Source organism: Pseudoalteromonas phenolica (assembly GCF_005876835.1).
Classification (GTDB): Bacteria; Pseudomonadota; Gammaproteobacteria; order Enterobacterales; family Alteromonadaceae; genus Pseudoalteromonas; species Pseudoalteromonas phenolica_B.
Window position 1 is genome coordinate 57,672 of sequence record NZ_PPSW01000026.1, and the last position, 56,326, is coordinate 113,997.

Consider the following 56,326-nt stretch of genomic DNA (forward strand, 5'->3'; position numbering starts at 1 on the left):
TCGCCAGATTTGGCTTTATTTAATCCCAATAAGAGTTTTAGTAGCGTAGATTTACCACAGCCCGAAGGCCCAGTGATTGCCACCGACTCGCCTGCTTTTATCTTCAAGCTCAAGTTATCGAGTACATTCGGTGTTGCATCTGAATAAGCAAAGCTCACGCCTTTGATTTCAATATCACCTTCAATGCTATGACGTTTGATATTCGCTGGCTGTAAATCTTCTTTTTCAGTCAATGCAATATCCGCTATACGCTCAAAGTGTAAACCTAACATCTTGAACTCGATAAACTTCTCAATGAGGTTCGCGGTTTTTTCCATAAACTGACGCTTATAAGACATAAAGGCAAATAGCATACCGGTACTGAATCCACCTTGGATCACTAAATGCGCCGCCAAATAGACCACCACAATGTTTTCGATACCAAATAAAGCGCGGTTAATGGCTTCGTAACCAATATTAAAGTTACCAATTCGGATGTTCTGATTAATGGCATTCGCATAACGATTTTGCCATTGCCCTTCACGTTTTACCTCAGAACCAAATAACTTGATGGTTTGAATGCCTCGCACGGTTTCCATGAAGTTAGAGTTTTCTTCGGCTCGTGCCATAATTTCTTGCTCGCTAATCGCCCTATATGGCTTATACATAGCTATTCGCACGCCGGCATAGGCAAATACTGCCACTAGCACCACCGCAGAAAGGGTTGGGCTATAGAAGAAGATCATCGCTAAGGTGATTATCGCCATTAGACCATCAATAATGGCCTCAATAACCCCAGTGGTGAGTAATTGTTTAACTTGCTGTAGTGAACCAAAACGCGATACCACATCACCCATGTGGCGTTTTTCAAAGTAAGATATTGGTAAACGTACTAGGTGGTGGAATAAATTGGCACCGAGCTGAATATTCATTTGATTACCAAAATGCAGCAAGGTAAAGCCCCGTAGCGCATTGGTGGCTATCTCAAACACTAATACCAAGAAGAAACCGACGGCGAGTACGGTCAATAAGGAGGTATCGCCTGTGAGTACAACATCATCAATGACTAATTGTATGTAATAAGGCGCGGCCAACGTAAATACTTGTAACAGCAAAGACAGTAAGAAGATCAGCAATAAAGAACGTTTAAGACCCGAAATTCGGCTCCAAAAGTCGGAGAATCTGAGTGTGGGTTTACTTTCTTGTTTTTCAAAGTCTTTAGTCGGTGTGAGCTCTAGAGCAACACCGGTGAAATGTTTTGACGCTTCTTCAAGGGTCAGTGTTTTTTCGCCTTTAGCAGGGTCATGAATGACAATGCGCTTTTCATTGGCTTTTTTTAGCACCACAAAGTGATTGAGATCCCAGTGTAAAATACACGGCGTTTGCAATGCGTCAAGATCTTCAAGCTCAATACGTAGTGGTCTTGTACTTAACTTGAGTTGCTCAGCAAATCCCATAATATCGAGCAGCGTCGCGCCCTCAAGAGATATGCTAAATTTTTGTCGAATAGATACCAAGTCGGTTTGATAGCCATGGTAACACGCCACCATAGCTAAACTTGCTAAGCCACACTCCGCGGCCTCCGACTGTAAAATAATGGGCAATGAGTTCCTTGACCAAAACTGTAGTTTATTTACTACACTTTCATCTTCTTCATGCATCTTTTACTGCCTTATTATTGTTATACAAATAGTCTTGTGCTGAAAATTTACAGCTGACCTTTAATACTAAATACCGGATCAAATAACCAACGTAGAAGTGAACGTTCTTCGATCACGATATCTGCGTCGAGTCTCATACCCGCTCTAAGTGGTGTTGCTTTTCCATAAGCTTGAATATCTTGTTCAGAGAGTGCCACAACCACACGATAAGCAGGCTCTGTCAGTACGCCTGGCGTTGAGGCCTCTTCAGGTAATATCACTGAATTACTGATTTCTTTGATGGTGCCATCGTACACCCCAAATTTTTCATGCGGGAAGGCGTGGTAGCGCAAACGGGCATTTTGGCCAACATCAACAAAACCAAATGCCGAAGTAGGCACATAGACGATTGCTTGCATTTCGCTGTTTTCAGGAAGCACTGAGAGTAAGCTTTGCCCTGTGGCCACTGTTTTACCTACTTTTGCAGTGAGACCACTGACAATGCCTGATTTTGGTGCTCTTAACTCACCTAGGCGCTGCTGCTCAATCGACGACAACTGCATTTTAAGATCGGCGCGCTGTGACTCTAATTGTGCAATACGCGTTTGCTGTTGCAAAGGTCGTTGCTCAATTTGATTTTCGAGTTGCTGTAATTGACTAACCAGCGACACCCGCTCTGATTTGATACTCGATGCCTGCTGTTGCAGCGACAACAAGGTATCTTTTTGTCTTTGTAGCTCTAACTCTGAAATATAGCCTGTGCCCTTTAAGCTACCGACTTGCTCAACCATCTTTTGATTTAACATCAGTCGCTGTTTAAAGGTGGCAGCTTGGCTATCTAATTCAGATAAACGCTGCTCGAGGGAGATTTTCTGCAAATTCAACTGCTCAATATCTAAGTTATCCTGTGCAATTTGCTGGGTGATCTGTCGCTCGAGTGAATTAAGTTGAAACTGGTATTGGTTAAGTAAAGCCTGATTGAGTTCTAACTCTTGGCTGCTGTGCTTCGCAGAGGCTATTCTCAACAGCGGCTCACCGGCTTCAACAAACTGACCTTCAGAAACGAGCACTTCTGAAATTAAGCCTGCTTGAGAGGCCTCAACACGTAAAAGACCGGCATCGGGTTCTATCACCCCACTCACACGCTCTTTTCGGGTGTATTGCCCAAGGCTCAAAAACACCAGACTGACAACGACGACCGTTACGATCAACACTGTGAGTCTTCTAAAAATGGGTGGCTGAATAAGCGACACAGCTCCTTCTAGTCGATGTCGTTTATGCTCCAGCACTTCTTTGCGGAATAGACTGTCCATAGGTTACTTCTTATATGTTAACGTTAAATTAACTTTGAAATTCAATGTACCACTTTCCTTGCTGCTGATAAATGTAAAATCTCCTTTTCATGTTAAGCAATATATCAGCAAATCTGATGTTAACAAAAAAGGAACGCATAATTAGTCTATAATTTCAACAAATAAGGAAAGTTATAATGAAATTAAAATTAAATAAAAAAACATTCAAAAAGTTAAACTTAGACAAGTCTCATTTGCCTGCACAAATGACACCTCGTGTAGGTGGAGCTGGTGGACCTCTTTTTACTCATTTAGATGAAGATGATTGGGGTGATTCAGCTAAATGTAATGCATTGTGTATCATTCAGCTAAACCCGAATGGCTAAGCTGTAAATATATGAAGTAGCTATTACAGCTACTTCATATAAATGGTATTTAAGATTTCTTAACAGGACGCTGCCAACCATCAAGGTTGCGCTGCTTACCACGTGCTACTGCCAATTGCTCGTCTTCTACCGTTGAAGTGATCACCGAACCTGCACCGATTGTCGCTGTCGCACCAATTTGCACTGGCGCTACTAAAGAAGAGTTAGAGCCAATAAACGCGTTGTCACCAATAATGGTTTTTGACTTGTTTACGCCATCATAATTACAAGTAATGGTACCTGCGCCAATATTTACTTTTTCACCGACTTCAGCATCACCTAAGTAAGTCAGGTGGTTTGCTTTTGAGCCTTTACCTAAGCGTGATTTTTTCATCTCTACAAAGTTACCAATGTGAGAGTCTTCTTCCATCACCGCTCCTGGGCGTAAACGCGCGAATGGACCAAGCGTACACTTAGCAGCGACTTGCGCATCTTCAATCATGCTATTTGCTTTTACAACAACACCATCACCGATAGTACAGTTTTTAAGTACACAATTTGGGCCAATGACCACGTCGTCGCCGATCACAACATCACCTTCAAAGATAACATTCACATCAATTTGCACGTCTTGACCTGTTTTTACTGTACCACGTACGTCGATGCGTGCTGGGTCTGCAAGGCTTGCACCGTTGATCATTAATTCTTCTGCTTGCCATGACTGATAAGCTCTCTCAAGGGCTGCAAGTTGCACACGGTTGTTCGCGCCTTCTACTTCCATTGGATGATCTGGCTGAGCCGAAGTAATTTCAACGCCTTCACTGTGCGCCATAGCGACGATGTCTGTCAGATAGTATTCGCCCTGAGCATTATTATTTGAAAGGTTACTTAACCAACGCTTTAACAACTCACCATTTGCCGCCATGATACCCGTGTTGATCTCTTGAATAGCTAACTGCTCAGGTGTTGCATCTTTTTGCTCTACAATACCCACAAGTTTGCCATTTTCACGCAGCATACGACCATAGCCTGTAGGGTCGTCAAGATTCACCGTTAATACTGCTAGACCTTTTTCCGGCGTCGCGGCGAGTAGCTTTTCTAATGTCGACTTCTTCGTCAGTGGCACATCACCGTATAAGATTAAAACAGTATCATCATCTGCAATATGCTCCTTAGCAACAGCAACCGCATGACCTGTGCCTAGCTGCTCTTCTTGTAAAACCCAGTTTACTTCATTGTGCGCAAGAGCCGCTTGTAGCTGCTCACGACCATGGCCGTATACTAAGTTTGTTTCACGCGCACCGAGTGATACCGCATTGTCAATTACGTGCTGCACCATAGGTTTACCCGCAACCGGGTGAAGAACTTTTGGAAGTTTAGAGCGCATACGAGTACCTTTACCCGCAGCTAGGATGATAGATGTAAGTGCCATTAACACAGAGTCCTTATTCTTTGCTTGTGTTTAAGTGTCACGCCAATTTGAGATACTCATCTTTAAACAAATCACTTCATGTGCAGATGTAAACCAAAGCTGGTGGTAGTGAATAAATCAACATTAACGTAAATTGCGCAATATTGTAGCGGCTTACAGCGCAGATGATAAGTATAAAAGTGTTAAGTTATTTCAAACCAACAATTGAGTAGGCAATAAAAAAGCCCGCACTTTACAGTGCGGGCTTTTTAAACCAGATAGGTTGTATTATTTGCGTAGCTGACGAATAACACGTAGCTGAGCAATCGCTTCTGCAAGCTGTACAGCTGCATCATGCGTATCAAGCTCAGTAGTCGTGCCAGATGCCATTTGTGCTTGCGCTTCACGCTTAGCTTCTTCAGCAGCCTGCTCATCAAGCTCTTCACCACGGATAGCAACGTCCGCAAGAACGGTTACTGTCTTAGGTTGAACTTCAAGCGTACCGCCAGCAACATAGATGATAACTTCTTCACCATCTTGCTTAACTAAACGTACCATACCAGGTTTTAGGCCAGTCAATAGTGGGGCGTGACCTGGGTGAATACCCAACTCACCTTCACTACCTGTCACTTGAATGGTAGCTACATCGCCAGAGAATACACTCTGCTCTGCACTTACTACGTCAAGATGTACTGTCATTGCCATAACAACCCCCTAAATTACATGTTTTTAGCTTTATCAACCGCTTCGTCGATTGAGCCAACCATGTAGAAAGCCTGCTCTGGCATATCATCAAATTCACCGTTTAGGATGCCTTTGAAGCCTGAGATAGTGTCTTTCAGTGAAACGTATTTACCAGGTGCACCTGTGAATACCTCAGCAACGAAGAACGGCTGAGATAGGAAACGCTGGATTTTACGTGCACGAGATACAACTTGCTTATCTTCGTCAGATAGCTCGTCCATACCTAGGATCGCGATGATGTCTTTCAGCTCTTTATAACGCTGAAGTACAGTCTGAACGCCACGTGCTGTCTCATAGTGCTCGTTACCGATTACTTGAGGGTCAAGTTGACGTGAAGTTGAATCAAGTGGGTCTACCGCAGGGTAGATACCAAGTGATGCGATGTCACGAGAAAGTACAACTGTTGCATCTAAGTGCGCGAACGTAGTAGCTGGAGATGGATCCGTTAAGTCATCCGCAGGTACGTATACCGCTTGGATAGACGTGATTGAACCTGTCTTAGTAGACGCGATACGCTCCTGAAGTACACCCATTTCTTCAGCTAGTGTAGGCTGGTAACCTACCGCTGAAGGCATACGACCTAGAAGTGCTGATACCTCAGTACCCGCTAGTGTGTAACGGTAGATGTTATCTACGAAGAAAAGTACGTCACGACCTTCGTCACGGAACTTCTCAGCCATAGTTAGACCCGTTAGTGCAACACGTAGACGGTTACCCGGTGGCTCGTTCATCTGACCGTATACTAGAGATACTTTGTCTAGTACGTTTGAGTCATTCATCTCATGGTAGAAATCGTTACCCTCACGAGTACGCTCACCAACACCTGCGAATACTGAGTAACCGCTGTGCTCGATTGCGATGTTACGGATAAGTTCCATCATGTTTACGGTTTTACCTACACCGGCACCACCGAATAGACCAACTTTACCACCTTTAGCGAATGGACATACAAGGTCGATTACCTTGATACCAGTCTCTAGTAGCTCAACTGAACTTGATTGATCTTCATATGAAGGCGCTTCACGGTGAATAGACATACGCTCTTCTTCACCAATTGGACCCGCTTCATCGATAGGCTGACCAAGTACGTCCATGATACGACCTAGGGTCTTAGTACCAACTGGAACCTTGATTGGCTCGCCTGTGCCTTCTACTGAAGTACCACGACGTAAACCGTCAGTAGTACCAAGTGCGATACCACGTACCACACCGCCACCTAGCTGCTGTTGAACTTCTAAAGTCAAACCAGCTAAGTCGCCTTCTGTAACTTTTAGTGCGTCATATACGGCTGGCACGTTGTCTTGTGGAAACTCGATGTCCACAACGGCGCCGATAATTTGGACGACCTTACCTAAACTCATGTCTATTCCTCTCGTTAAACTTTGCCGAAGCGTTATACAGCTGCCGAACCGCTTACAATCTCACTGATTTCTTGTGTGATTGCAGCCTGACGGGCTTTGTTATAAACAAGTTGCAACTCTTCCATTAGGTCGCCGGCATTATCAGTTGCGGCTTTCATCGCAACCATACGGGCAGCCTGTTCAGAGGCAGCATTCTCAACCACACCTTGGTAAACCTGTGATTCAATGAAACGTACCAGTAGCGTCTCTAGGATAGCTTCTGGGCTCGGTTCATATAGGTAATCCCAAGCGTGCGCTGATACTTCTTCTTCAGCTTTTGGCAAAGGTAATAACTGTTCGATTGTTGGCTCTTGCTTCATGGTATTTACAAACTTGTTGTATACCACGAATAAACGGTCAATCTTGCCTTCTGCGAATGCATCTAGCATTACTTTTACAGGACCAATTACGTCCTGAATTGAAGGTGCATCTCCAAGACCCGCTTTCTTAGCGAGTAAATCACCGCCGAAACGTTGGAAAAAACCAGCAGCTTTGCTACCTAAAGTAGCATATTCAGCTTCAACGCCTTTTTCTTTCCACGCCTGTACGTCTTGTGTGATTTTCTTAAACTCATTTGAGTTTAAGCCACCACATAGACCACGGTCAGTAGAGATAACAATATAACCAACTCGCTTCACATCGCGCTCTTCTAGGAACGGATGATGGAAGTCAAGATTTGCTTGAGCAACACGACCGATTACTTTGCGTAAGTTCTCAGCGTATGGACGGCTTGACGCCACACGGTCTTGTGCTTTCTTCATTTTAGAAGCAGCAACCATTTCCATTGCGCTGGTGATCTTCTGAGTATTCTTGATACTCCCGATCTTGCTTTTAATCTCTTTTCCGCTGGCCATGACTCTCTCTCCGAATCAAGGTGAGCGTTCTAAGAACACTCACCATCTGTAACTAAATTACCAAGTTTGCGTTGCTTTGAACTTCTCTAGAAGTTCTTTAAGCTGCGCTTCGATCTCAGCGTTGTAGTTACCTGTTTCATTGATTTGAGCCATTAGCTCTGCGTAAGTGCTGTTTGCGAAACCGATTAGGCCTTCTTCGAAATCCATAATCTTAGGGATTTCGATGTCTTGTAGGAAACCTTTCTCAGCAGCAAATAGAGACAGAGACATTTCAGCAACAGACATTGGTGCGTATTGTTTCTGCTTCATTAGCTCTGTTACACGCTCACCGTGCTCAAGCTGTGCACGCGTTGCATCGTCAAGGTCAGAAGCGAACTGAGAGAACGCCGCTAGTTCACGGTACTGAGCTAGCGCTAGACGGATACCACCACCTAGTTTCTTAACGATTTTAGTTTGCGCTGCACCACCTACACGAGATACCGAGATACCAGCGTTAACAGCTGGACGGATACCTGCGTTGAATAAGTCAGTTTCTAGGAAGATCTGACCGTCGGTGATTGAGATAACGTTGGTAGGTACGAATGCAGAAACGTCACCACCTTGAGTTTCAATGATTGGCAATGCCGTCAATGAACCTGTTTTACCTTTCACTTCACCGTTAGTGAACTTCTCAACGTAATCAGCGTTTACACGTGATGCACGCTCTAGAAGACGTGAGTGAAGGTAGAATACGTCACCTGGGTATGCTTCACGGCCTGGTGGACGCTTAAGTAGTAGTGAGATCTGACGGTAAGCAACAGCTTGCTTAGACAGATCATCATATACGATAAGCGCGTCTTCACCGCGGTCACGGAAGTATTCACCCATAGTACAACCAGCAAATGGCGCTAGGAATTGAAGCGCTGCTGATTCAGAAGCTGATGCAACAACAACAATCGTGTTTTCAAGTGCACCGTGCTCTTCTAATTTACGTACTACGTTAGCAATAGTAGACGCTTTCTGACCAACCGCTACGTACACACACTTAACGCCTGTGTCTTTTTGGTTGATGATAGCATCGATTGCTAGAGCAGTTTTACCAGTCTGACGGTCACCGATTACTAGCTCACGCTGACCACGACCAACTGGGATCATCGCATCGATAGACTTATAACCAGTTTGTACTGGCTCATCTACTGATTGACGTTCGATTACGCCTGGTGCGATTTTTTCAACTGGCTCGAAACCGTCGTTGTCTAGTGCACCTTTACCATCGATAGGCTGACCTAGTGTGTTAACAACACGACCAAGTAGACCACGACCAACTGGTACTTCTAAGATACGACCTGTAGATTGTACTTTTACGCCTTCTTTAAGGTCAGCGTAAGGACCCATTACTACTGCACCTACTGAGTCACGCTCAAGGTTTAGTGCGATAGCATAACGGTTGCCAGGAAGCTCGATCATCTCACCTTGCATACAGTCAGCTAGACCGTGGATGCGGATGATACCGTCAGTAACAGATACGATAGTACCTTCGTTACGTGCTTCACTAACAACTTCAAACTGTTCAATACGTTGTTTGATCAGTGCAGAAATTTCAGTGGAATTAAGTTGCATGCTCTTTTTCCCAATTACGATTGTAGCGATACCGCTAGGCGGTCCAACTTGCCTCGGACAGACCCGTCAATCACGGTGTCACCAGCTTTGATAACTAAACCGCCAACAACGGTTTCGTCGATGCTACAATTCAGCTTAACTTTGCGTGCGAAACGTTTTTCAAGCGCCGCGACCAGTTTGTCTTGCTGCTCAGCAGCAAGTTCAGTTGCAGAAACCACGTTAACGTCGATTTCTTTATCAAACTCTGCTTTAAATTCAGCAAAGATTTCAGCAACTGCTGGGATGGCGGCTAAACGTTCATTTTCGGCCATCAGCTTGATAAGATTTTGACCTTGTTCGTTGAGCTGTTCAGCACAAACTTTGATGAAAACATCAGCTTGTTCTGCAGCTGTTGGAATGCTAGCTAGTAATGAACTTGCTTGCTCATCGCTGGCCACTTGACCAGCGAAGAACAGCATTTCATTCCATGCTTCAACATTGCCTTTTTCAACGGCAAGTTCAAAAGCTGCTTTAGCGTATGGGCGAGCGATAGTAGTCAATTCAGACATGCTCAAACCCCCTACTTAAAGCTCAGCGACAAGTTTTTCAACGATGTCACTGTGTGCAGCTTGGTTAATCTCACGCTCTAAAATACGCTCAGCACCAACTACAGAAAGCGTAGCAACTTGCTTGCGTAGCTCTTCTGAAACTCGGCTGCGCTCTGATTCAATCTCAGAGTGACCTTGAGCGATGATTTTTTCACGTTCTTGCTGACCACGCGTTGTCTCTTCGTCAACGATAAGCGCAGCACGCTTCTTAGCTTGTTCAACGATATCAGCTGCTTGAGCTTTCGCTTCTTTAAGCTGCTCAGCAGCTTGTTTACGCGCAACTTCAAGTTCTTGTTCAGCTTTATCAGTGGCAGCTAAGCCATCTTCAATCTTTTTCTGGCGAGCTTCAATTGCACCATTTAACGGTGGCCATACGTATTTCATACAGAAAAGTACGAAAACCGTAAATGCAATTAATTCACCTATTAGAGTGGCGTTTAAGTTCACAACCGCTCCTCCTTACATGACATTTGTTCGACTTACTTACGTAAGTGATTATCAAAAATTAAAGTGCGAACAACATGAACATAGCGATACCTACACCGATCATTGCTACCGCATCGATTAGACCAGCTAGGATGAACATTTTAACTTGTAGTGAAGGTGCAAGTTCTGGTTGACGAGCACATGCTTCTAGGAATTTACCACCCATGTTACCGAAGCCGATTGCAGTACCGATAGCACCAAAACCGATTAGTAAAGCTACAGCGATAAGTTTTAAACCTTCTACTAGTTCCATTTTTTTCTCCAAAGTTTCTTAAAGTTAAAGTTAAAGTTAAAAAAATCTATAAATTATTAGTGGCTATCTTTTGCACTTGCCATGCTTAGGTAAACGATAGTCAGCATCATGAATACGAATGCTTGAAGTACGATTACTAAGATATGGAATACAGCCCAAATAAAGTGCAGTGGTAACTGCATTAAACCAATTGCGCCGATTAGGATGAAGATCATCTCACCTGCGTATAAGTTACCGAACAAACGCAGTGCTAACGAGAATGGCTTAGCAACTAATGCAATTGTTTCAAGTAATAAGTTACAAGGGATCAAGAAAATCATTGCAACTTTATTGTTTGAGCTAAACGGGTGAAGTGTTAACTCAGCAATGAAACCGCCGATACCTTTGATTCGAATTGAGTAACCGATCATCAGAATAAGTACACCGATAGCCAGTGCAGCTGTCAGGTTGATATCAGTTGTCGGTACAATTTTCATGTACACATCGTGTGAATCCATACCGAATGCAGTTTCACCAACGAAACCAGCAAATGCAGGTAAGAAGTCAACAGGAATAAGGTCCATCAGGTTCATTAAGAACACCCAAACAAAGATTGTAAGGGCTAATGGTGCAATCAGTTTACTGTTACCGTGATAAGTGTCACGTACGTTGTCGCCAACGAACTCAACGATCATCTCGATGAAACACTGAAATTTACCAGGTACACCTGTGGTTGATTTTTTAGCGGCGCTACGGAAGATCCATAAGAAAATAAGACCTAAACCGATTGACCATGCGAGGGTATCTACGTGCCATGTCCAGAACCCACTATCCGCACATGCTTTATTGAAGGCTAAACCGGCATCGGTTGAACACATCTTAGCATTGGTCAAGTGGTGCTGAATATGGCTCGATAGAGTCAGTTCTTCTGCAGCCATGTTTTATCCCAAAAGTTAATGATTAAAAAAAATCGGTGAAAACCACTGTGCAAACATCACTAATATATAACAGCAGAAAAATGGCAAAGCCATGACAGTAAAATGCTTAAATATTAGTGCAAACAAACACAGGGTAATCAAAAATTTTAATCCGTTGCCTCGCTTAAGCGAGTCAAACGCTTGTTCTGCTCTACTGGCGCCCATATATCTGAACGCATATAAAGCAAACACAAAATTAGGAAGTACCAAAACAAGGCCGCCAGCCAGTGCTGAAACGCCCGCTTGTACTCCCCAACCAACTAAAACTATTACTGCAGCGATTGTTGCTACGATACCCTGAAGTAAAACACCTTTTAATGCGGCACGCCTATATGGGCCTGCTAACGAATTTGTCACTTTAAATTTACCTTAATGACGCAAAAATTAATCAGGGTATGAAAACTGGCGAAATTATACTTATTTTTGGTGATTTTGCAACTTGCAGCGACGAAATGTGGCGCTTTTTCGGCGCCACTTTCGTCTAATAATCAAACATTAGGAAGGTTGTTGTAGATCTGGCTGAATACGACCGAGAATGCCGTCTAATTCATCGAGATTTGCATAGGAGATAACCAGCTTTCCTTTACCTTTTTGGTTGTAATTAATCTCAACTTTCGCCCCTAAATTTTCTGCCAACTGTTGTTCTAACAATTTGACATCTGGGTCTTTTTCTTTTGTTTGTTTTTTATCCACAGGTTCAAGGATTGAACGCACTAGTTTTTCTGTTTCACGAACTGTAAGCGCTTTTGCAACGGCTGTTCGAGCCGCTTCTGATTGCACTTCACCAGTTAGCGCAAGTAAACAACGGGCATGACCCATTTCGATGTCACCATGCTCTAACAATTTTTTTACATCATCATTGAGATTATTTAAACGCAATAAATTGGTGACCGTAGTACGAGATTTGCCAACCGCTTCTGCAACTTGCTGATGCGTTAATTCAAATTCGTTCAATAGACGCTCCAGAGCAACCGCTTCTTCCATGGCATTCAGATCTTCACGCTGAATGTTTTCAATCAGTGCAATGGCAACTGCTGCTTCATCGGCAACATCTTTAACTAAACATGGAATAACATCGAGTTGTGCCAACTGTGCAGCACGCCAACGGCGTTCACCAGCTATAATTTCGAATTTTTCATGGGCAATTTCGCGCACGACAACCGGTTGCAGTACGCCCTGCGCACGAATTGAACTGGCAAGTTCTTCTAGCGCTTCTTCAGACATGTCTTTACGTGGTTGGTATTTGCCACGCTGAAGCCACTCGATTGGTAAACGTCGAAGTTCATTATCAGTTTGTGAAGTACTGTGTGTCGATGCAACTTCTTGCTCAGGTGCAATGGCCGGTAATTCAGGTTCTGGGGCTGCTACTTCAACAGGCACAGCCGGAGCTGGTTTTGCTGAACTTAATAAGGCATCCAAGCCTCGACCTAAACCACGTTTTTTTACTGACATTTATTATTATCCTCTCACGCAACAGCAGCCGTTTGCTGCTCTTTACGTCTTAACATTTCACCGGCTAATGCTAAATATGCTTTTGCACCGCTTGATGCTCTATCGTAATACATGGCTGGCGCGCCGAAACTTGGCGCTTCGGCTAAACGTACATTTCTTGGGATCACTGTACGGTATACTTTCTCACCAAAATGCTGTTTTAATTGTTCAGACACATCATTGGCAAGTCGATTACGCGGATCATACATAGTGCGTAGAATACCCTCAATCTGTAAGTTAGGGTTTACCAACTTAGCTAGCTGAGTGATGGTATCCATTAATGCCGTCAAGCCTTCTAATGCGTAATATTCACATTGCATAGGCACTAAAACTGAGTCCGCTGCCGCCATGGCATTGACTGTCAGCATATTCAATGAAGGCGGACAATCAATAAAAATAAATTCATACTGATCTTGAACTGCCTCTAAGGCATTTCTTAATCGTACTTCTCGAGCGAATAATTCCATTAATTTAACTTCTGCTGCGGTAACATCACCGTTTGCAGCAATTAAATGATATTCGCCAGACGTTTCTTTGCAAATCACGTCATTGATTGGTGTTTCTTCGATTAACAAATCGTAGATGGTGGCAACCTCACCATACTTATCAACACCACTACCCATAGTGGCGTTACCTTGTGGGTCTAAATCGATAAGTAGTACTTTGCGTTTGGTTGCGGCCATTGATGCGGCAAGGTTTACGGCGGTGGTTGTTTTACCCACGCCCCCTTTTTGGTTTGCGATTGCAATAACTTTTGCCACTTTACCCTCAACTTAGTCTTTTGACAGAATAATTAAATGTCGCTCAGCATCTAATTTAGGCACATCTAAACTAATATCTTGTTCGAACTTGGTACCCGTTGGCAGGTTTTCAAGTTCTTCATCAGGAAATTGCCCTTTCAAAGCAATAAATCGACCTGAGTCATCAATTAAATGCGAACACCACTGCACCATATCTTGTAATGATGCAAATGCACGACTTAGTACCCCGTCTAATTTAACACTTGGTTGATATTCTTCAACTCGAGACTGTACTGGCGTGACATTATCTAACCCTAATGCATGTTTCACCTGCATTAAGAAGCGCACACGCTTGCCTAAACTATCCAGTAATACAAATTGGGTATCAGGTAAAGCAATAGCAAGTACAATGCCCGGTAAGCCAGGGCCTGTACCTACATCAATATAATGCTTGCCTGTTAAGTGAGGCGCTACCACTAAACTATCCATGATATGTTTCACCATCATTTCTTTAGGATCACGTACAGAAGTTAAGTTGTAGGCTTTATTCCATTTATCAAGCAATTCGACATAAGCAACCAGTTGTTGCTGTTGTTTGTCGCTTAGCACAATATCCGTTTGTGCTAATAAAGAAGTCAGTAATGGTTGTAACACAGTCTACCCTTGCGGCTTATGCTGACTTACGAAGTAAGCCCTGCTTTTTCAAATAGACTAATAATAGCGAAATCGCTGCTGGGGTGATACCAGAAATACGAGATGCTTGACCAATAGTTTGCGGTCTGGCATCAGAAAGCTTGGCAACCACTTCATTCGATAAGCCACTTACTTGGCTATAGTCGTAGTCAGCAGGAATTTGCGTTTCTTCATGACGCATCAATTTTTCGATTTCATCTTGCTGACGAGCAATATAACCTGCATATTTGGTTTGGATCTCAACTTGCTCTAATGCTTGCCAGTTGTCTGATTCAGATCCAAGCCCTTCGATTTTATATAGATCAGCTTGTGCTACTTCAGGACGACGGATCAGATCTTCTAAACTTGCTTCGCGCGTTAATGGCTTTTTAAGCAGCGCATTCACTTGCTCAAGTGCCGGGTGATCTTTATGGATCCAAGTACTGCGAACGCGCTGTGTTTCTTGTTCCATCACTTCGAGTTTTTCATTGAAAGCTGCCCAACGCTCATCATCAACTAAGCCTAGTTCACGACCTTTCTCTGTTAAGCGAAGATCAGCATTGTCCTCACGCAGAAGTAGACGATATTCAGCACGGCTAGTGAACATACGGTACGGTTCTTTAGTACCTAATGTAGCAAGGTCGTCAATCAGTACACCAGTGTAAGCTTGGTCACGACGTGGTGTCCAAGCATCTTTGCCCTGTACTTGTAATGCTGCATTCATACCTGCAATCAAACCTTGTGCACCGGCTTCTTCATAACCCGTTGTGCCATTGATCTGACCTGCGAAGAATAAGCCATTAATAAATTTAGTTTCTAAAGACTGTTTTAAATCACGCGGATCAAAGAAGTCATATTCAATTGCATAACCAGGGCGGCAAATGTGCGCGTTTTCAAATCCTTTAATTGAACGAACAATATCTAATTGAATATCAAACGGCAGGCTTGTCGAAATGCCATTAGGATAAAGCTCATAAGAAGTCAGGCCTTCTGGCTCAACAAAGATTTGGTGTTTTTCTTTATCAGCAAAACGAACCACTTTATCTTCAATAGATGGGCAGTAACGTGGACCAATCCCTTCAATGACACCTGCATACATTGGTGAGCGATGTAAATTATCACGGATCACATCATGGGTTTTGTCATTGGTATAAGTAATGTAACAAGGGATCTGTTGTGGGTGATCGCTCTGCTTACCCATGAAAGAGAATACCGGTGTTGGTGTATCACCCGGTTGTTCTTGCATCACGGAGAAATCAACTGTACGGGCATCAATACGTGGTGGTGTGCCTGTTTTGAGTCTATCAACTCTGAATGGCAGTTCTCTTAAACGTTTTGCTAATGCAATTGAAGGCGGATCGCCCGCTCTGCCACCAGAGAAATTTTCTAAACCAATGTGAATTTGACCACCTAAGAATGTACCAACAGTTAATACCACCGTTGGCGCACTAAAACGTAGACCCATTTGAGTTACTACGCCTTTAACTTGATCTTGTTCAACAATAAGATCATCGCAAGACTGTTGGAAGATTTTCAAGTTTTCTTGGTTTTGCAAAATGTCTTGGATCGCCGCTTTATAAAGTGCGCGATCTGCTTGAGCACGTGTTGCTCTAACAGCTGGACCTTTAGACGAATTTAAAGTTCTAAATTGGATCCCGCCTTTATCGATCGCTTTGGCCATTGCACCACCAAGTGCATCGATCTCTTTTACCAGATGTCCTTTTCCGATCCCGCCAATTGCTGGATTACATGACATTTGGCCTAAAGTATCCATATTATGGGTTAACAATAGGGTATTCATGCCCATGCGTGCAGCCGCTAATGCAGCTTCAGTACCTGCATGACCGCCACCAACAACTATTACATCAAAATGTTCATGATAAATCATCTACGGGATCCTACTTAAAACAACCGGTGAATTTTGAAAGGATGCGTATTCTACCTAGAAAAACTCAGAAGTGAAACGCTTAAATATTAAACAACCTAGAAAATACGAAAATGTGATCACTAAATATATATAAGGATCTTTTTAAAGATCTTTTATTAGATCTTATTATTAGTGATCGTAAGATCTGTGTGTAACTCTAACTACATCTTTAAAAGCATAAACTTAGATCAGATCAATAGGTGTGAATTAGATCGGATCTTACTCGGTATAAGCGTTGATCAAATCGGTGTTTTATTCACAGCCTCAGATCGGGAAATATTTATCCAAGGGATAAGTATGCGTAGATCAGCAGTTAGATCAGGGGTTATCCACAATCCGATCTAATATATGGGGATTTTGTGAATAACTTCTGTGTAAAAGATCTTTTTAATTATCTGCCAATTTATTGATCAAGTTTGGCAACCAAGCTAGAGCTGTATCTTCTGGCAAAGCTTCATCAAGCACATTGATCTCTAATGGTGCCAATAAAGATTGCGATCCTTTACTTTTTAATAGTGCATCACAGTTCTTTGCAGCATAGTTATATGTGTCGTAACTACTGTCACCAATTCCGACGACTGCATGTTTGAGCTGTGACAAAGCAGATTGTGCTGTGATTTGCTCAATAAATGACAGTAAATTGTCTGGATAATCTCCAGCACCATAAGTAGAGGTTACCACCAGCCAGTTTGTCTGTTGGCAATCATCAAAGTTTGGCTGTTCATGTAATACGGTTTCGAAACCTTGATCTTCAAGGGCTTCTTGAAGTTGCTCAGCGACATACTCCGCTGATCCCATCTGACTACCTACAATGATGTCGACTTGCGGCATTTAACTCATCCTATCTACTTTGAGCGGTTATCATAATGTGCCTGTGGAAGAAGTAAAGAGGGGATTTAAACTTGGGATAACTTTTAATGCCTATGAAATCAGCGTTTTTAACTCAATTCACTGATTTATAATAAATTAATAATTTATTCCTCGTAATTCTTTCGTTGTTAATTTGTGGATAAACTGAGTGAAAGTTGCGTCTAGTTTCTTTTCTTAGGTGAGTTAACGGGCTTAAAAAGATCCTCTTTTAGATTTTTTTGGTGATATTTTAGCAATGTGGATAGCCTGCTTGTGTATAACTCGATCTAGTTTATTGTTCTTCACTTACTTTTGGATCTAAAAAAATAAGTTTATATAATTAAATGTTCTAAAAATTATGAAAATAGATCCTGATTGGATGATCAAAGGTCTATTTATTGCTCTGATCAAAGTGCGGTTTGCTGACTGAGCGGATCTGAGGTATGTTTTTTCTCGGTAGAGATCGCTTTTTGGTGACGTTTTTCGTCTGATTTAATTCAAGTAAGCCTTAAATGTTGGCCGTTCTGTGGCACGGCGATGAGAAGAGTTTAAGGTTTTTTGCTTAAACTGAAGTTTGGTTATTTAATTTGATGAAATAATGGGCTGGTTTTTAGGGAAATGAGCGCCACAATAGGGGTTATGCGGCGCTTTTGAGTATGTATACCGTTACTTACCAATACAAAATGAGCTGAAGATCTTACCAAGTAGATCATCTGAGCTAAATTCACCGGTGATCTCATTTAAATGTTGTTGAGTGAGGCGTAACTCTTCGGCCAAGATCTCACCTGCTACATGCATTTCTAGCTGCGTTTGTCCGATATCTAAATGCTCGGCGGCACGCTCTAAGGCGTCTAAATGACGACGTCTTGCCATAAATCCGCCTTCAGTTGCACCGGTAAAGCCAATACATTCTTTGAGATGTTCTCGGAGTAAATCGACACCTTCGGTGCTTTTAGCACTTAAACGAAGTAGGGGATACTGACCCGCTTTATCAAGATTTACCGCTTCATTTGAGAGATCAATTTTGTTACGTACCACAGTCACTTTCATACCATCAGGCAGTTTCTGCATGAACTCTGGCCAGATCTGCACAGGGTCGGTCTCTGTGGTATCTGTGCCATCAACCATAAATAGCACATGATCGGCTTGGCGAATTTCATCCCATGCGCGCTCAATACCGATTTGCTCAACTTTATCTGGGCTTTCACGAAGACCTGCTGTATCAATAATATGTAGTGGCATACCATCAATGTGAATGTGCTCTCTGAGTACGTCTCGCGTGGTGCCTGCGATGTCAGTCACTATGGCCGCTTCTCGTCCTGCTAGGGCATTAAGCAGTGAAGATTTACCCGCATTAGGACGTCCAGCAATCACCACACGCATACCTTCACGCATAATGCTGCCTTGTTTCGCTTGTTGGCGCACTTCATCCAGTTGCGTGATGATGGCTGCTAAGTCACCTGCAACTTTACCATCTGATAAAAAATCTATTTCTTCATCTGGGAAGTCGATAGCAGCTTCAACATACATACGTAGGTGAATGACTTTTTCCACCAGCGTGTGAATGTGTTTTGAGAAATCACCTTGCAGAGAGTGTAGGGCACTTTTTGCTGCTTGCTCGCTGGTTGCATTGATCAAGTCAGCAATGGCTTCAGCTTGGGTTAAATCCATTTTATCGTTTAAGAAAGCACGCTCTGAGAATTCACCAGGTTGCGCTAAACGTACGCCTTCAATCTGACAGATTTCTTTTAACAGCATGTCTATTACAACGGGTCCACCGTGACCCTGAAGCTCTAATACGTCTTCGCCAGTGAAAGAGTGTGGGTTATTGAAGAATAGGGCAATACCTTGATCAAGCTGCGTACCCGCAAGGCTATTGAAAGAGAGGTATTCGGCATATCTAGGTTTTGGACATTTGCCTAAAATCTTTTCGGCTACTTGAGTAGATAAGCTACCCGAAACTCGGATGATGCCTACACCACCACGACCGGGCGCGGTGGCTTGTGCGACTATGGTGTCTTGATTAATCATGGATTCTTTTGCTGAGCAATTACAATACTGCAATTGTACTCTAAAGCATCAGTGTCAGCCAGATTGGGCAGAGTTGAGAAATATAAGTTATCAAGGCTGAAACAAAAACGCCTGCAATAAGCAGGCGTTTTGGAATGTTTAAAGTAGGCGATTAGTCGCGAACTTTGATCCCTTGTTTTTCCATCCCACGGTAGATGTAAAGCATCTGTGCAATGGTGATCAAGTTAGATACTAACCAGTAAAGTACTAGACCTGATGGGAATGGGAATAAGATGAAGAAGAACGTGAATACGATTGGCATGTACGTCATCATCTTTTGTTGCATAGGATCAGTCACTGTCATAGGTTGCAGCTTCTGCGTTAAGAACATACTTGCACCAAATAGAATCGGTAATACGTAGTATGGGTCTTTTGCAGATAGGTCTGTTAGCCAGAACATGAATTCAGCATGACGTAATTCAGGTGATTCTAGGAATACATAGAATAGCGCTAAGAAAATAGGCATTTGCAGTAGTAGCGGCAAACAACCACCCATAGGGTTTACTTTCTCTTTGCGGTAAAGCTCCATTGTAGCTTGACCCATCTTTTGACGGTCATCACCATAGCGCTCTTTTAATTGCATCATCTTAGGTTGTAGCGCACGCATCTTAGCCATAGACGTGTACTGCGCTTTAGTCAGTGGGTAAAGCGCCATCTTAACTAAAATAGTGATAGCGATGATTGCCACACCCCAGTTACCGATGAAGCTATAAAGTAGTTTTAGAAGTACAAGTAGTGGCTGAGAAATAAACCATAACCAACCGAAGTCTACTGCTAAATCTAGGTCTTCATGGATCGCTTCAAGTGCATCACCATTTTTTGGACCTATGTATAAAGTAGAATTAATGTTACTTGTGCTGTTTGCTTGTACATTAACCGCCTCGCCTTTAATACCAATGATACCTTGGTTATTACGCAGTAATGTGTAAACCGTGTTGTTTACAGTTTGGTCTGGTACCCACGCACTTAAGAAATAGTGCTGAATGAAAGCAATATAACCACCTTGGGTGTTTTTGTTTAAATTCGCTTCAGCCATATCTTCGAAGCTATACTTTTCGTACGGCTCTTCAGAAGTACCATAGGTTGCGCCTAAATAAGTTTGGTCAACCATGCTGCCTTTTGGTTGCACAGTGCGCTTAACTTGCGTGTATAGTTGAACTTGGATTGGGTCAGCAGTCGTGTTGTTGACTGTGTATTCTAGTGCAACATCATACTTACCCGCTTTGAATACATAGGTTTTTGTGTACTGAACACCTTTGTTATCAACAAAAGTCAGTGGTACACGTAACTCATCGCCTGATAGTTCATACGCTTTTTGTGGCGCGGTATAAACTGGACGACCTCCAGGCTTATCAGGGCCATGTAACCCAGTTAAGCCGCTTTGTGAAATATATTGGCGGCCTTCAAATTCACCTAACAGTAAAAATGGTGTATCGCTGCCATGTGTTTCTGCGTGTTGTAATAACTTCGCTTCAACAACATCACCGCCTTTGGTGTCAATTTTTACATCTAGTACGTCAGTTTTAACGGTGATAACTGAACGAACTGCTTTAGTAACTGCGGCTGGTACATCGTTTTGAGTTGATGCTGGCACATCATCATCTTGCGCGATTGATGAAGAAGGTGCAGTGACTTGTTGTGTAGTGGCACTGGTATCGGCATTCGCTTGAAGTTTTTCATTATTCCACTCTTGGAACAATAAAAACGACACAAGCAATAAACCGATAAATAAAAACGTGCGTTGTGATTCCATAACAGCTCTTATTTCTCGTGTTGGTGTTTAACTTTGTTGGACTTCTCAGGTACGGGGTCATCCCCACCTGCGCTTAAAGGGTGACATTTTAATATGCGTTTGAGCGCTAACCAACTCCCTTTTATCGATCCATGACAATTAATTGCCTGAATTGCATAACTGGAGCACGTTGGATTAAAGCGACAGTGGGGACCAAGTAACGGACTAATAAAATTTTGATAGCCTTTAATTAGCACAATTAAAGCAAGTTTCGGCAGGCTTAATAGCCATGCAAGGGTCAACTTTTTTTTAGCTTGTGCCATGGTCACGCATTGAATGTTTAAAAGGTGAGCTAAAGATACCTTAAATAGGGGGGTAAAGCTATTCAGCAGAAGTTTAATACACTACTTTTGCTGAGTTTTAGCTGGTTTCTTACCTTTATAAGGACGCTTTTTGTAAGGTTTAGGTTTTGGAGCACCTGGCTTACAACGTTCATTTATTTTTAACCAAAGTTTATTAAGCTGTTTAGTTAGCTCTTCATTTGATTGTTCATCAACACCTGATTTAACCATCAATACAATATCGATGTTATCAAGTTTATGTTGATTTAAACGAAAGCTCTCACGGGCAAGACGTTTAATGCGGTTTCTTTGAACAGCCAGTTTACAACGTTTTTTAGCAACAGTGAGACCTAGTCTTGGTTGATCAGCTTCATTTGGTTTAGCTAATAAAGTAAAGAAGGGTGTTGCTGCACGAGCAGGTTCATTGAATATGCGGGAGTAGTGCGAGGGAGTTAACAGACGTAACTCCCTGCCAAAGCTAAAGCTTTCCACTAATGATTAAGCAGAAAGTACTTTACGACCTTTAGCACGACGACGTGCTAAAACTTTACGGCCGTTAGCAGTAGCCATACGTGCACGGAAACCGTGAGTACGCTTACGCTTTAATACGCTAGGTTGAAAAGTTCTTTTCATAACAATTCCATCCGATCGGTTAAGGTTAAAACATCCTATGCAGGTCGCGATCCTGGCACAGGTGCCATTGCGAGCGCGAGATATTAATGCCGAGGACGACGAAAGTCAATGATAATCTCATTTACAGGGCAAAATAGTTGTAAAAATAATCAACTTGATTCGCCCTATATAAAAGCGGCTGTATTATACCCGTGATCGAGATAAAAAGGATAGCAGATCTTAAAGGATCTGATCTTATTTGGGTTTTCCACAGGTCTTGGGGTCAATCTGAACAAAAGCTTGGGAAAACTTAATTTGATCACAATTATCACGTGTGATCTTGGTTGTTTTTTGTTATGATCTATTGCTCGGTTATAAAATAAAAACCTTTATAAAACATGTGTTTAATTGTTTTTATCAACAAGATCCTAGTTTTTGCAAAAGTCAATATTGAAGTTGTGGATAAGATCAATTCATAATACCCGGCTTCCACTTATATTTTGTGATAATAATTAATCAATTCTTGTACTCTTTACTATGTACGGGAATATTAACCCATTGGAGTTGTTCAGCGTGTATCTGTCTGTTTGGCAAAGTTGTTTATATGTGTTGCAAGATGAATTGCCATCTCAGCAATTTAGTATGTGGGTCAGGCCACTGCAAGCAGAGAGTACCGATGATACTTTGACCATTTATGCACCTAATCGCTTTGTTTTAGATTGGGTTAGAGAAAAGTACCTCAATCGCATCAATGAGTTATTGGTTGAAATTTGTGGTGATGAAGCGCCAGAGTTGCGTTTTGACGTTGGCACTCCTGCGGCCGCTCAAGTAAATACAGCTGCAGAGCAGACTAATAATGTCTCACCTCAAGCGACTAGCAGCGAACAAGCTCAAGTAACAGCTCAACCTGTTGCTGAGCAAAAAGTAGAGCCGGCACCTAAATCTGGTTATAAATCTAATATTAAAGAAAACTATACGTTTGATAACTTCGTTGAAGGTAAATCAAACCAGTTAGCTAAAGCGGCTGCAACGCAAGTGGCCGACAATCCGGGTAATGCGTTCAACCCTGTCTTTATATATGGTGGTACAGGTTTAGGTAAAACTCACCTTTTACACGCGGTGGGTAATGGCATCATGGAAAAGAAAAAAGATGCCAAAATTGTCTACATGCACTCTGAACGTTTTGTTCAAGACATGGTTAAGGCACTACAGAATAATGCTATTGAAGAATTTAAGCGTTATTACCGCAGTGTTGACGCTTTGATGATCGATGACATTCAATTCTTCGCAAACAAAGAGCGTTCGCAAGAAGAGTTTTTCCATACCTTTAATGCTTTATTAGAAGGTAATCAGCAAATTATTTTAACCTCTGACCGTTATCCAAAAGAAATTGAAGGGGTAGAAGACAGATTAAAATCTCGTTTTGGTTGGGGTTTAACGATTGCCATTGAGCCACCTGAACTTGAAACGCGTGTGGCAATCCTGATGAAGAAAGCACAGCAAAGTAATATCAATTTACCGCATGAAGTGGCTTTCTTTATCGCGAAAAAATTGCGTTCAAATGTACGTGAATTAGAAGGGGCGCTTAACCGTGTGATTGCAAATGCAAACTTCACAGGTCGTCCAATCTCTATCGATTTCGTAAAAGAAGCACTGCGTGACTTATTAGCACTACAAGATAAGTTGGTTACGATCGATAACATTCAACGTACTGTTGCTGAGTACTATCGTATTCGCGTTTCTGATCTATTATCTAAACGTCGTAGTCGTTCGATTGCAAGACCAAGACAAGTGGCGATGGCGTTATCTAAAGAATTAACAAACCACAGTTTACCTGAAATTGGTGATGCATTTGGTGGCCGAGATCATACCACCGTGTTACATGCTTGCCGTAAGGTAAAATCACTTCGTGATGAAAGTCATGAGGTAAAAGAAGATTATCAAAATTTAATTAGAACATTGTCGTCTTAATTTTCGGGCTTAATTTATTATGCAAATTACAATTTCAAGAGAGCAATTTTTAAAGCCGTTAATGCAGGTTTCTGGTGCCATTGAGCGCAAACACACGCTACCTATTCTTTCTAATGTATTGTTAGAAATTAAAGACGGTGTGTTGGCGATGACGGGGACCGATCTAGAGATTGAACTGGTTGCAAGTTCGCACCTTGAAAATCCAGCTGAAGACGCCAAACTGACTTTGCCGGCTAAGAAGCTACTCGATATCTGTAAAAGCCTACCTGATGGTTCAGAACTCACTTTTTCGATGCAAGAACATCAAGTGCTTCTGACCAGTGGAAAAAGTCGCTTTTCATTAACGACGTTAGCTGCTGAAGATTTTCCAAACCTCGAACAGTGGGATGGTGAAGTTGAATTCAAGACGACCCGTTTAGAGTTAAGACGTTTACTCGAAAGCACGCATTTCTCAATGGCGAACCAAGATGTTCGTTATTATTTAAACGGTATGTCATTTGAAGTGGATAACAGTGAAATTAAAACCGTTGCCACTGATGGTCACCGTTTAGCAATTGCGGCTCAGCCATTATCTGAATCTTTAAATACGCAGCGTCAGTTAATTATTCCGCGAAAGGGTGTGCAAGAAATTATGCGCCTTTTACCTGCTGACGATGAACTAATCACAATTCAGTTTGGTGCGAATCATGTGCGTCTAATTGATGGTGAATTTACTTTCACCAGTAAATTAGTTGATGGTCGTTTTCCTGATTATCGTCGTGTTCTACCACGTGGTGGCGATAAATTAGTGACCGCAAATCGCGAGTGGTTACGTAGTGCATTCCAACGTGTTTCTATTTTATCGAACGAGAAGTTCCGTGGTGTTCGCCTTAATTTATCAAGTGGCTTATTGAAGATCACAGCAAACAACCCTGAACAAGAACAAGCAGAAGAAGTGGTTGAAGTGGGTTATCAAGGCGATGACTTAGAAATTGGCTTTAACGTTTCTTATGTTTTAGACGTACTTAATACTCTAAAAACTGAAGATGTTCAGTTCACTTTATCTGACTCAAACTCAAGTGCATTAATTGAGGGTGTAAGCCAAGATGATGCAGTGTATGTTGTGATGCCAATGCGTCTATAGTTTATGAGCTTGAATCATATTAGCCTCAATCATTTTCGAAATATTGAGGCTTTATCTTTTCAGCCAAGCGCAGACATTAATATCATCTATGGCGCAAACGGCAGTGGAAAAACCAGTCTCCTCGAAGCCATCTATTTTCTTTCTCACGGTAAATCTTTTCGTACTAACAAGCAGAAACTCCTTATTCATTACGAACAAGACGCTTGTATTGTTCATGCTAAAAAACAACATCTTAACTTGTCTATACCTGTAGGTATTAGTAAGAATAAGCAGGGTGAAACACAGCTTAAAATACAAGGTCAAGCCAGTAGAAAAATCTCTGAGCTGGCGCAACTTCTACCGGTGCAAGTTATTACACCTGAAAGCTATGAATTGTTTTTTGGTGGTCCGAAAGAACGCAGGAAATTTTTAGATTTAGGTGTGTTCCACGTGGAACAATCTTTTTTTAATGCCTGGCGTCAGTTTAATAAAATTCTTAAGCAACGCAATGCACTACTTAAATCTCGTCCACATAATTACGCCGAGCAAATCAAATTCTGGGACGTTGAATTCGTTAAGGTGGCTGATCAAATAAATATCGCAAGAAAAGCCTATATAGAGAGGTTTAATGCGTATTTTTTTGATAAAATAGTGGGTCAAATACCTATATTTTCTGGCCTAGAATTACGTTATGATGCTGGTTGGAAAGAAGACTTAGCTAGCACGTTAAAAGCTAACTTTGAGCGTGATGTTAAGCTTGGCTATACAAGTAAAGGACCGCATAAAGCTGATTTTAGCTTTTATATAAATGGTTATAGTATAGAAAATATTTTTTCTCGGGGTCAGTTAAAGCTGTTGTTGTATGCGTTAAAGATTACGCAAAACACCTTAATTGAGACCGAAACAAAAAAGCAGTCAATATTGCTAATCGATGATTTACCCTCAGAGCTAGGGGAAGAAACGATGACTAGTGTGGCTGAATTATTAAAATTATGTCAGTCACAGCTATTTATTACGGCTATTACTGCTGAAAGTATTTCTGCTGTTGTGGAACCAATACAAAGAGAAAAGAAAATGTTCCACGTGAAACATGGCAGTTTAACAACATAAAATTGGAAGAAACCCATGTCTGAAAATTACGATTCGTCCAGTATTAAAGTACTGAAAGGATTGGATGCGGTAAGAAAGCGTCCGGGAATGTATATAGGGGATACAGATGATGGCACTGGTCTTCATCATATGGTATTCGAAGTAGTAGATAACTCTATCGATGAAGCATTAGCAGGCTATTGTGATGATATCTTCGTAACTATTCATACTGACGGTTCTGTATCAGTTCGAGATAATGGACGTGGTATTCCTACCTCTATTCACCCTGAAGAAGGTGTGTCAGCTGCCGAAGTTATCATGACGGTTCTCCATGCCGGTGGTAAATTCGATGATAACTCATATAAAGTATCAGGTGGTCTTCACGGTGTAGGTGTTTCAGTAGTAAACGCGCTATCTGAAAAGTTGCAACTTACAATCCGTCGTGAAGGTAAACTTCACCAGCAAAAATATACAATGGGTGTACCAGATGCTCCGCTAGCGGAGATTGGTGAATCTGAAACTACGGGTACTGAATTACGCTTCTGGCCAAGTGCTGAAACCTTTTCTGATACAAACTTCCACTACGATATTCTTGCAAAACGTCTTCGTGAACTTTCATTCCTTAACTCGGGTGTGAGTATTATCCTGACTGATGAGCGTGAAGAGAATAAGCAAGACCACTTCAAATATGAAGGTGGTATTCAAGCTTTCGTTGAATATCTAAACCGTAAGAAAACACCTGTACATCAGAATGTATTCAACTTCACTTCTGAACGTGAAGATGGCATTAGTGTTGAAGTATCAATGCAGTGGAATGATGGTTTCCAAGAAAACATCTACTGTTTCACGAACAATATTCCTCAGCGTGACGGTGGTACTCACTTAGCGGGTTTCCGTGCTGCACTGACTCGTACGCTGAACAACTACATGGAAAAAGAAGGCTTTAACAAAAAAGCGAAAACAGCAAGCAACGCGACCGGTGATGATGCGCGTGAAGGTTTAACCGCTGTTGTAAGTGTTAAAGTTCCTGATCCAAAGTTCTCTTCACAGACCAAAGATAAACTTGTATCAAGTGAAGTTAAATCTGCTGTAGAACAAGCAATGGCTGAAAAGCTAACTGAATACTTACTAGAAAATCCGGGTGATGCTAAAACGGTAGTAAGCAAAATTATTGATGCAGCTCGAGCTCGTGAAGCGGCGCGTAAAGCGCGTGAAATGACTCGCCGTAAAGGAGCAATGGATTTAGCTGGCTTACCAGGTAAGCTGGCTGATTGCCAAGAAAAAGACCCAGCACTTTCTGAACTATATATAGTGGAGGGTGACTCGGCGGGTGGTTCTGCGAAGCAAGGTCGTAACCGTAAGAACCAAGCAATCCTGCCGCTGAAAGGTAAAATTCTGAACGTTGAGAAAGCACGCTTTGATAAGATGCTATCTTCTCAAGAAGTTGCAACGCTTATTACTGCACTTGGTTGCGGTATTGGCCGTGACGAATACAACCCAGAAAAGCTGCGTTATCACCGTATCATCATCATGACCGATGCTGATGTCGATGGTTCGCACATTCGTACGCTACTATTGACCTTCTTCTACCGTCAAATGCCAGAAATCATTGAACGTGGTTATGTGTATATTGCTCAGCCGCCACTTTATAAAGTGAAGAAAGGTAAGCAAGAGCAGTACATCAAAGATGAAAATGCGCTTACTGGGTACTTGTTAGAGTTAGCTCTAAATGGTGCAGCGTTATATCCTGCTGAAGGTGCTGCTGCAATTGAAGGCAATGCACTAGCAAATATCGTTTATGATTATCAGAAAACGGTAGAAGTGTTAGAGCGATTAAATCGTAAATACCCTGCATCAGTAACGAATCGTTTAATCTATCAACCTGAGATCACAGAAGCTGATCTATCTGATAAAGACAAAGTAACTAGCTGGACAGAACGTTTAGTCGCTGACCTTGTAGAAAAAGATGAAGATGCAACTATCTTTAATGCTGAAGTAGCGTACGACGAAGAGCGTCATATGTACTACCCAGTAGTTAAGATCCGTCAGCATGGTGTTGATAAAGCTTATACACTAGACTACAACTTCATTACGTCTAAAGATTATGTTCGTATTGCAAACACAGGTAAGCAAATGGCGAACTTGATGGAAGAGAGCGGTTACGTGCAACGTGGCGAGAAGACGCACCCAGTTACTGACTTTGTATCAGGCCTTGATTGGTTAGTGAGTGAATCTAAGCGTGGCTTGTATACACAACGCTATAAAGGATTGGGTGAAATGAACCCAGACCAGCTTTGGGAAACAACGATGGATCCAGGTGCACGTCGCATGCTTCAGGTAACCATTGAAGATGCCATTGCAGCTGACCAATTATTTGCGACACTGATGGGTGACCAAGTTGAACCTCGTCGTGAGTTCATCGAAAGCAATGCATTACGTGTTGTGAACTTAGACGTTTAATCGAGTTCTAAAATAATATTTAAAAAGGCGGGTTTTCCCGCCTTTTTTTATGTTTGATGCTTAAAACCCTGCACAGCACGCGGTATACTGAGCATAATTTTCAATCACAAAACCCTGCGCTAATAGCCACTCTGTGAGCTCCACTATGCGCAATGAGCCAAATTAAATTAAGCCAACTATGCAAAAATACGATTTAAAAACCTTTCAAGGCTTGATCCTGGCACTACAGGATTACTGGGCACAGCAAGGCTGTGTGATCGCTCAGCCACTTGATATGGAAGTAGGCGCGGGTACATTCCACCCACTGACATTCTTAAAATCAATTGGTCCAGAGCCAATGTCGAGTGCTTATGTACAGCCGTGTCGCCGTCCTACAGATGGCCGCTACGGTGAGAACCCAAACCGTCTTCAACATTATTATCAATTCCAAGTTGTGTTAAAGCCATCTCCAGATAATATTCAAGAGCTGTATTTAGGCTCTCTTGCTGCGATGGGCATCGATACGTTAACGCATGAAGTTCGTTTCGTAGAAGACAACTGGGAATCACCAACGCTAGGTGCTTGGGGTCTTGGTTGGGAAGTGTGGTTAAATGGTATGGAGGTAACTCAGTTCACCTACTTCCAACAGGTGGGCGGCCTAGAATGCGCACCGGTAACTGGCGAAATCACTTACGGTCTTGAACGTCTTGCTATGTATATACAAGGTGTAGACAGTATTTATGACTTAGTATGGACAGATGGTCCAATGGGTAAAGTCACCTATGGTGATGTATTCCATCAGAACGAAGTTGAGCAGTCGACTTATAACTTTGAGCATGCTGATGTTGATGCTTTATTTGCACAGTTTGATCAGTGTGAGAAAGAAAGTGAAAAACTGATTGCAGCAGGTTTACCACTGCCAGCATACGAGCAGGTGATGAAAGCATCTCATGCCTTCAATTTATTAGATGCACGCCATGCTATTTCAGTAACAGAGCGTCAACGTTATATCCTTCGTGTACGTGCATTATCTAAAGCTTGTGCGAAGGCATATTATGAAGCGCGTGAAGCGCTTGGTTTCCCGCTTTGTAAGGACTGATCATGACAACTGAAAATTTATTAGTAGAAATTGGTACTGAAGAGTTACCACCAAAATCACTGCGCAAACTAGCAACCGCTTTTGCAGATAACCTAACTGAAGAGTTGAAAGCATTAGAGTTATCTTTCGAAAGCATCAATTGGTATGCATCACCACGTCGTTTAGGTTTACAGGTGGCAGCGCTTGCGACACAGCAACAAGATAAAGTTGTAGAAAAGCGTGGTCCAGCGACTAAGGCAGCCTACGATGCTGACGGTAACCCAACTAAAGCGGCCATGGGTTGGGCGCGTGGTTGTGGTATCGAAGTGAGTGAAGCTGAGACGCTAGAAACAGAAAAGGGCGCTTGGTTACTTCATCGTGCGACGGTAAAAGGTCAAGCGGCTACAGAATTACTTGCTGATGCAATTAACAAAGCGCTGGCTAAATTACCTATTCCAAAACCTATGCGTTGGGGCGCGAATAAAACACAGTTTATTCGTCCTGTGCATACTGTGGCTGCACTTCTTGGCGGCACACAAGTACAAGGTGAAGTGCTGGGTAAAGCGATCAGTAATGAACTGCAAGGTCACCGTTTCCACCACCCAGCACGTGTAACTGTAAGCCACGCTGATGAGGTGTTCGAAACGCTTAAGTCAGCTTATGTTGTTGCAGACTACGAAGCGCGTAAAGCACAAATTCGTGCACAAATCGAAGAAGCTGCTGCGGCAGTTGACGCGGTTGTGGCAATGGATGAAGACTTACTTGAAGAAGTGACTTCACTCGTTGAGTGGCCGGTTACACTAACAGCGTCATTCGAAGAAGAGTTCTTAGCTGTGCCTGACGAAGCACTTATCTATACCATGAAGGACGACCAAAAGTACTTCCCGCTATTAGACAAAGCTGGCAACTTAATTAATAAGTTCCTATTCGTGTCTAACATCGAAAGTAAAGATCCAAGTGTGGTTATCTCAGGTAACGAAAAGGTGGTTCGTCCTCGTCTAGCTGATGCACAATTCTTCTTTGAAACAGATAAAAAGAAAACTCTTGAAAGCCGCCTAGAATCTTTAGGTAGCGTATTGTTCCAAAAGCAGCTTGGTACTTTAAAAGATAAGTCAGAGCGCATTGCGGCATTAGCGGGTTATATCGCTGAGCAAGTTGGTGCTGACAAAGCATTAGCTGAACGTGCAGGTCTATTAAGTAAAACAGATTTAATGACTGAAATGGTGATGGAGTTCACTGACGTACAAGGTGTAATGGGTATGCATTACGCACGTATTGACGGCGAGGCGGAAGAAGTTGCGCTAGCACAAAATGAGCAATATATGCCGCGTTTTGCTGGTGATAACTTACCATCAAATCCTATCAGCTATGCTGTTGCATTGGCAGATAAGTTTGACACGCTAGTGGGTATCTTTGGTATTGGCCAAGCGCCAAAAGGTGACAAAGACCCGTTTGCACTTCGTCGTGCAGCCATCGGTGCGCTTCGCATTATGGTAGAGAAAGAGCTTAAGTTAGACATCCACGACATCGTTGCTAAGTCTCAAGAGTTATTCGCTGATAAGCTAAGCAATGACAATGTGGCTGAAGACGTGTTCGAATTTATGCTAGGTCGTTTCCGTGCATGGTATCAAGATGAAGGTATCAGTGTTGATGTGATCCAAGCGGTATTAGCGCGCCGTCCATCTTCACCAGCTGATTTCGACCGTCGAGTTAAAGCGGTCAGTCACTTCCGTACATTGGCAGAAGCTGAAAGCTTGGCTGCGGCGAATAAGCGTGTAAACAATATTCTTGCTAAGAATAATGTGACGAGCGATGCAGCGGTAGACAACGCTTTATTAGCAGAAGACGCTGAAAAAGTGTTAGCAGCACAAGTTGCTGAGTTAACCGATGCGCTTGCACCAGTTTACGCTGCAGGTGATTATCAAGGTGCATTAACGCAACTGGCAAGCTTACGTGAAGCGGTAGATAACTTCTTCGATAATGTAATGGTAATGGCTGATGATGAAGCGGTGAAGAATAACCGTTTAGCACTGCTAAGTCAGTTAAGCCGCTTGTTCTTAAATACAGCGGATATCTCTGTTTTACAGAACTAGTTGAATTGACCAAAAAACTTAAAAAGCCAACCTCAGCGGTTGGCTAGTGTTAGAGAGTTATAAATTCTTTTACATAATACTTCGCACTTTTACAGTTATTTAGATTCTAATAGGTATGAATTAGAACAGCTCAGAACTAAGCTGAGCTAAATGGCTGAGAGGAAATTAAAAGTATGAAAAAACTATCCGCAGCGTTAATGGCTTTATTACTTTCTGCATGTTCGAGTCAGGTATATGTTCCAGGCCAAGAAACTATTCAGCCTAATGTAAAACCCCTCGATAGAGACATGTATCTGCGTGGTGACTTCACCTTATGGGATGCAGAGCCTCACTATAAACTGGGCGCACAACAACCGGGCATTTACACGGTACGGGCAAAATTTATGACGCCGGGCAAAGTGTATGAATTTAAAATTGCCGATGAGTCTTGGAGTAAAGGCTTTAACTGTGGTTATCATTCGTCAGGCTCACTGCAATTAAATAAACCAATACCAGCGAACTGTGACACGGTATATAACTACTTTAGTTTTGCACCAAGTAAAAAGGGCTGGTACACCATTACCTTTGATTATCGAAACTCAGCATCGCCTATGGTCATGGTGAGTAAAGGGTAAGTTAAAGCGAACGAATGCTTTACAAAATATAGAACGAAAAGGGCTTATTTGCCCTTTTTTACTAAGTAACGGAAAGGCGCTTGTTCAACTTCTTTGGCAACCAGTGTATGGTCCATAAACTCGCAGAAGCTTGGAATATCACGGGTAGTTGATGGGTCATCAGCGATAATTAATAACGTTTCACCATCAGACATTTTTCTCACCGCACCACGCACCATCATCACAGGCTCAGGACAACGAAGACCGATTGCATCTAATGTATGATCGGGATTAGAAAATGGCATGGTGACTCTCTTAAACAAGCTAAAAAATAGGGCGAATATTTTACCCACTGCGCGATGACAAATAAACCATTGCAAGCGACTAATTTGAGCTTCACACCTAAAACGAAAAAAGGCAAAGCGTTTTCACACTTTGCCTTTGTACCAGCATTCATGACTGAAATACTGGTTCACCAAGTTGAGTTTTGCGTTTTGAATAATTTCTCGACAAGAGAAATGAGCGCAAGCGTTGTAACAGCTCACTCAGCAAGTGAGCTCTTTTGGGCTTATTCTACGCGCTCAAACACCGTTGCGATGCCTTGGCCTAAACCAATGCACATGGTGGCTAAACCATATTTTGCACCTTTGTCTTCCATCAAGTGGATTAGTGACGTACTGATACGTGAACCCGAACAACCAAGTGGGTGACCTAGGGCAATCGCACCACCATTTAGATTCACTTTCTCGTCAGCCACTTCAAGTAGACCAAGGTCTTTCAATACAGGTAGAGACTGTGCAGCAAATGCTTCGTTAAGCTCAGCTACATCGATATCATCAATGGTTATACCTGCTTGTTGTAATGCCTTCTTACTAGCAGGAACTGGACCGTAACCCATGATTGATGGATCGCAGCCTGCAACCGCCATTGACTTAACACGCGCACGAATAGGTAAGCCTAGTGCTTTGGCTTTCTCTTCGCTCATTACTAGCATCACAGATGCACCATCTGACAGTGCTGATGAAGTACCCGCAGTCACCGTACCTGAAGCTGGGTTAAACACAGGGCGTAGTTGCGATAAACCTTCAAGTGTTGTCTCTGGACGAATGACTTCGTCGTTTTCTACTAATACTGGAACGCCATCATCATCGTGACCTTCAGTTGGTAAAATCTCACGAGCGAAACGACCTTCAACCGTCGCAGCATGTGCACGTTGGTGTGAACGAACTGCGAACGCATCTTGTTGCTCACGGCTGATACCATGAATCGTTGCAAGGTACTCAGCGGTTAAACCCATTGAGCCAGCAGCTTGTGCTACTGAAGTTGATAGGCCTGGGTGGAAATCAACACCGTGTGTCATAGGTACGTGACCCATGTGCTCAACACCACCGATAAGATAAGTGTCACCAGTACCTGTCATGATTGCACGTGCTGCATCATGCAGTGCTTGCATTGATGAGCCACATAAGCGGTTAACGGTAACCGCAGGCACTGTGTGAGGAATACCCGCAAGTAGTGCCGCATTTCGTGCCACGTTAAAGCCTTGCTCAAGCGTTTGTTGAACACAACCCCAATAAATATCGTCGATGCTAGCAGGATCAACTTGTGGGTTACGTTCAAGAACACCTTTCATAAGGTGTGCACTTAAGTCTTCTGCGCGACGGTGTTTAAACACACCGTTTTTAGAGCGGCCCATTGGCGTACGAAGACAATCAACGATTACTGCATTTTGCATAGTCATGTTATTGGCCCTCCACGGCATAGAATACTTTACCTTCTGTCGCCCATTGACGCGTCTGTTCTGATACTTGGTAAATTTCACCTAGATGTGCGTACTTGTCAGCCATAGCAACAAAGTTAGCTAGGCCAATTTGATCTAGGTAACGGAATGCTCCGCCTCTGAATGGAGGGAAACCAATGCCATAGATAAGCGCCATATCTGCTTCTTGTGGAGAAGCGACAATGCCTTCTTGTAGGCAAAGTAGAACTTCGTTGATCATTGGCACCATACAACGCTCAATGATGGTTTGTTTATCAAACTCAGTGGCTGCATCGCAAATGCTGCTTAGTAGTGCAACTGCGTCAGCGTCTTTGCTCTTCTTAAGGCGACCGCGACGATCTGGTGCATATTGGTAGAAACCTTTTTGGTTCTTCTGACCAAAACGCTCAGCATTTGCAAGAACCGCAACCGGATCTTTATCTTGGCGAGCCATACGAGTTGGGAAGCCATCGGCCATCACACCCGTACAATGGTTTGCTGTATCGATACCGACAACGTCTAGTAGGTATGCCGGACCCATAGGCCAACCAAATACGTTTTCCATGACTTTATCTACTTTAGTAAAATCAGCGCCTTCAACAACGAGTTTGCTGAAACCTGCAAAGTAAGGGAAAAGTACACGGTTTACGAAGAAACCCGGGCAGTCATTTACTACGATAGGTGATTTGCCAAGTTTTAGTGCGTAATCAACCACGGCTGCAACGGTTTCATCTGAAGTCTTTTCACCACGGATGATCTCAACAAGCGGCATTTTCGGCACAGGGTTGAAGAAGTGCATACCACAGAAGTGCTCTGGTTTTTCTAGTGCTTCAGCCAGTTCATCAATACGGATTGTCGATGTGTTCGAGGTTAAAATAGTGCCTTCAGGTAATTGCTTTTCAAGACCAGCAAGTACTGTTTTCTTAACTTGTGGGTGCTCAACAACCGCTTCAACCACAATGTCAGAGCCAGCTAAATCTGCATCATTCAGTGTTGGTTTGATCTTACCTAGCGTGCCGACCATTTTGTCTAGCTTCATGTGACCGCGTTCTACTTTTTTACCAAGTAGGGTTGCCGCTTCATTCATGCCTAGATCAAGGGCAGCTTGATTGATGTCTTTCATGACAATTGGCGTGCCTTTGTAAGCAGATTGGTAAGCGATACCGCCACCCATGATACCTGCACCTAGTACTGCTGCTTGTTTAATCTCAGTAGAAGATTGTTTCGCTTGTTTCTTCGCAACACCTTTAATGTATTGGTCAGCTAGGAAAATACCCGTTTGCGCGGCCGCTTCTGCTGTTTTAGCCAGCTTTGCAAAGTTGGCATTTTCAATTGCTATGGCTTCATCGCGTGTTGCATTTGCTGCGGCTTTAATTGTTCTTACCGCCATCACAGGTGCAGGGTAGTGACCTTTGGTTTTACCCATCACTAGGCCTTCAGCCATTGCGAAGCTCATGCCTTGCTCAACGCGGTTTAGTTTCAGTGGATCAAGTTTTAGCTGACGTTTTGCACGCCAATCAAGTTTACCTGCTACCGCTTGCTCAAGGGTTTTTACTGCCGCTTCAACTAATTTGTCTTTTGCAACCACACCGTCAACTGCACCGACTTTCAATGCGTCTGCTGCACGGTTTTCTTTACCTGTGGTGATCCACGTCATGGCGTTATCAGCACCAATAATACGTGGTAAGCGTACCGTACCACCGAAACCTGGCATGATCCCTAATTTAACTTCTGGTAGGCCAATTTTGGCGTTTTGACTTGCGATGCGGTAATCCGTTGCAAGTAGCCATTCACAGCCACCGCCAAGTGCAAGGCCATCAATAGCAGAGGCAGTTGGGAACGGTAAGTCTTCGATGGCATCGAAAATATCTGTTGCTGACTTGATCCAACCAACTAGTTCTTCTTCTGGGCGTTGGAAAGTCGGTAAGAATTCAAAAATGTCGGCGCCGATGATGAAATGGTCTTTATCGCTAGTGAAAACCATCGCCGCGATATCATCGCGTTGGCTAAGTTCGGCAAATGCTTTGCCACATTCTTGTAGGGTTTGCTGAGATAGTTTGTTTACCGAACCTGGCATACAGAACTTAAACTCAGCGATATTGCCTTTGTAAAAATCAACAACAAAGGACTCGCTCTTGTATAACATGCTTGTTCTCCCGTGTTATCACACTGGTACGATGAGTTGTTAATTTACTCAGTTTGGACCCTTTAAATTAAAATTGCAATGAAAAATTTACCAGAGGTTTACGCCTGCCTTAAAAATTTGCAGTTGAGCTGCTAAGGTGGTTGAGTGACACAATGCTCAAGTCATTTTTATCTTAATGGCGTTTGGTCTTGATAACCGTTGATGTGCAAACTTAGTTTGTGTTTTTTATTGGTGTGTTATTTGTGCGTAGAGCCAATGCCCTTGAGTACATTTATTCATCTTAGAGATAGCCAAGCTTAGGCAAGATGAATGCATTAATACTTATCTCATTCATTAATTTAAAATTTAAAGTGTAAAGGTCATTATGAAATCTTGGATCATGACCATTGCCGCTACCAGCCTTGGCGCATTTAGCTGGTTTTCTTCTGCGAGCAATGATCATCAAGCATTTAAAGATGCAGAAAAAGTTGCACGTTCAGGTAACTACAAAGCGTTTAAAGCGGCGATCAACGACTTAGATCACCCGCTCAAACCGTATGCTGAACTGGCGTTTTATAAACGTTACCCTCGCCTCAAATATCAGCAAGACATCAGCCATTATTTAAGTGTCTACGATAACACGCCGTTAGAGTGGCCGGTGCGCAAGAGCTGGCTCGAGTATTTGCAGCGTCGTGGAAAAAAAGCGCTCTTTGTTGAGTATTACCAGCCCACCAGCAATGCTGAGTTACAATGCCGCTATTTACAGTATCAGATTGATTTAGGTGCACCGAAAGCACAGCTGCTTGATCAAGTTGATGCACTTTGGGCGGTCGGCAAGTCTCAGCCTAAAGCGTGCGATAAGTTATTTAGAATATGGCGTAAAGATGGGCGCATGACACAAGCTTTGGTGTGGCAGCGTATCACTAAAGCGGCGCAGGGCGGGCAAGTTGCACTGTTGCCTTATTTGAAAACGCTGCTCCCTCAAAAAGAAGCTTACTTAGCTGATTTATATAAAGCTGTCAGGCGTGACCCAAGTGCCTCTGCGGGTTTATACCGTTATAAGAAGCGTTCAAGCAAAGAGGCTGAAATCGCGGTTTATGGTGTTAAGCGTCTTATTTGGCGAGATCAAAAGCTTGCGCTAAGAGCATGGGATAAACTGCAAGGCATGTTTACATTCAGCCAATCACAAAAAGATACGGTAGCGTATCGCTTTGCATTGGCGTTGGCATCAAAAGGGCATGATGATGCACGCTTTTGGCTAAATAAAGTACCTGAAGAATTACAAGATACTAAGCTGCGCCAGTGGATGATGGCCAACATGCTCAAAGAGCAAGATTGGGCGGGGATCGTGGCTTTATTTACGGGGATGAAGAACTTAAGTAATGGGCAGCAATACTGGCTTGCTTATAGTTACAATCAGCGTGGTGAGCCTGAAAAAGCACAGCAGTTATGGCAGCCTCTGGCATTAAAGCGTGATTATTATGGTTTTTTAGCCGCGGCGCGCTTAAATATGCCGGTGTCGTTAAATAATCAAACTCTCGATGTGCCTCAACCTATTATTGATAAGGTGTCTCAGGCGCCGGGTTTTTTACGTGCCAAAGCGCTACTAGAGCTAAACCGTTTCACTTCAGCTCGCAGAGAGTGGAATTATCTGACTAATACATCAAGTGATGCAGAAAAGTTAGCTGCTTCTTTATTAGCGGCTGACTTAGAGTGGTATGACAGCACCATTCGTACACTCGCGCAAATTAAAGCATGGAACTACGTAGATTTAAGATTCCCCATGGCGTTTGAAGATTTATTCACGCGTTATAGTAAACGAAACCGTGTAGATGTGGCCTGGAGTATTGCCATAGCTCGCAGAGAAAGCTCGTTTGCACCGGATGCTGTCTCACATGCTAACGCCCATGGTTTAATGCAATTATTGCCGAGCACAGCCAGATACGTCAGCAAGCAAAAAGTCTCTAAGCGTCAGCTTTATAAACCGGCCACCAATATTCGTTTAGGTACTGATTACTTAGAGTATCTAAAGAAAAAGAATGGTGGTAATGAGATTTTAGCTACAGCTTCTTATAATGCTGGGTATCATCGAATTAAGCGCTGGTTACCCGAGCAAGGCATGCCAGCTGAGCTTTGGATAGAGCTCATTCCATTTAAAGAAACCCGAAATTATGTGAAAAACGTGATGGCATATCGTCAGGTTTATCACACCAAGTTGGGTCGAGAGGGCAATATATTGGCCCCAATCTTGGATATGGAAATAGAAAAGTAAGCGATGTCGGCAATCCAGCGAGTTGGCTGGATTGCATGTCAGGGCTTTGTTAGACTGGCATAATGAGAAATTAAACGAAATGGGTACACCATGGAACAATTAGCACATTTATACGCTGAGCATATTGCAACATTGCAGCAGCGCACCAAAACCATTGTTGAGCGAGAAGGCTTAGATGGCTTAGTGATCCACTCTGGACAAGCAAAACGCCAGTTTTTAGATGACATGTATTATCCGTTTAAGGTGAACCCTCAGTTCAAAGCTTGGTTACCTGTGATCGATAATCCACATTGTTGGATTGTGGTAAACGGCGAAGATAAGCCTAAACTCATTTTTTATCGCCCGGTTGACTTCTGGCATAAAGTGCCTGATGAGCCGAGTGACTTCTGGGCTGAGTATTTTGATATTCAATTGCTTTTAAAGCCAGATCAGGTTGAACAGTTTCTGCCATACGATAAAGAAAAATTTGCTTACATCGGTGAGTACTTAGAAGTGGCACAGGCATTAGGTTTTACCAATGTAAACCCTGAGACGGTAATGAACTACTTGCATTTCCATCGTGCTTATAAAACGCAATATGAACTGACTTGTTTACGTGAAGCAAACCGTCTAGCTGTGTTAGGTCATAAAGCTGCACGTGATACGTTTTATGCGGGTGGCTCAGAGTTTGCGATTCAACAAGCTTATCTAAACGCTACGCAGCACATGGAAAATGACACGCCATACGGCAATATTGTGGCACTGAATGACAACTGCGCAATCTTGCACTACACGCATTTTGACCGAAAAGCACCAGCTAAGCATTTATCTTTCTTAATTGATGCTGGCGCAAACTTTAACGGTTACGCCGCTGATATTACCCGTACTTATGATTTTGAGAGAAAAGGTGAATTTGCTGAGCTAATTAAAGTTCTGAACGATCACCAAATTGAGTTAGGTAAAGGTTTACAGCCAGGCAAGCTATATGGCGAGTTACATATAGATTGTCATCAGCGCATTGCACAAACCTTGGCGGACTTTAAGATTGTAAACCTTGCGGCTGATGACATTGTGGCTAAAGGCATTACTTCGACATTCTTCCCACATGGTTTAGGTCACCATTTAGGTCTGCAAGTGCATGACATGGGTGGTTTCATGGCAGATGAAGCAGGTACGCACCAAGCGCCACCTGAAGGGCATCCTTTCTTACGTTGCACACGTAAGATTGAAGCAAACCAAGTATTTACTATCGAGCCAGGTTTATACTTCATTGATTCACTACTCGGTGATTTAGCGAAGACAGATAACAACCAATACATTAATTGGGAAAAGGTTGACTCATTCAAGCCATATGGTGGTATTCGCATCGAAGACAACATCATAGTGCATGAAGATCGTCTAGAGAATATGACGCGTGATTTAGACCTAGACTAATTGTTTTTCTGGGGTTGGTAGGATTAAGTCGACTCATTGAAACGAAATTAGATACACTAACGGGAAGCAGTTGCTTCCCGTTTTTTATAATACCAATTTGTTCTAAATGAGAAGTTTTTAACGCGGTTAGCGGCAGCTTTAATCCCTCAAAATGATTAAGTATTATTGAGGATTGGTATAAATACTGGACCCCAACTTTATGTCAGAATTCTATATTCCGAGCGAATCCATCAGTCATCACGAAGAAATTAAGAAGAGCACTTTTTTAGTGCATATTGCGCATACGCCAACCATTGAGTCTGCAAAAGCCTTTATTCAGAAGATCAACGATGACTACCCAGATGCCAGACATAACTGTTGGGCACATGTGGCAGGGGAGCCTGGGGGCAGTCATGTTTATGGTTTCTCGGATGATGGCGAACCCAATGGCACTGCGGGTAAACCTATGTTGAATGTGCTTATTGGCTCTGGACTTGGTGAAATAACCGCAGTAACAACCCGTTACTTTGGCGGCATTAAGCTGGGCACGGGCGGTCTAGTGCGTGCTTATGGCGGTACGCTAAATAATGCCCTTGAGGTACTAAAAACCACATTGAAAGTGCCTGCAACTGAGCTGATAGGGCGCTCTGATTATGCGCTGCAGGGAATTATCGAGCAGTATTTAAATACCCATTTCACTATTTTACAGCTGGATAAAAGCTATGACTCAGCGGTGAATTGGCAAGTCAGCATTGATAGTCGACAAGTTGAACAAGCACAGCAAGAAATTTTTGATTTAACCCATGGAGTGGTTGAGTTAGTCTGTAAAGAGTAAGACAATCAAGTAATAACACTCTGTCATTCTTATTTTTGAAGCGTAACGCAGCATGCAATTTCGTACCATTATAAAAATCCTTGGCCAGCTGGTGGCCTTATTTAGTATCACAATGGTGCCGCCTGCACTGGTTTCGCTGATTTATAAAGATGGTGGGGGTGTACCATTCGTACTGGCGTTTGTGTTCAGTATTATAATGGGTATGTTGGCGTATTATCCTAACCGCCATCAAAAAGGAGATTTGAAAGCCCGAGAAGGCTTCTTGATAGTGGTGTTATTTTGGCTGGTACTGGGGTCGTTCGCTTCCTTACCGCTTATCTTCTTACAAACACCCAACCTCTCCTTGGCAGATTCTGTATTTGAAGCGTTTTCAGGCTTAACCACAACCGGTGCAACTGTTTTAACGGGCATTGAAACCTTGCCTAAGTCGGTATTGTTTTACCGTCAGCAACTGCAGTGGTTAGGAGGCATGGGTATCATCGTACTAGCGGTTGCGGTCTTGCCAATGCTAGGTGTCGGTGGCATGCAGTTATATCGTGCAGAAACGCCGGGGCCTGTGAAAGATTCGAAAATGACACCGCGGATCGCCGATACGGCTAAGCACCTTTGGTATATTTATGTGGCGTTAACGTTAGCCTGTACTTTGGCATATTGGTTGGCGGGCATGAACTTTTTCGATGCGTTATGTCATGCCTTCTCGACGATTGCGATTGGCGGTTTCTCGACGTATGACGCATCCATGGGTTACTTTGACAGCCCTTTGATTAACCTCATTTGTGTGGTGTTTTTGATTATTGCTGCGGTGAACTTCTCACTACATTATGCGGCGGTGTCGAGTCGAAATGTTCGTGTGTACTTACGCGATCCAGAATTTAAAGTGTTCTTATTTATACAGCTTGCTTTGGTCGTCATTTGCTTTGCTGTTTTATCGTCAAATCAAGTGTATGCCGATGGAGATGAAACCCTAGATCAGGCTTTGTTCCAAGCCGTTTCTATCAGTACAACTGCTGGGTTTGCGACAGATAATTTCTCGGCTTGGCCTCTGTTTTTACCTATCTTACTTATCTTCTCTAGTTTTATTGGTGGGTGTGCGGGCTCTACCGGCGGTGGCATGAAAGTGGTACGTGTGTTCTTGCTGTATCTTCAAGGTGTCCGAGAGCTAAATCGTTTGGTTCACCCACGTGCTATTTACTCAATTAAATTAGGTCGTAAAGCGCTGCCAGACAAAGTCGTTGAAGCGGTATGGGGCTTCTTCTCAGCTTATGCCCTAGTGTTCGTGATCATCATGATTGCTTTGTTAGGTACGGGTATGGACAACATTACTGCATTCTCAGCGACTGCGGCGTGTTTAAATAACTTAGGCCCGGGGTTAGGCGATGTGGCTGCGCACTATGGCGACATTACCGATTCAGCTAAATGGATCTTAACGTTAGCCATGGTATTTGGCCGTTTAGAAATATTCACGCTACTGGTGTTATTTACGCCGACATTTTGGCGAGGTTAAGCTAGTCTTAAGGCTTAACGAAAAATTTAGGTCAGCAGATTAAAGTCTTCGGTAGATGGCCGATATAAACAGGAATAACAAAAATAAAAGGGACACTTGTACTGACTGCAAGTTGTAAAGGTCAAAGATGTTAAAGTCGCAAACCAGTGTAGATGTATCTATCATTTCTCAGTTGCCAACAGGAAGCACGGTAGATATTGAAGTGATCATGCCGGCAGGCTCAAAACGCTTAAAGACGGAATTTGTCGGTTATATGTCGGGGCAGTATATCATTTTGAATTGCCCGTCTGCACAGCGTTTAGGTGCAGCACTTGATTATGTCAAAGAGGGCACAAACGTGGTGGTGCGTGCTGTACTCGAGCAAGGTGATGGGCAAATCATTGCTTTCAAAAGTATGATCAAAGCCGTTACAACACACCCAACTAAGCTTATCTTCTTATTTCTTCCCCGTGCTGTGCAAAGTTATCAGCTCCGTGAACAAGTTCGTATTCCGACTTTAATCCCCGCAGTGTTTAATACCAGTGACCACTCTGAGGTTGGCGTGATAAAGGATATTTCTTTATCGGGTTTACAGTTTGATTTGCACAGTGATGACGTCTGTCCTAATACAGATTTAAAAGAACAAGACTGTGAAATTTTACTTGAGGGTAAACAAAACCAGCAATTTAAACTCAATGGCGAGATTTGCCGAGTGAAACAAAAAGAAGGTCTGGTCATGCTAGGAATAAAATTGAAGAACGATCAGACTTTTATGGAAGCCATAATGAAAGAGTATTTGATCGACCTGTCAGTGTTACAAGCCGATCAAAAAGACTAATGCTATAGGTTAAACCTAAACGAATAGCGCACTTACTTGGAATAGCTTTTCGACTACACCAATTTGCTTTTTATCGATTAAAAACATGATGACATGGTCGCCAGACATAATCACAGTGTCATCATGGGCAATCAGCACTTCATCATTACGCACAATGGCACCAATGGTAGTACCGACAGGCAGCTTAATATCGCTGATAGCACGGCCCACTACTTTTGAGGTGTTTTCATCACCATGCGCAACCGCTTCTATGGCTTCAGCGGCCCCTTTACGTAATGAATATACGTTGACGATATCACCACGACGAACATGGGTGAGTAGTGCAGATATGGTTGCTTGTTGAGGCGAGATAGCAATATCAATCTCACCACCTTGGACCAAGTCAACATAAGCACCACGTTGGATCAGTACCATGGTTTTCTGTGCGCCCATACGTTTTGCCAACATGGCAGCCATAATATTGGCTTCATCATCATTGGTTACCGCGATGAACACGTCAACTTGTTCAATATGCTCTTCAGAAAGCAGTTCTTGATCTGAAGCGTCACCACAGAACACTACGGTATTGTCGAGCATTTCTGAAAGCTCAGTGGCACGCGCTTGATTACGTTCGATCAGTTTCACGCTGTGGTTTTTCTCAAGTGAGCGCGCAAGACCCGCACCGATATTACCCCCACCGGCAATCATGATCTTTTTATAAGATTGCTCCAGCTTTTGCAGCTCATTCATTACCGCGCGAATGTGTTTGGTTGCGGCAAGGAAGAAGATTTCATCATCAGCTTCAATGACCGTGGTACCCAGAGGCTTAATGGCTTTACCTTGTCGGTAAATCGCCGCAACGCGAGTATCAACGTTTGGAATATGCTCTTTCAATGCTGATAGCGCATAGCCCACTAGCAGACCACCGTAATACGCTTTTACAGCAACCAGTGACAGCATGCCATCACCAAATTGAAGTACTTGTAATGCGCCGGGGTAATCAATCAAGCGACGAATGTATTTGGTCACCAACTGCTCTGGCGCAATATAGTGGTCTACGGGTAAGTCGTCGTTATGGAATAGCTTCTCACGATACTTCAAATATTGCTCAGAGCGGATCCGAGCAATCTTTGTTGGTGTATTGAAGATACTGTAGGCGACCTGACAAGCAACCATGTTGACTTCATCCGAACTGGTCACCGCGATGATCATATCGGCATCTTCGGCACCTGCTTGGCGAAGTACATCAGGGTGTGCGCTGTGACCTGCAACCCCTTGTAAGTCATATTTATCTTGTAGCTCTCGTAAACGATCGCCGTCGATATCAACTACGGTGATTTCGTTTTGTTCACCCACAAGGTTTTCTGCTAGGGTGCCGCCAACTTGTCCGGCGCCTAAAATGATGATCTTCATAGTGTGATTAATTACTTTTTAATTATTTTTGCGTAATAAAAGCCATCGGTTAAACCAGGTAACAACTGTAAGCCGGGTGCTTCAGGTGTGTCACTCTCATGAAGAGGCTGGTGTATGGCGTCGCTATTGTCAGCTAAAAACTGTGCGACCTGCTGTTTGTTTTCTTTTGGTAGTACTGAGCAAGTTGCATACAGTAACGTACCACCAGACTTTAATAGTGGCCAAATATTTTTCAGGATCTGGCCTTGCAGTTCGGCAAGATCGTCAATGTCAGTTTTTCTACGAAGCCATTTAATATCAGGATGACGACGAATGACACCCGTGGCCGAACAGGGCACATCGAGTAAGATACGATCGTATTGCTGACCGTCCCACCAGGTATCTGGCTGACTCGCATCGGCATGAATACAATTTGCTTCAAGGCCAATACGATCAAGGTTTTGCTCAACTCGAAGTAAGCGATCACTGTCAGCATCTAAAGCGTCAACATTTGCCTTGGCAAGCTCTAAAATATGACAGGTTTTACCGCCAGGCGCTGCACACGCATCTAATATACGCTCGTTATCTTGAGGCTCAAGCAAACGTGCAGCGAGTTGTGCTGCAGCATCTTGCACTGAACTCGCACCTTGTTTAAAGCCAGGTAGCTTGGCCACATCACAGGCTTTATCTAAGATGATGGCGTCTTGATATTCTGGGTAGTGCTCGGCGCGAATACCCGCTTCATCAAGTGCCTCTAAGTATTCTTCTGTGCTGCCCATGTGCTGGTTAACACGCAGCCACATTGGCGCTTGTAATTGGTTTTGCTCAAGAATATCTTGCCACTGTTCAGGGTAAGCTTCTTGAACTGCTTTAATAAACCAGCCCGGGTGGTTGAATGTTAAAACATCATTACCTTGGCTGCTTTCTTCTAAAGTATCTTGCTGGCGTTGGAAATTACGCAGTACAGCATTGACCAAACCTTTAAGACCTCCAGCGCGCATTTGCATCAATGCATTTACTGTTTCGGCAACGGCTGCATGCTCTGGCACACGCATATGCTGTAACTGATAGATACCTACATAAAGTAAAAATTGGAAAACACGGTTTTTACCTTTAAGCGGCTTTTCTAGCAGTTGCTGGCAGTAATTTTCTAAACTTGGTAAGTAGCGTAAAACGCCATAACAAATTTGTTGTAATAGCGCTTTGTCTTTTGGCGATAAGTTTTTTGCAGCAAGTGGAAGCTGTGTATTAAGCGATTGACCTTTATCGACAACCTGAAATAGGGTTTGCGCCGCAAGGGCGCGCACATTGGTCATTATTGACCTACCTTATTACCAGCTGCAACCCACTCAGCACGACCGTTTAAGAAGTCCTGCGCAGACATAGGTTTTTTACCTTGTGGTTGCAGTTGCGTGATACGCAGGGCGTTTTCACCACATGCGATTACGATACCTTGTTTATCGGCATGTAATACGGTGCCTGCTTCGCCACTTTGCTGAACCACATCAGCTTGCCAAATCTTTACGGTGTTTTCTTGCATTTGGGTAAAACATACTGGCCAAGGATTAAATGCACGAATGTTACGCTCTAGTTGTGCTGCATCCATTTGCCAGTCAATGTCAGCTTCTTCTTTACTGAGCTTCTTGGCATAGTTAGCAAGGTTATCATCTTGAGGCTCTGCAACAGCAGTGCTTGCAGCCATGCTGTTTAGTGTTTCAATGAGCGCTGGTGGCCCAAGTTCGGCAAGCTTGGTATAAAGGCTTGCGCTGGTATCTTCTGCGGTAATTGGACAAGTCGCAATATGCAGCATGTCGCCTGTATCTAGACCTTCATCCATCTGCATAATGGTTACACCAGTTTCGGCATCACCCGCCCACAGTGCACGCTGAATTGGTGCGGCACCACGCCAGCGCGGCAAAATAGAACCATGCACGTTAACGCAGCCAAGGCGAGGTGTGTCTAACACCACTTTAGGTAACAATAAGCCATAGGCAACAACAACCATTACATCGGCGTTTAGGCTGGCTAATTCTTGCTGTGCTTCTTCACTTTTAAATGATTCAGGTTGGTAAACGGGTAAATCATGCTCAAGCGCTAAGGTTTTAACCTCACTGGCTTTGAGTTTTTTACCACGACCCGCAGGGCGGTCTGGTTGGCTATACACACCAACAACTTGGTGCTCTGAATCGATAAGTGCTTGAAGGTGGCGCGCAGCAAAATCAGGCGTACCAGCGAAAACAATACGTAATGGTTGAGTCACAGAATATTCCAATGTTGTCAGGTTAAATTAAGAACGAGCCGCTAAGCGAGCTTCTTTTTCAAGTTTCTTGCGAATACGCTGGCGCTTAAGTGGCGATAGGTAATCAATAAATAATTTACCCATTAGGTGATCAAGTTCGTGCTGAGTACAAATCGCCAGTAGGCCATCTGCTTCATAGGTATACTCTTCACCGTTCTCATTGAGTGCTTTGACTGTGACTTGCTCTGCGCGGTCAACTTTTGCGTAAGACTGAGGCACTGATAAACAGCCTTCTTCACTGATAGTAGAGCCGTCTTTCGCGATGATCTCAGGGTTTATTAATACCAGCGGTTCATTGCCTTCTTCTGATACATCGATCACCACAATACGCTTGTGAATATCAACTTGAGTAGCAGCTAAACCAATGCCATTTTCGTCGTACATGGTTTCAAGCATATCTTTAACGATCTGACGGATCTCGTCGTTTACTTCAGCCACAGGCTCTGCAACTGTGCGTAAACGCTCATCTGGGAATCTTAATACTTCTAACTTAGCCATGGTTACCTTTTACTATTGAGCTATATATGCATTCGTGTATGCTTTCATTTTAGCCATTCACGTTTCCCTTTTACAGGTTTTGGTTGATAATATCGAAAAATAACTCAAGGAAGCTTTGATGAAATACTCTATTGCTGCGTTAATGCTCTCTGTTGGCGCTCAATTTTCGGCCATGGCTGATGTTTTAAAGTTGAAAGCCGATGCGCCACAACAATATGTGGTTAAAAAAGGCGACACCTTGTGGGACATTTCGACCATGTATCTAAACACGCCTTGGCGTTGGCCTGAATTGTGGCAATGGAACCCGCAAATTGACGACCCTGATTTAATTTATCCAGGCGATGTTTTGGCGCTGCAATATGATGCCCAAGGCAACCCACGTTTAGTGTTAAAGAAAGGGGTGAAGAAGCTTTCTCCTCGTACACGCGTAGTGGTGCAAAAAAACACCGCTATTCCGACACTACCTCTAGCCATGATAGAGCCGTTTTTGCGCTTCGACCAAGCCATTGGAGCCGATGATCTAGATGGCAAGCCAATTGTATTGGGGTCAAATCGTAATGTGCTGCGTAATACCCAAGGTCAACTATTGTATGTAAAGGGTAACCTTAACCCTTCTGCAAACTATGGTATCTACCGTCGAGGTGAGGCCTACATAGATCCTGATAATGGTGACACTTTAGCGTATGAGTCCCGTTTAGTGGGGACGGCACGAGTTTTGTTTGGTGGTGATATTGAAGCGGGTCATCCGGCAAAAGTCGAGATTGAAACGGTTCGTCAAGAAATCAAAACCAATGATGTACTGATGCCGATTAATGTCGGACAAAGCTTTTCTGCACAGTTTAGTATGACGCGTCCTACCGAAGCCATCGATGGCTCGATTATTTCAAGCGATAACCAGATGCGAGAATTTGGCTCAACTGCCATTGTGGTATTAAACCGTGGCCGTGACGACAACCTTAAAGAAGGTCATATTCTTGATATTAACAAACAGTCACCTACAGTTATTGAAGGTAAACATGGCCCACGCTACGTTGAAGACGCCAACAAGCTAGAAAAGTTTATCACTGGCTTTAGAGAAATGTTTGGTACTGAAAACGACGAAGACAGTGTTGTGTGGACCATGCCAAAAGAAAAAGTCGGTGAGCTGATGGTATTTAAAGTTTACGACAACATTAGCTATGCGATGGTGACTCGCTCTCAACAACCAATCAGAGTGGGAGATACCATTAGCGCCAATTAAGCGAAAGCTTATAAATGACAAGATACTCTAAGGAGGGAGTATGGCAACACTTTCGCAGTTACAAGGATTGATACTGTATTTAACCAAAGGGCTGGGCAGTGCAACGCTCTCTGCCATAGAAATCAAAATAGATCTTGTTGAGTTATTCGATTTACCCCATGATGAACTCATAGCGCTCGGCATTAAACCCACTATCGCAGAGCAAATAGCCAATCCCGATTTAAAGCGTATAGAGCAGCTCCAGAAATTTTGTGAACAACAAAATATTCAAATTATTCATACCGAGCATGAAGCTTATCCAAAATTACTTAAGCAAACCTGTCATGCGCCTTTAATACTTTTCTGTAAAGGTAAAATTGAGTTACTCAATGAGCCGAAAATTGCCATTGTGGGAAGTCGTAACGCAACACCGCCTGGGTTGGAGTGTGCCTCTGAATTTGCCTATCAATTAACGCGTTCAGGTATAACGGTCACCTCAGGTATGGCTATGGGCATTGATGGGGCTGCGCATAAAGGGGCGCTCGCAGGTAACGGTAATACCATTGCGGTGCTAGGTACGGGTGTCGATGTGGTCTATCCAAAGCGACATAACTATTTATATCAGCAATTGGCTGAACAAGGGCTCGTTATCAGTGAGTTTTTACCCGGTACGGTGGCAAATCAACATCACTTTCCAAGGCGGAACAGGATTATTTCGGGTTTGTCGCTAGGCACATTAATTGTTGAAGCAGAGATAAAAAGCGGCTCTTTAGTCACAGCCAAGTATGCGCTTGAGCAAAATAGAGAAGTGTTTGCGATACCGGGTTCTATCAGAAATCCGCTGGCAGCTGGGTGTCATCACCTGATCAAACAAGGGGCAAAGTTAGTAGAAAGCGTGGCCGATATTTTAGAAGATGTGAGCTTTTTGCCAAATAACGGTCTATATAATATAGAAAGGGCTGAAAATGCGCCAATAGAAGACAGTAAGGAGAATTGCCCAGTATTAAAGAGTCTTGGTTTTGAAGCGGCCAGTGTCGACGTCATAACCCATAGGACTCAATGGCCAGTAGAGAAAGTATTAGCACGACTGCTGGATCTCGAACTCGAAGATAAAGTCGCCCGCACTGCGGAAGGCTACATAAAATTAGCGAGGGGTTAATCATGTTTGATATTTTAATGTACTTATTTGAGAACTATATCCATTCTGAATCGGATATTTTTGTTGAACAAAACGAATTAACTGACGAGCTATTACGTGCTGGTTTTAATCAAGATGAGATTTACAAAGCCTTGGATTGGCTGGAGCAATTAGCAGATTTACAACATAGCGATGAAATTCCTTACTTAAATGCGACGGCCGATAAAGCCATTCGTATTTATACCGAAGAAGAGTGCCAACTTCTGGATGTTGAAAGCCGTGGTTTTTTAATGTTTGTTGAGCAAGTTGGTGTGATTGATAGCACAACACGTGAAATGGTCATCGACCGATTAATGGCCCTTGAAAAGGGTGAGATCAGTCTAGATGATTTAAAGTGGGTGATCCTAATGGTGCTCTTTAATGTGCCAGGTAAAGAGCAAGCCTATGCGCAAATGGAAGATCTGATCTTCGATGAGCCCACGGAGTACTTGCACTAGACGTACTTTTATTGATGCACAATACTTGACCCTAACTTTAGCACGGTTATATTAGGCGCAATTCAAACTGAGCTAAGTGGGTGGCATGTATGAGTAAGATTGATCATTCTTTATTTAATGCTGATAAACATGCATTAGAAAAGGAATATGAAATTTGTCCTAAATGTGGCTCTGAGCTGGTGATGAAGCACAGCAAGAATGGGCCTTTCTTAGGCTGCGCCAGTTATCCTAAGTGTGACTATATTCGTTCTCTCGCCCAGCATGATAATCACGACATTAAAGTGCTCGACGATTCTCCTTGCCCTGAGTGCGGTGAACCATTAGTTATTCGTAATGGCCGATACGGTATGTTTATTGGATGTACTGGTTATCCTGCCTGCCATTTTATTGTGCATGAAGACGAGCCCAAAGAAGAAGGGTTACCAAACTGCCCTAAGTGCAAAAAGGGCAAGCTAGTTGTTCGTAACAATAAATTCGGTAAACAATTCTACTCATGTGATGCCTACCCAAGTTGTAAGTACAGTTTGAATCAACATCCAGTCGATGAAACCTGCCCACAATGTGGTTGGGGAGTGATGGTTGAGAAATCTCGTGGCGATAAAGCTGTGCTACAATGCCCGCAGAAATCCTGCCAACATAAAGTAGAGAAATCATAGTGAGCCATGAACAACAAACCAGCAAGGATACGCCAGAAGCGATATTACGTGCTGGTGGCGTGATTTGTTATCCAACAGAAGCGGTGTATGGCCTTGGCTGTGATCCTGATAGTCACATTGCCGTGCAGCGCATTTTGGCATTAAAGCAAAGAGAAGAAGAGAAAGGGCTGATTTTAATTGCCGATAACTTTGCTCAGCTTTTACCTTATGTCGATGAAAGCAAAATTCCAATGGATAAACGCGCTGAGATTTTTTCTTCGTGGCCAGCTGCCATTACTTGGGCTCTGCCTGCTAAGGCTTCAACCCCTAAGTGGTTAACCGGTGCTCATTCGACAATCGCTGTACGCGTTAGTGCACACCCGGTGGTGAAGCAACTCTGTCAGCAGTTTGGTAAGCCGCTGGTGTCGACCAGTGCAAACATTGCCGGGCAACAACCAGAAGCAACGCTAGACAAAGTAAGAGCGGTATTTAACGATCAAATCGACTTTTATGTTGAAGGGGCACTTGGTGGTGAGACTAAACCAAGTCAAATTAAAGATGCCTTTACCACACAGCTAATTAGAGAGTAAGCATGTCAAAAGTAAATTTAGAAACAGTCAAAGCCTTCTTATTACAATTACAAGACACAATTTGTGCGGGCCTAGAGCAAGCTGATGGTAAAGCGAAATTTGTTGAAGATGCGTGGGAAAGAGCGGAAGGCGGTGGTGGTCGTACCCGTGTTATTCGTGATGGTGATGTAATCGAGCAGGGGGGGGTTAACTTCTCTCACGTATTTGGTGCGTCAATGCCTGCTTCGGCAACTGCACATCGCCCAGAGTTAGCGGGTCGCAGCTTCCATGCCTGTGGTGTGTCTTTGGTTATTCATCCTAAAAACCCACATATCCCAACGAGTCATGCCAATGTACGCTTCTTCATTGCTGAAAAAGAAGGCGAAGCACCCATTTGGTGGTTTGGTGGTGGTTTTGACTTAACACCTTTCTATCCTGTATTAGAAGATGTTAAACATTGGCACCAAGTTGCAAAAGACTTATGTGACCCATTTGGTGATACTGTTTATAACGATTATAAAAAGTGGTGTGACGAATATTTTTATTTAAAACACCGTGGTGAAACCCGCGGCGTAGGTGGTCTATTCTTTGATGATCTAAATGAGTGGGGGTTTGAGAAGAGCTTCGACTTTATGCAAGCGGTGGGTAATGGTTTCTTAGATGCCTATTTACCAATCATTGAAAAACGTAAAGATACGCCAACTAATGATGCGCAGCGTCAATTCCAGCTTTATCGTCGTGGTCGCTATGTTGAGTTTAACCTAGTGTGGGACCGTGGTACCTTGTTTGGCTTACAAACTGGTGGTCGCACAGAGTCAATTTTAATGTCGATGCCACCATTGGCGCGTTGGGAATATGACTTCACACCAGAAGCCGGCTCATTAGAAGCCAATTTATATGAATCTTACTTAAAGCCAAGAAACTGGTTGAGTCTTTAACTTCAGGGCTTGAATAGCAGACCATAAAAAACGGCGCTCGATTGAGCGCCGTTTTTGCATAAGCCGAGTCACATTATTAATCGACTTTAAAGCTGCGTACTTGCTCATCCAAAGAGCGCGCTAAAGTCAGAAGTTCTTCACTGACTTGTTTACTGCAATGTGCATCTTTTAATGATTCTTCCGCATTATCACGAATGCCTATAACGCTGCGGTTAATTTCTTCTGCCGCCAAGTTTTGCTGCTCTGTGGCATCGGCGATTTGTACGTTTAAGTCATTAATCTCATGCATCTGATTTGAAATATCTTTTAGTGCCTGTGCGACTTTTTTCACTTGCAAGGCTCTATCATCTGCTTCTTCACAAGATGCACTCATCGCCTGAACGGTTTGCGCGGCTTCGCTTTGAAGCTTTTCAATGGTGCGCTTTATTTCATCCGTAGAGTCATGAGTACGAGTTGCCAGCGTTCTTACTTCATCGGCAACCACTGCAAAGCCTCGACCTGCTTCACCTGCTCGTGCCGCTTCGATAGCTGCATTAAGTGCTAGTAGGTTAGTTTGCTCGGCGATACTACTGATCACTTCAAGTACCTTACCCACTTCAAGGGTTTGGTTTTGTAGTTGACTCACTTGCTCAGCGGCTTGGCGAACATCCTGTGCAAGTTGATTAATACTTGCTTCGGTGTGCTCAGCAACGGCCATACTTTCTTCAGCAAGGTGATTACTTGAATCCGACTTTTCTGAGGCAAAATGTGTGGTGTTTTTTACCTCGCTTGATGAGCTCTCTAATTCATTAATTGCAGCGGCAACAGAGTCTGTGCCTTGCTTTTGCGCTAAGATGGCTTGCTCTGTGGTATCTGCTGAGTTGTAAATACTTTCTGCTGAACGAATAAGCACATGGGAAGAGTGGGAGACTTGCGCCATATTCTCTTTAAATGCAGTCATCATTTTATTGAAGTTCGTCGCTAAACGCCCAAGCTCATCGTCAATATCATCATCAATGCGCAGACTTAAATCTTTATTCTGTGTAGCAAGGCGCATGGTGCGACCAAGGGTTTTTAGACGCACAATAAATAGTTTTCTAAATAACATACCCAAAATGACAAAGGCAGAGATAAAAATGGCAGACAATAAACCTGTGCTTAACCAAGTATTGCTGGTTACTGTGTTATCTATGTCTTCTAATGAGTAGCTGATGCGAACAACCCCTAATACATCGCCCTCTTTGGCCATGTGGCAACCCAAACAGTTCGTACCTTTATAGTCACTGCTCGCTATCATAGGTCTAAGAAATGTCATCACACGCATATCATCGCGTTGTTCAATGACTAAAGTTTCTTTACCTCTTAGTGCATCCCGCTCAGCATCAGTAGTTGGTGCTTGATTGGGGTTGCCTGGGCCGTAAAGTTTGTTGATTAACTCTGCTCGAATGATATGGGCGTCTTCGATGCTAGGATGAGCACGTAGTTTTTCACTGAGTATTTCACGGTTGGCCATAGTGCCGGTGAGCATCATGGTATTAATTGAGTCAAAATAGTTATCAGCTAATAACTTGATATTCTCTGCGACGGTCTCTTGAGCAAGTTTTTGTTGCTGATCTGAGCTACTCCAAATACTGGCAATGAGTACAAGTACGCCCGTTATCGCTAAAAGTGCATAAATTTTATGTTGTATCGATTTCACAGTAATCATTCAATCTCACTCATATGTTATTCCATTATGCAGCTTTTAGAGATAAGGGGCTTGATTCAGCGCAAATGAGCTACAGCTAATTTAACAATTGATTAATAGTTTAGTCCTTATTTATCATGTGTGTAGCTAATTGCTCGAAAGATTTTCTTAGTCCCACTCTTAGCAACGGATTATCTACCTCAATTTCGAGCGCTTTATTCATACAAAATATCCACTGATCTCTTAAGTCTTTATCAATCGTAAAGGGCATATGACGTTTACGCAGCATAGGGTGCCCGTATTTCTCAACAAATAAATCAGGGCCTCCTAACCAGCCAGATAGAAATTCGAAAAAGACTAAGCGAATCCTATCTAAAGGCTGTGGATGCATGTCATAGAGGGGTTTAGCGTAAGATTCTTCAGCCATCACATCGTAAAATCGATTCGCTAAGGCTTTTACACCGTCCTCACCACCTAAAATTTCATAAGGTGATTTTTCTACCGTTGGGGTCTCGTGCATATTACTCTCTTGTTCTTTACTTGCATCTTTTCTGAAGATGCGTTTAATTAGCTGCTTCATAAACAATTCACTGGGCTTATTTAATGGGTAAATTCGCGGTATTTGGTAATCCGATAAAACATTCTAAATCGCCACAGATCCATAGGCAATTTGCAGAGCAGTTTTCAACGCAAATAGATTATCAAGCTTTGCAGGCGCCATTAGATGAATTTGAAATATTCACACAAGACTTTTTCACAAACAAAGCGGGCGAGGGAGCCAATGTCACCCTGCCTTTTAAAGAGCGAGCATTTGAGCTGGTGGATGAACTCACAGAAAGGGCACAGCTAGCGGGAGCTGTGAATACTATTAAGAAGTTAGATGATGGTCGATTACTTGGCGATAACACTGATGGCGCTGGGTTAGTGGCTGACTTAATTCGTAATGAATGCAAACTAGATGGTGTATCTGTGTTACTTATTGGTGCGGGTGGCGCAGCAAGAGGGTGTATTTACCCTTTATTACAAGCAGGGGTGAAAGACATCACCATTGCGAATCGCACCAAAGAGAAAGCTGAGATATTGGCCGAGCAGTTTTCTGCTTATGGTCATGTGAAAGGGGTTGGCTTAGACGAGGTGTTCGATTCGACCTATCAAGTAGTGATTAACTCGACATCATCAAGTGTAACTGGTGAAGAGCCAAATATCTCAGAGACTGTTTTTACACAATGTCACCTTGCCTACGATATGTTTTATAGCAATGAGCAAACTAGCTTCTTGAAATGGGTCGAATCTATTAACTCAAATACCAAGTTAGTAGATGGAATTGGTATGCTAATAGGGCAGGCTGCAGAGGCATATTATCTTTGGCAAGGTGATATGCCTGAATTAACACCGGTAATAAATACATTTGCTAAGGGCTAACATGAATCAAGCAATCTTATTTAATGATGATGCGAGTTTTAATGCGACTCAACAAAGAATAGAGTTCACTGCGATGAATTCTGGTTTAATCATTCGTTGCTGTGTTGCATTTGAAGGAGAAGAGGCGACAGCGCTAGCCCACTTTGCAGAGCATCAATTTGATTATGAAATGCAAGCTGAGGCGCTTATCGAAGAAGAAAGCTACTCAGCTGAAGGGGAAGTATTACTTAGCCGAGTCTGACTCTGCTAAGTAATCATCTTTTAACTCAACATAATTGAGCGCTGATATTTTCAAGAAGGCTAATTCTGAGTCAGTTAACGGGCGAGCTTGTTTCACCGGGCTACCTACATATAAATAGCCTGATTCAAGTTTCTTATTAGGTGGTACTAATGCACCGCCACCAATGATGACATCATCTTCGACAATCGCATTGTCCATCACGATAGCACCCATGCCTACTAATATACGGTTACCAAGCTTACATCCATGTAGCATTACTTTATGACCCACAGTCACATCATCACCGATAATAAGCGGGTAACCATCAGGATTGTTAGCGCTCTTACGCGTCAAATGAAGTACGCTACCATCTTGTATATTAGTGCGCTCACCGATCTGTATATAATTAACATCTCCTCGCGCTGCAACTAGAGGCCAGACGCTACTATCTTCACCAAGAGTGATATCACCGACTAAAACGGCTGATTCATCAACATAGACAGATTTTTCTAATTTAGGATAGATCCCTTTATAACTTCTTATCATTTGTGTAGAGCCCCGAGTTTTATTGAGATGTTATTTATGCTTTGTAATTAGTGTAGAGTCAAAGCGAGCAATTTACCATTGCTTAAAAATAGCAGTTAACACTCAGAAGTGACCAAAATTACAGCGTTAAAGTATCAAAAACAGACGTTTCGTTTAAAATACACGCGAACAGTCAGTTTTTTGCATTTTTCTTTAAAAAAGGGGTTGCGTAATTTTCAGCTCTCCCTATAATGCGACCC

At 43.0% G+C, this 56,326-nt stretch carries 53 protein-coding genes (1 of these 53 running past the window's edge); 21 read left to right on the top strand and 32 right to left on the bottom strand.

The genetic code is table 11. The features are described 5' to 3' along the window. A protein-coding gene (locus C1E24_RS15895) for a peptidase domain-containing ABC transporter (protein WP_138483133.1) crosses the window boundary here: on the bottom strand, window positions 1-1,640 show its 5' portion. Its footprint begins 505 nt before the window's first position; only the first 1,640 of its 2,145 coding nucleotides appear in the window; it begins with the start codon at window positions 1,638-1,640; its stop codon lies beyond the left edge, outside the window. Window positions 1,641-1,687: 47 nt separating this feature from the next. After that, window positions 1,688-2,932 carry an HlyD family efflux transporter periplasmic adaptor subunit gene (locus C1E24_RS15900; protein ID WP_138483135.1) on the bottom strand — a complete coding sequence of 415 codons (1,245 nt, stop codon included), beginning with the start codon at window positions 2,930-2,932 and terminating at the stop codon, window positions 1,688-1,690. Window positions 2,933-3,108: 176 nt separating this feature from the next. On the opposite strand from C1E24_RS15900, the gene C1E24_RS15905 reads away from it, so the two are divergent. Continuing rightward, window positions 3,109-3,297: a hypothetical protein gene (locus C1E24_RS15905; RefSeq protein WP_138483137.1), complete on the top strand. Its 189-nt coding sequence runs from the start codon at window positions 3,109-3,111 to the stop codon at window positions 3,295-3,297. Between the two features lie 49 nt (window positions 3,298-3,346). On the opposite strand, the gene glmU is transcribed toward C1E24_RS15905, so the two are convergent. The 20 genes from glmU to rpmH form a co-directional block, all read right to left on the bottom strand. Continuing rightward, window positions 3,347-4,708 (bottom strand): bifunctional UDP-N-acetylglucosamine diphosphorylase/glucosamine-1-phosphate N-acetyltransferase GlmU, encoded by a 1,362-nt coding sequence (gene glmU, locus C1E24_RS15910; RefSeq protein WP_138483139.1) that lies wholly within the window; start codon window positions 4,706-4,708, stop codon window positions 3,347-3,349. 267 nt (window positions 4,709-4,975) lie between these two features. Continuing rightward, window positions 4,976-5,392 (bottom strand): F0F1 ATP synthase subunit epsilon, encoded by a 417-nt coding sequence (locus tag C1E24_RS15915; protein ID WP_138483141.1) that lies wholly within the window; start codon window positions 5,390-5,392, stop codon window positions 4,976-4,978. Window positions 5,393-5,406: 14 nt separating this feature from the next. Continuing rightward, the gene (gene atpD / locus C1E24_RS15920) at window positions 5,407-6,792 is read right to left on the bottom strand and encodes a F0F1 ATP synthase subunit beta (protein WP_138483143.1); all 1,386 of its coding nucleotides are present in this window, start codon (window positions 6,790-6,792) and stop codon (window positions 5,407-5,409) included. A gap of 32 nt (window positions 6,793-6,824) precedes the next feature. Next, window positions 6,825-7,685, bottom strand: coding sequence for a F0F1 ATP synthase subunit gamma (gene atpG / locus C1E24_RS15925; RefSeq protein ID WP_138483145.1), 861 nt, complete (start codon window positions 7,683-7,685; stop codon window positions 6,825-6,827). A gap of 57 nt (window positions 7,686-7,742) precedes the next feature. Next, on the bottom strand, window positions 7,743-9,284 hold the full coding sequence (gene atpA, locus C1E24_RS15930) for a F0F1 ATP synthase subunit alpha (RefSeq protein ID WP_138483147.1): 1,542 nt from the start codon (window positions 9,282-9,284) through the stop codon (window positions 7,743-7,745). Between the two features lie 14 nt (window positions 9,285-9,298). Beyond that, the gene (atpH, locus tag C1E24_RS15935; protein WP_138483149.1) at window positions 9,299-9,832 is read right to left on the bottom strand and encodes a F0F1 ATP synthase subunit delta; all 534 of its coding nucleotides are present in this window, start codon (window positions 9,830-9,832) and stop codon (window positions 9,299-9,301) included. A 15-nt stretch (window positions 9,833-9,847) separates the two neighbouring features. Next, window positions 9,848-10,318: a F0F1 ATP synthase subunit B gene (atpF, locus tag C1E24_RS15940; RefSeq protein ID WP_058031482.1), complete on the bottom strand. Its 471-nt coding sequence runs from the start codon at window positions 10,316-10,318 to the stop codon at window positions 9,848-9,850. 58 nt (window positions 10,319-10,376) lie between these two features. Further along, the gene (atpE, locus tag C1E24_RS15945; RefSeq protein ID WP_058031483.1) at window positions 10,377-10,610 is read right to left on the bottom strand and encodes a F0F1 ATP synthase subunit C; all 234 of its coding nucleotides are present in this window, start codon (window positions 10,608-10,610) and stop codon (window positions 10,377-10,379) included. Window positions 10,611-10,666: 56 nt separating this feature from the next. Beyond that, window positions 10,667-11,527, bottom strand: coding sequence for a F0F1 ATP synthase subunit A (gene atpB / locus C1E24_RS15950; protein WP_138483151.1), 861 nt, complete (start codon window positions 11,525-11,527; stop codon window positions 10,667-10,669). A gap of 15 nt (window positions 11,528-11,542) precedes the next feature. Continuing rightward, complete coding sequence (locus C1E24_RS15955; RefSeq protein WP_058031485.1) at window positions 11,543-11,923, bottom strand: ATP synthase subunit I; 381 nt, start codon at window positions 11,921-11,923, stop codon at window positions 11,543-11,545. 138 nt (window positions 11,924-12,061) lie between these two features. Continuing rightward, entirely contained in the window at window positions 12,062-13,018 is a 957-nt protein-coding gene (locus C1E24_RS15960) for a ParB/RepB/Spo0J family partition protein (RefSeq protein ID WP_138483153.1), read from the bottom strand. Between the two features lie 14 nt (window positions 13,019-13,032). After that, window positions 13,033-13,818 (bottom strand): ParA family protein, encoded by a 786-nt coding sequence (locus C1E24_RS15965; protein WP_138483155.1) that lies wholly within the window; start codon window positions 13,816-13,818, stop codon window positions 13,033-13,035. A gap of 12 nt (window positions 13,819-13,830) precedes the next feature. Further along, window positions 13,831-14,451: a 16S rRNA (guanine(527)-N(7))-methyltransferase RsmG gene (gene rsmG / locus C1E24_RS15970; protein ID WP_138483157.1), complete on the bottom strand. Its 621-nt coding sequence runs from the start codon at window positions 14,449-14,451 to the stop codon at window positions 13,831-13,833. Window positions 14,452-14,467: 16 nt separating this feature from the next. Next, a complete protein-coding gene (gene mnmG / locus C1E24_RS15975) occupies window positions 14,468-16,357 on the bottom strand; it encodes a tRNA uridine-5-carboxymethylaminomethyl(34) synthesis enzyme MnmG (protein WP_138483159.1) in 1,890 nt (629 codons plus the stop codon). A gap of 426 nt (window positions 16,358-16,783) precedes the next feature. Beyond that, entirely contained in the window at window positions 16,784-17,227 is a 444-nt protein-coding gene (gene mioC / locus C1E24_RS15980; RefSeq protein ID WP_138483161.1) for an FMN-binding protein MioC, read from the bottom strand. Window positions 17,228-17,911: 684 nt separating this feature from the next. Next, on the bottom strand, window positions 17,912-19,276 hold the full coding sequence (mnmE, locus tag C1E24_RS15985; RefSeq protein WP_138483163.1) for a tRNA uridine-5-carboxymethylaminomethyl(34) synthesis GTPase MnmE: 1,365 nt from the start codon (window positions 19,274-19,276) through the stop codon (window positions 17,912-17,914). Between the two features lie 151 nt (window positions 19,277-19,427). Beyond that, window positions 19,428-21,068 carry a membrane protein insertase YidC gene (yidC, locus tag C1E24_RS15990; protein ID WP_138483165.1) on the bottom strand — a complete coding sequence of 547 codons (1,641 nt, stop codon included), beginning with the start codon at window positions 21,066-21,068 and terminating at the stop codon, window positions 19,428-19,430. 8 nt (window positions 21,069-21,076) lie between these two features. Then, window positions 21,077-21,370, bottom strand: coding sequence for a membrane protein insertion efficiency factor YidD (gene yidD / locus C1E24_RS15995; protein WP_058031495.1), 294 nt, complete (start codon window positions 21,368-21,370; stop codon window positions 21,077-21,079). An 81-nt stretch (window positions 21,371-21,451) separates the two neighbouring features. Continuing rightward, window positions 21,452-21,880 carry a ribonuclease P protein component gene (gene rnpA, locus C1E24_RS16000; RefSeq protein ID WP_138483167.1) on the bottom strand — a complete coding sequence of 143 codons (429 nt, stop codon included), beginning with the start codon at window positions 21,878-21,880 and terminating at the stop codon, window positions 21,452-21,454. 6 nt (window positions 21,881-21,886) lie between these two features. Next, entirely contained in the window at window positions 21,887-22,021 is a 135-nt protein-coding gene (gene rpmH, locus C1E24_RS16005) for a 50S ribosomal protein L34 (RefSeq protein ID WP_008488847.1), read from the bottom strand. Between the two features lie 621 nt (window positions 22,022-22,642). Here rpmH and dnaA point away from each other — a divergent pair. From dnaA to C1E24_RS16040, 7 genes are all read left to right on the top strand, one after another. Beyond that, the gene (dnaA, locus tag C1E24_RS16010) at window positions 22,643-23,971 is read left to right on the top strand and encodes a chromosomal replication initiator protein DnaA (protein ID WP_431188333.1); all 1,329 of its coding nucleotides are present in this window, start codon (window positions 22,643-22,645) and stop codon (window positions 23,969-23,971) included. A gap of 19 nt (window positions 23,972-23,990) precedes the next feature. Then, window positions 23,991-25,094: a DNA polymerase III subunit beta gene (dnaN, locus tag C1E24_RS16015; RefSeq protein WP_138483171.1), complete on the top strand. Its 1,104-nt coding sequence runs from the start codon at window positions 23,991-23,993 to the stop codon at window positions 25,092-25,094. A 3-nt stretch (window positions 25,095-25,097) separates the two neighbouring features. Next, window positions 25,098-26,183 carry a DNA replication/repair protein RecF gene (gene recF, locus C1E24_RS16020; protein WP_138483173.1) on the top strand — a complete coding sequence of 362 codons (1,086 nt, stop codon included), beginning with the start codon at window positions 25,098-25,100 and terminating at the stop codon, window positions 26,181-26,183. 15 nt (window positions 26,184-26,198) lie between these two features. Then, a complete protein-coding gene (gene gyrB / locus C1E24_RS16025) occupies window positions 26,199-28,622 on the top strand; it encodes a DNA topoisomerase (ATP-hydrolyzing) subunit B (protein ID WP_138483175.1) in 2,424 nt (807 codons plus the stop codon). Window positions 28,623-28,800: 178 nt separating this feature from the next. Beyond that, the gene (glyQ, locus tag C1E24_RS16030) at window positions 28,801-29,700 is read left to right on the top strand and encodes a glycine--tRNA ligase subunit alpha (RefSeq protein ID WP_138483177.1); all 900 of its coding nucleotides are present in this window, start codon (window positions 28,801-28,803) and stop codon (window positions 29,698-29,700) included. A 2-nt stretch (window positions 29,701-29,702) separates the two neighbouring features. After that, window positions 29,703-31,772: a glycine--tRNA ligase subunit beta gene (gene glyS / locus C1E24_RS16035; protein WP_138483179.1), complete on the top strand. Its 2,070-nt coding sequence runs from the start codon at window positions 29,703-29,705 to the stop codon at window positions 31,770-31,772. A 173-nt stretch (window positions 31,773-31,945) separates the two neighbouring features. Beyond that, the gene (locus tag C1E24_RS16040) at window positions 31,946-32,386 is read left to right on the top strand and encodes a hypothetical protein (protein ID WP_138483181.1); all 441 of its coding nucleotides are present in this window, start codon (window positions 31,946-31,948) and stop codon (window positions 32,384-32,386) included. A gap of 44 nt (window positions 32,387-32,430) precedes the next feature. On the opposite strand, the gene tusA is transcribed toward C1E24_RS16040, so the two are convergent. The 3 genes from tusA to fadB form a co-directional block, all read right to left on the bottom strand. Continuing rightward, the gene (tusA, locus tag C1E24_RS16045; RefSeq protein WP_058028286.1) at window positions 32,431-32,670 is read right to left on the bottom strand and encodes a sulfurtransferase TusA; all 240 of its coding nucleotides are present in this window, start codon (window positions 32,668-32,670) and stop codon (window positions 32,431-32,433) included. A gap of 263 nt (window positions 32,671-32,933) precedes the next feature. Then, complete coding sequence (gene fadA, locus C1E24_RS16050) at window positions 32,934-34,100, bottom strand: acetyl-CoA C-acyltransferase FadA (protein ID WP_138483219.1); 1,167 nt, start codon at window positions 34,098-34,100, stop codon at window positions 32,934-32,936. 7 nt (window positions 34,101-34,107) lie between these two features. Then, window positions 34,108-36,270, bottom strand: a complete 2,163-nt coding sequence (gene fadB, locus C1E24_RS16055) for a fatty acid oxidation complex subunit alpha FadB (protein ID WP_138483183.1) — start codon at window positions 36,268-36,270, stop codon at window positions 34,108-34,110. A gap of 364 nt (window positions 36,271-36,634) precedes the next feature. Between fadB and C1E24_RS16060 the strand changes: the two genes are divergently transcribed. From C1E24_RS16060 to C1E24_RS16080, 5 genes are all read left to right on the top strand, one after another. After that, entirely contained in the window at window positions 36,635-38,521 is a 1,887-nt protein-coding gene (locus C1E24_RS16060) for a transglycosylase SLT domain-containing protein (protein ID WP_138483185.1), read from the top strand. A gap of 90 nt (window positions 38,522-38,611) precedes the next feature. Beyond that, the gene (gene pepQ, locus C1E24_RS16065; RefSeq protein ID WP_138483187.1) at window positions 38,612-39,934 is read left to right on the top strand and encodes a Xaa-Pro dipeptidase; all 1,323 of its coding nucleotides are present in this window, start codon (window positions 38,612-38,614) and stop codon (window positions 39,932-39,934) included. A gap of 199 nt (window positions 39,935-40,133) precedes the next feature. Continuing rightward, window positions 40,134-40,748, top strand: coding sequence for a YigZ family protein (locus C1E24_RS16070; RefSeq protein WP_138483188.1), 615 nt, complete (start codon window positions 40,134-40,136; stop codon window positions 40,746-40,748). Window positions 40,749-40,800: 52 nt separating this feature from the next. Further along, window positions 40,801-42,252: a TrkH family potassium uptake protein gene (locus tag C1E24_RS16075; protein ID WP_058028291.1), complete on the top strand. Its 1,452-nt coding sequence runs from the start codon at window positions 40,801-40,803 to the stop codon at window positions 42,250-42,252. 127 nt (window positions 42,253-42,379) lie between these two features. Beyond that, window positions 42,380-43,069 carry a flagellar brake domain-containing protein gene (locus C1E24_RS16080; protein ID WP_138483190.1) on the top strand — a complete coding sequence of 230 codons (690 nt, stop codon included), beginning with the start codon at window positions 42,380-42,382 and terminating at the stop codon, window positions 43,067-43,069. Between the two features lie 15 nt (window positions 43,070-43,084). Here the strand turns inward: C1E24_RS16080 and trkA are convergent, their stop codons facing one another. The 4 genes from trkA to def are packed head-to-tail and all read right to left on the bottom strand — an operon-like array spanning window position 43,085 to window position 47,237. After that, window positions 43,085-44,461, bottom strand: coding sequence for a Trk system potassium transporter TrkA (trkA, locus tag C1E24_RS16085; protein WP_058028293.1), 1,377 nt, complete (start codon window positions 44,459-44,461; stop codon window positions 43,085-43,087). 11 nt (window positions 44,462-44,472) lie between these two features. Then, the gene (gene rsmB, locus C1E24_RS16090) at window positions 44,473-45,756 is read right to left on the bottom strand and encodes a 16S rRNA (cytosine(967)-C(5))-methyltransferase RsmB (protein WP_138483192.1); all 1,284 of its coding nucleotides are present in this window, start codon (window positions 45,754-45,756) and stop codon (window positions 44,473-44,475) included. Beyond that, window positions 45,756-46,700 carry a methionyl-tRNA formyltransferase gene (fmt, locus tag C1E24_RS16095; protein WP_138483194.1) on the bottom strand — a complete coding sequence of 315 codons (945 nt, stop codon included), beginning with the start codon at window positions 46,698-46,700 and terminating at the stop codon, window positions 45,756-45,758. Before fmt ends, rsmB begins: the two co-directional genes overlap by 1 nt. A gap of 27 nt (window positions 46,701-46,727) precedes the next feature. Next, on the bottom strand, window positions 46,728-47,237 hold the full coding sequence (def, locus tag C1E24_RS16100; protein WP_138483195.1) for a peptide deformylase: 510 nt from the start codon (window positions 47,235-47,237) through the stop codon (window positions 46,728-46,730). 118 nt (window positions 47,238-47,355) lie between these two features. On the opposite strand from def, the gene C1E24_RS16105 reads away from it, so the two are divergent. The 6 genes from C1E24_RS16105 to hemF all read left to right on the top strand — a co-directional run bounded on the left by C1E24_RS16105 (window position 47,356) and on the right by hemF (window position 52,233). Further along, window positions 47,356-48,477 carry a LysM peptidoglycan-binding domain-containing protein gene (locus tag C1E24_RS16105; RefSeq protein ID WP_138483197.1) on the top strand — a complete coding sequence of 374 codons (1,122 nt, stop codon included), beginning with the start codon at window positions 47,356-47,358 and terminating at the stop codon, window positions 48,475-48,477. 40 nt (window positions 48,478-48,517) lie between these two features. Next, window positions 48,518-49,615 (top strand): DNA-processing protein DprA, encoded by a 1,098-nt coding sequence (gene dprA, locus C1E24_RS16110; RefSeq protein ID WP_138483199.1) that lies wholly within the window; start codon window positions 48,518-48,520, stop codon window positions 49,613-49,615. Window positions 49,616-49,617: 2 nt separating this feature from the next. Beyond that, on the top strand, window positions 49,618-50,091 hold the full coding sequence (locus C1E24_RS16115; RefSeq protein WP_138483201.1) for a DUF494 family protein: 474 nt from the start codon (window positions 49,618-49,620) through the stop codon (window positions 50,089-50,091). Window positions 50,092-50,180: 89 nt separating this feature from the next. Next, window positions 50,181-50,747 (top strand): DNA topoisomerase family protein, encoded by a 567-nt coding sequence (locus tag C1E24_RS16120; RefSeq protein WP_138483203.1) that lies wholly within the window; start codon window positions 50,181-50,183, stop codon window positions 50,745-50,747. After that, window positions 50,747-51,316: a Sua5/YciO/YrdC/YwlC family protein gene (locus C1E24_RS16125; protein ID WP_171040916.1), complete on the top strand. Its 570-nt coding sequence runs from the start codon at window positions 50,747-50,749 to the stop codon at window positions 51,314-51,316. The genes C1E24_RS16120 and C1E24_RS16125 overlap by 1 nt, the downstream gene beginning before the upstream one ends. 2 nt (window positions 51,317-51,318) lie before the next feature. Further along, window positions 51,319-52,233, top strand: coding sequence for an oxygen-dependent coproporphyrinogen oxidase (gene hemF, locus C1E24_RS16130; RefSeq protein ID WP_138483207.1), 915 nt, complete (start codon window positions 51,319-51,321; stop codon window positions 52,231-52,233). Window positions 52,234-52,309: 76 nt separating this feature from the next. Here the strand turns inward: hemF and C1E24_RS16135 are convergent, their stop codons facing one another. Together C1E24_RS16135 and C1E24_RS16140 are read right to left on the bottom strand one after the other, a co-directional pair. Continuing rightward, window positions 52,310-53,920, bottom strand: a complete 1,611-nt coding sequence (locus C1E24_RS16135; RefSeq protein ID WP_240722036.1) for a methyl-accepting chemotaxis protein — start codon at window positions 53,918-53,920, stop codon at window positions 52,310-52,312. Window positions 53,921-54,020: 100 nt separating this feature from the next. Next, the gene (locus C1E24_RS16140; RefSeq protein ID WP_138483209.1) at window positions 54,021-54,479 is read right to left on the bottom strand and encodes a group II truncated hemoglobin; all 459 of its coding nucleotides are present in this window, start codon (window positions 54,477-54,479) and stop codon (window positions 54,021-54,023) included. A gap of 23 nt (window positions 54,480-54,502) precedes the next feature. Between C1E24_RS16140 and aroE the strand changes: the two genes are divergently transcribed. Further along, on the top strand, window positions 54,503-55,321 hold the full coding sequence (aroE, locus tag C1E24_RS16145; protein WP_138483211.1) for a shikimate dehydrogenase: 819 nt from the start codon (window positions 54,503-54,505) through the stop codon (window positions 55,319-55,321). Window position 55,322: 1 nt separating this feature from the next. Then, window positions 55,323-55,562: a DUF1488 family protein gene (locus C1E24_RS16150; RefSeq protein ID WP_138483213.1), complete on the top strand. Its 240-nt coding sequence runs from the start codon at window positions 55,323-55,325 to the stop codon at window positions 55,560-55,562. On the opposite strand, the gene C1E24_RS16155 is transcribed toward C1E24_RS16150, so the two are convergent. Further along, entirely contained in the window at window positions 55,545-56,087 is a 543-nt protein-coding gene (locus tag C1E24_RS16155; RefSeq protein ID WP_138483215.1) for a gamma carbonic anhydrase family protein, read from the bottom strand. The genes C1E24_RS16150 and C1E24_RS16155 overlap by 18 nt on opposite strands. Between the last annotated feature and the right edge of the window lie 239 nt (window positions 56,088-56,326).

Excerpts from the sequence above, each read along its gene's own strand:
- fadA (WP_138483219.1), bottom strand. The coding sequence starts at position 34,100 with ATGCAAAATGCAGTAATCGTTGATTGTCTTCGTACGCCAATGGGCCGC.
- tusA (WP_058028286.1), bottom strand. The coding sequence starts at position 32,670 with ATGCCATTTTCTAATCCCGATCATACATTAGATGCAATCGGTCTTCGT.
- rsmB (WP_138483192.1), bottom strand. The coding sequence starts at position 45,756 with ATGACCAATGTGCGCGCCCTTGCGGCGCAAACCCTATTTCAGGTTGTC.
- dprA (WP_138483199.1), top strand. The coding sequence starts at position 48,518 with ATGGCAACACTTTCGCAGTTACAAGGATTGATACTGTATTTAACCAAA.
- atpA (WP_138483147.1), bottom strand. The coding sequence starts at position 9,284 with ATGCAACTTAATTCCACTGAAATTTCTGCACTGATCAAACAACGTATT.
- recF (WP_138483173.1), top strand. The coding sequence starts at position 25,098 with ATGAGCTTGAATCATATTAGCCTCAATCATTTTCGAAATATTGAGGCT.
- mnmG (WP_138483159.1), bottom strand. The coding sequence starts at position 16,357 with ATGATTTATCATGAACATTTTGATGTAATAGTTGTTGGTGGCGGTCAT.
- rpmH (WP_008488847.1), bottom strand. The coding sequence starts at position 22,021 with ATGAAAAGAACTTTTCAACCTAGCGTATTAAAGCGTAAGCGTACTCAC.
- C1E24_RS16060 (WP_138483185.1), top strand. The coding sequence starts at position 36,635 with ATGAAATCTTGGATCATGACCATTGCCGCTACCAGCCTTGGCGCATTT.
- aroE (WP_138483211.1), top strand. The coding sequence starts at position 54,503 with ATGGGTAAATTCGCGGTATTTGGTAATCCGATAAAACATTCTAAATCG.
- glmU (WP_138483139.1), bottom strand. The coding sequence starts at position 4,708 with ATGGCACTTACATCTATCATCCTAGCTGCGGGTAAAGGTACTCGTATG.
- glyS (WP_138483179.1), top strand. The coding sequence starts at position 29,703 with ATGACAACTGAAAATTTATTAGTAGAAATTGGTACTGAAGAGTTACCA.
- C1E24_RS16150 (WP_138483213.1), top strand. The coding sequence starts at position 55,323 with ATGAATCAAGCAATCTTATTTAATGATGATGCGAGTTTTAATGCGACT.
- C1E24_RS16040 (WP_138483181.1), top strand. The coding sequence starts at position 31,946 with ATGAAAAAACTATCCGCAGCGTTAATGGCTTTATTACTTTCTGCATGT.
- C1E24_RS16140 (WP_138483209.1), bottom strand. The coding sequence starts at position 54,479 with ATGAAGCAGCTAATTAAACGCATCTTCAGAAAAGATGCAAGTAAAGAA.
- atpD (WP_138483143.1), bottom strand. The coding sequence starts at position 6,792 with ATGAGTTTAGGTAAGGTCGTCCAAATTATCGGCGCCGTTGTGGACATC.
- gyrB (WP_138483175.1), top strand. The coding sequence starts at position 26,199 with ATGTCTGAAAATTACGATTCGTCCAGTATTAAAGTACTGAAAGGATTG.
- C1E24_RS16155 (WP_138483215.1), bottom strand. The coding sequence starts at position 56,087 with ATGATAAGAAGTTATAAAGGGATCTATCCTAAATTAGAAAAATCTGTC.
- atpE (WP_058031483.1), bottom strand. The coding sequence starts at position 10,610 with ATGGAACTAGTAGAAGGTTTAAAACTTATCGCTGTAGCTTTACTAATC.
- fadB (WP_138483183.1), bottom strand. The coding sequence starts at position 36,270 with ATGTTATACAAGAGCGAGTCCTTTGTTGTTGATTTTTACAAAGGCAAT.
- C1E24_RS16120 (WP_138483203.1), top strand. The coding sequence starts at position 50,181 with ATGAGTAAGATTGATCATTCTTTATTTAATGCTGATAAACATGCATTA.
- C1E24_RS15960 (WP_138483153.1), bottom strand. The coding sequence starts at position 13,018 with ATGTCAGTAAAAAAACGTGGTTTAGGTCGAGGCTTGGATGCCTTATTA.
- C1E24_RS15915 (WP_138483141.1), bottom strand. The coding sequence starts at position 5,392 with ATGGCAATGACAGTACATCTTGACGTAGTAAGTGCAGAGCAGAGTGTA.
- C1E24_RS16115 (WP_138483201.1), top strand. The coding sequence starts at position 49,618 with ATGTTTGATATTTTAATGTACTTATTTGAGAACTATATCCATTCTGAA.
- hemF (WP_138483207.1), top strand. The coding sequence starts at position 51,319 with ATGTCAAAAGTAAATTTAGAAACAGTCAAAGCCTTCTTATTACAATTA.
- C1E24_RS16070 (WP_138483188.1), top strand. The coding sequence starts at position 40,134 with ATGTCAGAATTCTATATTCCGAGCGAATCCATCAGTCATCACGAAGAA.
- pepQ (WP_138483187.1), top strand. The coding sequence starts at position 38,612 with ATGGAACAATTAGCACATTTATACGCTGAGCATATTGCAACATTGCAG.
- yidD (WP_058031495.1), bottom strand. The coding sequence starts at position 21,370 with ATGGCACAAGCTAAAAAAAAGTTGACCCTTGCATGGCTATTAAGCCTG.
- dnaA (WP_431188333.1), top strand. The coding sequence starts at position 22,643 with ATGTGGGTCAGGCCACTGCAAGCAGAGAGTACCGATGATACTTTGACC.
- C1E24_RS16075 (WP_058028291.1), top strand. The coding sequence starts at position 40,801 with ATGCAATTTCGTACCATTATAAAAATCCTTGGCCAGCTGGTGGCCTTA.
- atpB (WP_138483151.1), bottom strand. The coding sequence starts at position 11,527 with ATGGCTGCAGAAGAACTGACTCTATCGAGCCATATTCAGCACCACTTG.
- atpH (WP_138483149.1), bottom strand. The coding sequence starts at position 9,832 with ATGTCTGAATTGACTACTATCGCTCGCCCATACGCTAAAGCAGCTTTT.
- def (WP_138483195.1), bottom strand. The coding sequence starts at position 47,237 with ATGGCTAAGTTAGAAGTATTAAGATTCCCAGATGAGCGTTTACGCACA.
- mioC (WP_138483161.1), bottom strand. The coding sequence starts at position 17,227 with ATGCCGCAAGTCGACATCATTGTAGGTAGTCAGATGGGATCAGCGGAG.
- yidC (WP_138483165.1), bottom strand. The coding sequence starts at position 21,068 with ATGGAATCACAACGCACGTTTTTATTTATCGGTTTATTGCTTGTGTCG.
- glyQ (WP_138483177.1), top strand. The coding sequence starts at position 28,801 with ATGCAAAAATACGATTTAAAAACCTTTCAAGGCTTGATCCTGGCACTA.
- C1E24_RS16105 (WP_138483197.1), top strand. The coding sequence starts at position 47,356 with ATGAAATACTCTATTGCTGCGTTAATGCTCTCTGTTGGCGCTCAATTT.
- C1E24_RS16135 (WP_240722036.1), bottom strand. The coding sequence starts at position 53,920 with ATGATTACTGTGAAATCGATACAACATAAAATTTATGCACTTTTAGCG.
- dnaN (WP_138483171.1), top strand. The coding sequence starts at position 23,991 with ATGCAAATTACAATTTCAAGAGAGCAATTTTTAAAGCCGTTAATGCAG.
- trkA (WP_058028293.1), bottom strand. The coding sequence starts at position 44,461 with ATGAAGATCATCATTTTAGGCGCCGGACAAGTTGGCGGCACCCTAGCA.
- C1E24_RS15900 (WP_138483135.1), bottom strand. The coding sequence starts at position 2,932 with ATGGACAGTCTATTCCGCAAAGAAGTGCTGGAGCATAAACGACATCGA.
- C1E24_RS15905 (WP_138483137.1), top strand. The coding sequence starts at position 3,109 with ATGAAATTAAAATTAAATAAAAAAACATTCAAAAAGTTAAACTTAGAC.
- atpG (WP_138483145.1), bottom strand. The coding sequence starts at position 7,685 with ATGGCCAGCGGAAAAGAGATTAAAAGCAAGATCGGGAGTATCAAGAAT.
- C1E24_RS16080 (WP_138483190.1), top strand. The coding sequence starts at position 42,380 with ATGTTAAAGTCGCAAACCAGTGTAGATGTATCTATCATTTCTCAGTTG.
- mnmE (WP_138483163.1), bottom strand. The coding sequence starts at position 19,276 with ATGATTAATCAAGACACCATAGTCGCACAAGCCACCGCGCCCGGTCGT.